The organism is Klebsiella sp. CN_Kp088 (assembly GCF_040064335.1).
GTDB classification, from domain to species: domain Bacteria; phylum Pseudomonadota; class Gammaproteobacteria; order Enterobacterales; family Enterobacteriaceae; genus Klebsiella; species Klebsiella aerogenes.
In genome coordinates, this window is record NZ_JBEAIQ010000032.1 from 1 (window position 1) to 55,550 (window position 55,550).

Sequence of the window (55,550 nt, forward strand, 5' to 3'; positions counted from 1 at the left end):
GTGCCCACACAGATTGTCTGATAAATTGTTAAAGAGCAGTTGCAACGCGGCTTTCGCTCACCGTTGCGAGGTCCCGTATAATACGTTTTCCTCATTCAGAGTCAAGCGCTTATTTCGCTTTTCTCTGTCGGTTTTCAGCATCACATTTCGCTACTGAAACCCTGCTGACCCGGCGGCTTGTTTGCCGTTGTTCCGTGTCAGTGGAGGCGCATTATAGGGAGTAATTCTGAAGTGACAAGCATAAATTCAAAAAAACAATTCAAGCGCTCACTTTTCAACCAAATTAACGTTTGAACTTTAATTCTTGCCTGGTTTTTAAACAAAAACGAGCCCAAAGGGCCCGTTTTTGTCGTTTTGTGACTTACTGCACTGCTACGATGCGGTCGTCTTTCACCACCAGCTCGACGGTTTTCCCCGGAACCAGCTCGCCAGACAGGATTTGCTGAGCTAACGGGTTCTCTATCTGTTGCTGGATGGCACGTTTCAATGGACGCGCGCCGTATACCGGGTCGTAGCCATTTTCGCTCAACAGCTTCAACGCCTCATCGGACATATGCACTTCATAGCCGCGCTCTTCCAGACGTTTATACAAACGCTGCAGTTGGATCTGCGCAATAGAAGCAATATGTTTTTCACCCAACGGATGGAAGACCACCACTTCATCGATACGGTTGATAAACTCCGGACGGAAGCGCTGGCTAACCACGCCAAGCACCAGATCCTTCATATGACCGTAGTCCAGCTCGCCGAAACGTTCCTGAATCAGATCGGAACCGAGGTTAGAGGTCATGATGACAACCGTATTACGGAAGTCGACCGTTCTCCCCTGCCCGTCGGTCAGGCGACCATCGTCAAGCACCTGCAGCAGAATGTTAAATACATCCGGATGCGCTTTTTCCACTTCATCCAACAGGATGACGGAATAAGGACGACGACGAACCGCTTCGGTCAGATAGCCGCCCTCTTCGTAACCCACGTATCCCGGAGGCGCACCGACCAGACGCGAGACGGAGTGTTTCTCCATAAATTCGGACATATCGATACGCACCATCGCGTCGTCGCTGTCGAACATAAAGTTAGCCAGCGTTTTGCAAAGCTCGGTTTTACCCACCCCGGTCGGGCCGAGGAACAGGAACGAACCAATAGGCCGGTTCGGGTCAGACAGCCCGGCGCGGCTACGGCGAATGGCGTTGGATACCGCTTCAACCGCTTCATCCTGGCCAATGACGCGGTGATGCAGATCCTGTTCCATACGCAACAGTTTTTCGCGCTCGCTTTCCATCATGCGCGCCACCGGAATACCGGTCCAGCGCGCCAGCACTTCGGCAATCTCGGCATCGGTTACTTTGTTACGTAACAGGCGCATCGTTTTGCCTTCAGACTGGGTGGCTGCCGCCAGCTGTTTTTCCAGCTCCGGAATTTTACCGTATTGCAGTTCGGACATCCGCGCGAGGTCGCCAAGACGTCGTGCTTGTTCGATAGCAATTTTGGCTTGTTCCAGCTCAGCTTTAATAGTCTGCGTACCGGAGAGCGATGCTTTTTCCGCTTTCCACTCTTCTTCCAGCACCGAATACTGACTTTCTTTGTCCGCCAGCTCTTCATTAAGCATATCGAGACGCTTCAGGCTCGCTTCATCCGCCTCTTTCTTCAGCGCCTGCTGTTCCAGCTTCAACTGGATGATACGGCGATCGAGACGGTCCAGCTCTTCCGGCTTCGAGTCGATCTGCATACGGATGCTGGATGCTGCTTCATCGATAAGGTCGATGGCTTTATCCGGCAACTGACGGTCGGCAATATAGCGATGCGACAGGGTCGCCGCCGCCACGATGGCCGGGTCAGTGATCTGCACGTGGTGGTGCAGTTCATAACGTTCTTTCAGACCGCGCAGTATGGCGATGGTATCTTCTACCGTCGGCTCGGCAACGAACACTTTCTGGAAACGACGTTCCAGCGCGGCGTCTTTTTCAATGTACTGGCGGTATTCGTCAAGGGTGGTGGCGCCGACGCAGTGCAGTTCACCGCGCGCCAGGGCCGGTTTCAGCATGTTGCCGGCATCCATCGCGCCGTCGGCTTTACCCGCGCCGACCATGGTGTGCAGCTCATCGATAAACAGGATAACGTTGCCTTCCTGTTTCGCCAGATCGTTCAGCACACCTTTCAGACGCTCTTCGAATTCACCGCGATATTTCGCCCCGGCCACCAGCGCGCCCATATCCAGCGCCAATACCCGACGGCCTTTCAGCCCTTCAGGTACTTCGCCGTTGACGATACGCTGCGCCAGTCCTTCGACGATTGCCGTTTTACCCACCCCGGGTTCACCAATCAGCACCGGGTTGTTTTTAGTACGGCGCTGAAGTACCTGGATGGTACGACGGATCTCTTCATCACGGCCGATCACCGGGTCCAGTTTGCCTTGTTCGGCACGCTCGGTCAGATCGACGGTAAATTTTTTCAATGCCTGACGTTGGTCTTCAGCACCCTGATCGTTCACGCTTTCACCTCCGCGCATTTGTTCAATCGCCTGAGTCACATTGGCGGTTGTTGCTCCGGCAGATTTCAGCAGGTCGGTCAGCGTACCGCGTGATTCAAGCGCCGCCAGAACGAACAGTTCTGACGAAATAAAGTTATCCTTTCTCTTTTGCGCCAGCTTGTCGCAAAGATTGAGAATACGCACCAGATCCTGAGACGGCTGGACGTCGCCGCCGGTACCTTCTACCTGCGGTAAACGGCTCAGCGCCTGTTCGATTTGGCTGCGTAACGCCACGGCGTTAACACCCGCCGAGGTTAATAAAGGATGCACCGATCCCCCTTCCTGATTCAGCAAGGCGCTCATTAGATGAAGTGGTTCGATGAATTGATTGTCGTGCCCGAGTGCTAGCGACTGGGCATCGGCAAGAGCAAGCTGGAATTTATTAGTAAGACGATCCAGACGCATAACTCCTCCCATAAACAGGTCAAATTTGCTACTGGAGATTAAATGAGGTCATCCCTCAATTATTCAAGGTTAAAGACCTGAACTATGTGAAAAATAAGTTTGCCTTCTGGATCGTCTTGATTCTCTAGGTTATATCAGCCAAATGAAACTTGCCATACGACCTGTGGTCTTGTCGCGACGATAAGAGAAAAAATCATCTTTTTCACTTAGAGTGCAACGATCGCCGCCGAAAATCTGCTCCACGCCGACGTTAGCCAGGCGCTGACGAGCCAATTGATAAATATTAGCAAAATATTTTTCACCGGCAGGACGGAAGGCGCTCTGCGCCTGGGCATCTTTGGCGATGAAAGCCTCTCGCACTTCCGCACCGACTTCAAACGCCTCAGGGCCAATTGCCGGACCAAGCCAGGCCAGAATATTTTCCGGTTTATCATTAAAGCAGGCGACTGTTTCTTCCAGAACGCCTTCACATAAGCCGCGCCATCCGGCATGCGCCGCCGCCACCTCGGTTCCGGCGCGGTTACAGAACAGCACCGGCAGGCAGTCCGCGGTCATCACCGCACAAACGGTACCCGGCGTATTACAGTATGACGCATCGGCGCGTTTTGACACGTACGGCCCGCCATCCAATTTTAGTACCGTGGTGCCATGCACCTGCTCCAGCCACACCGGATAAGAGGGTAATCCGCCAGCGGCAAACATCCGCCGGCGGTTTTCTTCGACATGCAGGAGATCGTCGCCGCAATGGGCGCCAAGGTTCAACGAGTCATACGGAGGCAGGCTCACGCCGCCCACACGGGTAGAACTACAGGCCGCCACGCCTTTCGGCATAGGCCACTGCGGAACAATCAGCTTTGTCATAACCAGTCAATATCGTCCTTATGGGCTTCAAAATCGGCGCGCATGGCGTCGATCAGTTCCACCATATCCTGCGGGATCGGCGCATGCCATTCCATCTCAATACCGGTAACTGGGTGATACAGACGCAGCATGGTCGCGTGTAATGCCTGGCGATCGAATTTGCGCAGCGCGCTGATGAACTCGTCCGATGCCCCTTTCGGCGGACGCGGGCGGCCGCCGTAAACCTGATCGCCCACCAGCGGATGGGTAATATGCGCCATATGGACGCGAATCTGGTGGGTACGGCCGGTTTCCAGGCGCAGGCGCAAACGGGTATGGATTCGGAAATGTTCCATAATGCGGTAATGGGTCACCGCCGGTTTCCCCATCGGGTGAACCGCCATATGCGTGCGCTTGGTCGGGTGACGGCTGATGGGTTCTTCAACCGTACCGCCAGCGGTCATGTGGCCGATGGCCACCGCTTCATACTCACGGGTAATTTCGCGCAGCTGCAGTGACTCGACCAGACGCGTTTGCGCCGGAATAGTCTTCGCCACGACCATCAGGCCGGTGGTGTCTTTATCCAGACGGTGGACAATTCCCGCGCGCGGTACATCGGCAATGGGCGGATAGTAATGCAGCAGCGCATTCAGCACAGTACCGTCAGGGTTGCCCGCACCAGGGTGCACAACCAAATCACGTGGTTTGTTGATGACCAGGATGTCGTCATCTTCATAGACGATATTGAGCGGAATATCCTGCGGTTCAAAACGCACGTCTTCCTCGATCTCAACATCGATAGAGACGGCTTCGCCGCCAAAAACTTTTTCTTTCGGCTTGTCGATGACGTTGCCGTTTACCAGCACGCGCTGGTCAAGGATCCATTCTTTTATCCGCGAACGTGAATAATCCGGGAACAATTCGGCCAAAGCCTGATCTAAGCGTTGACCGAGTTGGTTTTCGGACACCGTTGCGGTGAGTTGTACTCGTTGTGCCATATACAGCTTCTTCGTTTAACGTTGGGTTTTACGGCTTTGCCGTTTAATATAGTGTGCTATTGTAGCTGGTCTTAATCGGGAGCAGGAACAGAGATTCTCCCGCATAAACATTTTGAGGAAGTCAAAACGTCATGACGCGCATGAAATACCTGGTGGCAGCAGCCACACTGAGCCTGGCTTTGGTGGGTTGCTCTGGCTCAAAGGAGGAGGTGCCTGATAATCCGCCGAATGAAATTTACGCGACCGCCCAGCAAAAGTTGCAGGACGGTAACTGGAAACAGGCAATAACGCAACTGGAAGCGTTGGATAATCGCTATCCATTTGGTCCTTACTCCCAACAGGTACAGTTGGACCTGATTTATGCGTATTACAAAAATGCCGATTTGCCGCTGGCTCAGGCCGCAATCGATCGTTTCGCTCGTCTGAATCCTACGCATCCAAACATTGACTATGTCATCTATATGCGCGGCCTGACTAACATGGCCCTTGATGACAGCGCTCTACAGGGCTTCTTCGGCGTCGATCGTTCCGACCGCGACCCGCAGCACGCTCGCGACGCATTCAATGATTTCTCGAAGCTGGTTCGCGGTTATCCGAACAGCCAGTACGCCACTGACGCCTACAAGCGTCTGGTGTTCCTGAAAGATCGTCTGGCGAAGTATGAGCTATCGGTGGTGGATTATTACACCGACCGCGGCGCCTGGGTTGCCGTTGTGAACCGCGTTGACGGTATGCTGCGTAACTACCCGGATACGCAGGCCACTCGCGATGCGCTGCCGAAGATGGAAAACGCCTATCGTCAGATGCAAATGAACGCGCAGGCTGACAAAGTCGCCAAAATCATCGCCGCCAACGGCAAAAACACCTGAGGGTGATAACAGAAAGCAAAACGGCAGCCCCTGGGCTGCCGTTTTTTTATTCAATGAACACCAGCGCTGAAGCGGTTTAGCGCCGAGTTAACTCATCAAATATGGCCCCCTTTCTTCATTTCGACAAGTAAAATCTCATCCGTTCCTGTCCTGTCTCACAAAATGAATTCGTTGACAAAAAGTGACATTTAAATGTGATTTAGATCACACATTTTGACATTAGGCGAGGTATGCTGGGTTCACCAAGACGGGAAAGACAAGAGGTAAAATTTATGACAATGAACATTACCAGTAAACAAATGGAAATTACTCCGGCAATCCGCCAGCATGTCGCAGACCGTCTCGCCAAACTGGATAAATGGCAAACTCATTTAATCAACCCGCACATCATTCTCTCTAAGGAGCCGCAGGGTTTTATTGCTGACGCAACCATCAATACGCCGAACGGTCATCTGGTTGCCAGCGCGCGTCATGAAGACATGTACGCCGCCATTAACGAATTGATCAACAAGCTGGAACGGCAGCTGAATAAAGTGCAACACAAAGGGGAAGCCCGCCGCGCCGCCACATCGGTGAAAGAGGCAGGCTTTGTGGAAGAAGAAGAGTAATCCTTAACTTAAGTTGTGTCATGCCACGCGCCTTCGGGCGCGTTTTTCGTTTTTTAATTGACAGGATGAAAACAGTACAGGTACTGTAATCCACACTAACCTAAGGAATTCATCGTGAAACGACTCCCGTTCTTCTTCGCATTCTTTTTTACCTTCCCCTGACTGGGAGGCGGTTCGTCGTATAAGAAAGAATGCGAAGACGAATAACAAGGCCTCCCACGCGGGAGGCCTTTTTTATTGATAACAAGAAAGGCAACACAATTATGACCGAGGAAAACCCATTACTGGCCCTGCGCGACAAAATAAGCGCCCTGGATGAAAAACTGCTCGCGCTGCTGGCTGAACGCCGCGGCCTGGCGGTAGAAGTCGGGAAAGCGAAGCTGGAATCGCACCGTCCAGTACGCGATATCGACCGCGAACGCGACCTGCTGGAGCGTTTAATGACGCTTGGCAAAAAGCATCATCTGGACGCCCACTACATTACCCGCCTGTTCCAGCTGATTATTGAAGACTCCGTTCTTACCCAGCAGGCGCTACTGCAGCAGCATCTTAATAAGATTAACCCCCGCTCCGCGCGTATCGCCTTCCTTGGGCCTAAAGGCTCGTATTCACATCTTGCCGCGCGCCAGTACGCCGCGCGTCATTTTGAGCAATTTATCGAAAGCGGCTGCGCGAAATTCGCCGATATCTTTGAGCAGGTCGAAACCGGTCAGGCCGATTACGCCGTCGTGCCGATTGAAAACACCAGCTCCGGCGGGATCAACGATGTGTACGATCTGCTGCAGCATACAAGTCTGTCGATCGTCGGCGAACTGACGCTACCAATCGATCACTGTGTGCTCGTTTCATCCTCAACGGACGCTGATAAGATCGAGACCGTTTATAGCCATCCGCAGCCGTTCCAGCAATGCAGCCAATATTTAAGCCGCTATCCGCACTGGAAAATCGAGTACACCGAGAGCACCTCAGCGGCGATGGAAAAAGTCGCGCAGGCAAAATCCCCCTCCGTTGCCGCGCTGGGTAGCGAGGCCGGCGGCGCGCTGTACGGGCTGCAGGTGCTGGAGCACTGCCAGGCTAACCAGACGCAAAACATCACTCGTTTCCTGGTACTGGCGCGTAAAGCGGTGAACGTATCCGATCAGGTGCCGGCGAAAACGACGTTGTTAATCGCCACCGGCCAACAGGCTGGCGCGCTGGTTGAAGCGCTACTGGTGCTGCGCAACCACAACCTGATCATGAGCAAGCTGGAATCACGCCCCATCCACGGTAACCCGTGGGAAGAGATGTTTTATCTGGATATTCAGGCCAATCTGGAATCCCTTCCGCTACGTAAAGCCTTAAAAGAGCTGGCCGAAATTACCCGTTCGATGAAAGTACTGGGCTGTTACCCAAGCGAAAACGTCGTGCCGGTCGACCCGGCTTAACGTTCAATAAATTGCCGTTTCTTCATCCCTGCCACCGCAACCGGCAGGGTGAAGATGGCGCCGGAAAGCGGATATTGCGCCACTTCGTCGGCGTCCATATTTTCCCGGGTGGTAGTGATGTAGAGCGTTTTCATATCCGCGCCGCCGAAACACACCATCGTGGGACAACGCACCGGTAAGCGATACTCTTCCAGTTGTTCTCCGTTCGGCGAAAAACGGGCAATCCGCCAGCCGTCAAACATCGCGCTCCAGTAACAGCCTTCTTCATCAACCGCCGCACCGTCAGGGATCCCCTCTCCCGGATGGAAACGACGAAACACTTCCCGTATGCCCGGCTCGCCCTGCTCATCCAGCGGCGTGCGGTAAATCACCGCGTTCGGCGTATCGGAGGTATACATCCAGCGCTTATCGTCGCTAAACGCCAGACCATTAGCACCATGAATATCGCACTGCACCACCTTTGGCGTCAGGTCGTTATCAATACGCACCAGCAGCGCGCCATTGTAATCCCCCGGCCCCCAGAAGGTCCCTGCGTAAAAACGGCCATCCCGATCGGTACCGCCGTCGTTAAAACGCGCGAGATCCGGGTTACTTGGGTTATCACAGATTTTGCGTTGCAGCAGACCACGGGCATCACAAAGCCAGATACCGCTACGTAAGGCGACGATAAAACCTCCCTTCTCGCGCAGAGCAAAGCAGCCCACTTCTTCGGGAAATTGCAGGACCTGGTGTTCTTTATTGCGTGTATCGTAGCGGTGAATTTCGCACTCCAGAATATCCGCCCAGTACAGTGCCTGCTCGGCATCGCTCCAGGTTGGGCATTCCGGCAGGTGCCCGACGTAATCAAACAGCGGTTGCGGTTGAGCCATCTTTTCATCCCTATAAAAAAGCCAGCGGGTTACCCCTCTGGCTTTATTGTATACACGTTTAGCGGACTTACTGTCGATTATCATTCGCCTGACGCAGCAGCGTGCGGCTTTCGCTCTGGAAGCGCTGGGCGTAATCGCCAAACCAGTGTTCGACTTTACGGAAGCTGTCGATAAACGCCTGCTTATCGCCCTGCTCCAGCAGACCAATCGCTTCGCCGAACCGCTGGTAGTAGCGCTTAATTAACGCCAGATTATTTTCTGACGACATAATGATGTCGGCATACAGCTGCGGATCCTGGGCAAACAGACGCCCCACCATCGCCAGCTCCAGTCGATAAATCGGCGAAGAGAGCGCCAATAGTTGCTCAAGACGAACGTTCTCTTCAGCCAGATGCAGGCCATAGGCGAAAGTGGCAAAGTGACGCAACGCCTGAATAAACGCCATGTTCTGATCGTGCTCAACGGCGCTGATGCGGTGCAGTCGCGCGCCCCAGACCTGAATCTGTTCAAGGAACCACTGGTACGCTTCCGGCTGACGCCCGTCGCAGTAAACCACCACCTGTTTCGCCAGGCTGCCGCTATCCGGACCAAACATCGGGTGCAATCCCAATACCGGGCCATTATGCGCTGCCAGCATCGCCTGCAGCGGCTCGGCTTTGATGGAAGCCAGATCGACCAGAATGCAATCCGCTGGCAACGGCGGCAGACGCGAAATCGTCTCTGCTGTGGTATGGATCGGAACGCTGACGATAACCATCCCGGCATCGGCGACAATCTCTGTCGCCCGCGGCCAGTCTTCTTTTTCCAGTACCCGCACCTGATAGCCTGACAGCGTCAGCATCTTCTCAAACAGACGCCCCATCTGCCCGCCGCCGCCAACAATAACCACCGGGCGCAGGTTCGGGTGCAGCGTTTTGAAGCCTTTGTCGTTTTCACTTGAATACGATTCGCGCATCACCCGACGCAGGACATCCTCGATAAGATCCGGCGGCACACCGAGCGCCGCCGCCTCTTCCCGGCGGGAAGCCAGCATCGCGGCTTCGCGTTCCGGTACATAAATCGGCAGGCCATATTTACTCTTAACCTCGCCAACTTCCGCCACCAACTCCAGGCGCTTTGCCAGCAAATCAAGCAGCGCCTTATCAACTTCATCAATTTGATCGCGCAATGCGGTCAGTTCAGCAACCATACAATCCTCTTAACCCAGACGTGCCGCCAGATGTCCGCGCAAATCGCTATCGAGCTCGCGCAGCAGTGCATCGGTAGTTTCCCAGCTGATGCAGGCATCGGTGACGGATACGCCGTACTTCATATCGCAACGGGGCTGCTCAGAAGACTGATTGCCTTCGTGGATATTGCTCTCAATCATCAGGCCAATGATGGAACGGTTGCCATCTTTGATCTGCGCGACGACGGATTCCGCAACCGCCGGCTGACGACGGTAGTCTTTATTGGAATTACCATGACTGCAATCTATCATCAGCGACGGTTTCAGTCCCGCCTGCGCCATCTCTTTTTCGCACTTCTCAACGTCTTCCGGGCCGTAGTTTGGCGCTTTACCGCCGCGCAGAATGACGTGACCATCCGGATTCCCCTGGGTCTGCAGCAGGCAAACCTGGCCGGCCTGGTTGATGCCGACGAAGCGGTGCGGCATCGCGGCGGCGCGCATGGCGTTGATCGCCGTCGCCAGGCTGCCATCGGTACCGTTTTTAAAACCAACCGGCATCGACAGACCGGATGCCATTTCACGGTGAGTCTGCGATTCAGTGGTACGCGCGCCGATGGCGGACCAGCTGAACAGATCGCCAAGGTACTGTGGGCTATTTGGATCGAGCGCTTCTGTCGCCAGCGGCAGGCCCATATTGACTAAATCAACCAGCAGGCGACGCGCTATCTTGAGACCGCCTTCCACATCAAACGAGCCATCCATGTGCGGATCGTTAATCAACCCTTTCCAGCCAACAGTGGTACGTGGCTTTTCAAAATAGACGCGCATCACCAGGTAGAGGCTATCGCTGACCTCTGCGGCAAGGGCTTTAAATCGACGAGCATATTCGATAGCAGCTTCCGGATCGTGGATTGAGCAAGGACCACAGACCACCAACAGACGCGGATCGCGGCCGGCAATAATGTTGGAAATAGTCTGACGGGAGTGCGCGATCTGCGCTTCCTGCTCCACGGTTAACGGGAATTCGGCTTTCAGCTGATCCGGGGTAATCAGAACTTGTTCATCGGTAATATGTACGTTATTCAGCGCGTCTTTTTGCATGATGGCGATCCTGTATAGCTCGTTTGCGATAGTCGTTGCCTCAGCGGGCATGACGTAACCATACCATATAAAGTAAAGATATCAATCCATATTACGTAAACATTACTTTACAACAGCAAAATAATTGGCACCGGATTGCCAGTAAAGTGTTCATATAAATGTACACATGGCGAAGACTCTTTTTTGCCGCCGCGTTTTACTCATTCCTTTACTAAAATTCCTGGTAAGGATTATCTCAAAGCGGCCGGGGCAGCTAATGACGCTTTTTGCCAATAATGCTATTCTCCGCTCAGGCAACTGCGAACTGCGTTTCCCGTGCAATAACGATTTGACGGACCCGTTAATGAAAGAGTTTTACCGTCTATTTTTGCTTTTCTTTTTGCTCATCGCGGGAGTTCCCGCTTTTGCCGCTGAGACATCTGAGAACGTTCGCGCCATAGTTTCGGGGATTGTGACTTATACGCGCTGGCCAAATTTATCCGGCCCGCCGAAGTTATGCGTTTTTTCCACCTCCCGATATATCCGCAGTTTGGCTCAGGAAGCGCCGGAAAATTTACCTTATCAACCGGTGATAGTTCGAAATTCACAGGAAGCCCTAAAGGCCAGCTGCGACGGTTTGTATTTCGGCAGTGAAACCCCGGATCAGCAGTCTGCATTAACAAAAAAATATGGCTCCCGTCCTCTATTACTCATAGCGGAACAAAATACCGATTGCTCTTTTGGCAGCGCTTTTTGCTTGCTCATAAATGACGATAGGGTGAGGTTTTCCGTTAATCTGGATGTCCTGACGCATAGCGGTGTACGGGTCAATCCGGACGTACTGATGCTTGCCCGGAAGAAATCACATGAATAAGGATTTTTCTCAGGCCCCGCGCCCCACTTTCAAAAACGCGTTACGCCGAATCAGTATGATAAGCGTAGTGATTTCGATGACGCTGGTCTGGCTTTTGCTCAGCGCCGCCTCCGTCATTACGTTAAAACAGTACGCGCAAAAAAATCTTGAGCTCACCGCGGCAACCATGGGCCGCAGCCTCGAAGCGGCACTGGTTTTTGGCGATGCCACCGCCGCAGAAGATACGCTGGCGACGCTTGGCAGACAGGGGCAATTTTCCGAAGCCACGCTTCTGGACAGCCATCAGCGTCATTTCGCCGACTGGCGTAATGACGCCTTAGTTAAAAACGAAAAATTCAGTGGTTATATTAGTAAATGGCTGTTTCCTGAACCGACTGTCCAGCCAATCTGGCATCAGGGGAAAATAATCGGTGAGCTTCGTCTGAAGGCTCTCGATCGGTTAATCAGTCATTTTCTCGGTACTTCGCTGATCGTTTTGACCGGCAGTATTCTGCTGGCGTCCGTTATCGCCCTGATGCTTACCCATTCTCTGCATCGCGGTATTGTCGCCGCGCTGCAAAGTATTACCGAAGTGGTACATGATATCCGCGAAAACCGCCATTTCTCGCGCCGTGTACCGGAAGAACGTATTGAGGAATTCCATCTCTTTGCCCAGGACTTCAATAGCCTGCTGGGAGAAATGGAGGATTGGCAGCGTCAACTGCAGGCTAAAAATGCGCAACTGCTGCGCAGCTCGTTGCATGATCCACTAACGGGATTGGCGAATCGCGCGGCGTTTCGCAACGTCATCGGTAAGCTAATGGACGATGACGCGGCACGTCATAGTTCGGCGCTGCTGTTTCTTGACGGCGATAATTTCAAACTCATTAACGATAACTGGGGGCACGCTGCCGGCGATAAAGTCCTTATTGAGGTCGCCAGCCGCCTGATGGCATTCGTTGGCGACCAACATCAGGCATGGCGTCTGGGCGGCGATGAATTCGCCATTTTACTGCACGATGTGCATACCGAAACCGAAGTCCAGGCGCTTTGCGCAACGCTGTCCGAACAGTTTCTTCAGCCATTCAACCTCCACAATGGCCACACGGCAACGCTCTCTTTGAGTATTGGCTATGCTTTGACCTGGGAACACACCTCGGTGGAGGAGCTGCAGGAACTGGCCGATCAGAATATGTATCGGATGAAAAACCAGCGTTTTCATCACACACAAAAATAAGAAGGAATGACTATGCTCAGGCAATTTATTGCGCCCACTCTTCTGGCTGCTTTTCTCCTCACTGGGTGCCAGGCGCCAGGTAAGTTCTCGAAAGAACAGGTCGCAGCAATGAAGTCTTACGGCTTTACCGAAGCCGCCGGTGATTGGTCCTTAGGTTTGTCTGACAGCATTCTGTTTGACAAAAACGACTATCGCCTGCGTCCCGACAGCCAGCAGCAAATCCACAGTATGGCCGCACGGTTAGCTGAAACCGGTATTACCCATAGCCGTCTTGAAGGTCATACCGATAACTACGGCGAAGACAGCTACAACGAAGCGCTGTCATTAAAGCGCGCCAACAGCGTGGCGGATGCCTGGGCTGAAGGCGCGAAAATTCCGCGCAGTAATTTAACCACCCGCGGGTTAGGTAAAAAGTACCCCATCGCCAGCAACAATACCGCGGCAGGCCGTGCTGAAAACCGCCGTGTTACCGTGGTGATCAGCACGCCTTAAGCGCGTTAGTCTACCGACTTAACCAGCCTCATCGCTGAAGCCGCGCGCCAGCGCAGGTAATCAACCACGAGGCACGCCGCGAGGCTGACGCCCATCAGCGGCACCGCCAGCCCGAGCAGGAGCGCTATTAACAGCGCAAGCGCCCGGGCAGCGACACTTAGTCCCAGCCACGCTTGCACCAACGTTTGTGCAGGATTAAACGCACTCTGCGCCGGACGGCGGATCCACCACAGGCGATAGCCGACGACGATCATGACGCACAGGGCCAACCCGAATACCACCAACAGCAACTGGTTCGCCAACCCGAACAGTATTCCCATATGAAAATCGACGCCCCAACGGGTCAGCTTAGCCATCAGCGGGAAATCGCTAAAGCGGGTACGATCCACGACTTGTAACGTCTCGCCATCGATGGCCACAGCATCGACCCGCGTCGGCCAGCTACGGTCAATTTCATTCACCGTCCACGCCATCCCCGCGCTTTTTGGCGGCCGGATCTCCAGCTTGCTGGCCGTTAGACCTGCGGCCTGCGCCACCTGCAATACGCTATCGAACCGATCCGCAGTCACTTTCACCTGTGGCTCATCCATTGCCATATGCGCCATGTGGTGCCCGGCGTGCGGATCGGGCGGCATCGCCTCCCCGCCATGAAGTTGCGTATTGACCTGCGGCGTTAGCCAGCCAAACGCGGCGCGCATCTTATCGACGTTACCGCCCGCCCACTGCGACCAGGTTAAGCCGGTGGCGGAAAACAGTAACATGCCGACCAGTAACATCCAGCCCAGCGTCACGTGCAGACGTCGGGTATTTTGCAGCCTATTGTGTATCCGCCGCTTCGGACGGGTCATCGCCCATAGCGCAATACCGCCCAACGCCGCAACCCACATCCAGGAGGCCGCCAGTTCGCTGTACAGTCTGCCGCCGTCGCCCAACAGCAAGGATTTATGCGCGTAATCAATCCACTGGCGCAGCGGTAAAATACCGCTGGTACCGTAAACCGTCAGATCGCCTTTGACTCGTAGTGTCACCGGGTCAACAAAAATAGCCCGGTTTTCTGATTCCCCCAGCCGCGGGTCGGCAAACAGCACCCGCGTCGTTTCGCCGGCGGTAATACCCGGGCGCACGGCCTGCAGGCGGAGGTTGTTTTGCGTAGCCTCTTTGGCGACGGCAATTTGCGCGCTAAGCGGCTGTCTTTCGCCGTTGAGCGAACCCTGTAAGGCCTCATGGTACAGCCAGTTTTCTAGTTGCGGCGTGGCGACATACAGCGTGCCGGTCAAGGCCGCGACAAAGATAAATGGTCCAATAAACAGACCAATATAGAAATGGAGGCGCCGCAGCAGGTTTAACCATGCCGCGCGCGAGGTGCAGGTTGTCATACTCTTCCTTTTTTAAAGCAAAAGAGGTCGTTGCGCAGTACGCAGATTCATTTTTATTAAAGGGAAAAAGCAGACAGCCGCGGCGGCGCGCGGGTTTCAGGATAGAGCCAGGGGAAGTAGTGCCAGTGTTTTAATACCGGGCGAGAAGCCGGCAGCCGAATGCGCCGCAGGATCATGGCGAAGAACAGCGCCAGCGCGAACAGCAGCCCCGGTACGTGCGCTAATAGCACGCAATAGCCGCAGGCTTCGGCGTGATCAACCGGCATGCTATGCGCCGGCTGTGACGCGCTGTCAGCGCCGTGCATCATTACCATCTCATGCCCGGACATCCCATCATGAGACTCGCCCATCGGCATAGCATGATGCATGCCCGGCATCGCACTCATGGGGTCTTTCTGTAGCGAAACGGAGATCAGCGGCGCCACCACGATCAGCAGGATCGCAAACAGCGCCAGCCAGGCGGCCCGCCGTTGCAATGCTGATTGTGAGAAAATAGTGCCGTTCACCGCCCCTCCGAAATCCGGGCGATATTGTAATTGATTTACATCAAAATAGTTAAAATTTAGATAAAAAAAGGGCCAGCCATCTGGCCAGCCCTTTCTATCAGGATGTCGCGAAAGCGAATCTTAGTTAAGACGCTCTTTGATACGAGCAGACTTACCGGTACGCTCACGCAGGTAGTACAGTTTAGCTTTACGTACAGCACCACGACGTTTAACAGCAATGCTGTCAACTACCGGAGAGTGAGTCTGGAAGACACGCTCAACGCCTTCGCCGTTGGAAATTTTACGAACAGTGAATGCAGAGTGCAGACCGCGGTTACGAATAGCGATAACCACGCCCTCGAATGCCTGCAGACGTTTTTTGGAACCTTCAACAACCCATACTTTCACTTCCACGGTATCACCCGGACGGAAGGAAGGTACGTCCTGCTTCATCTGTTCTTGTTCAAGTTGCTTAATAATGTTGCTCATAATTTAATCTCTTATCCTGGGTAAACTGATATTGGGGGCTCACGCCTGCCCATCATGTTTATGCTGCTGTTGCGCGTGTTCGCTTTTGAACTGCGCCAGCAACTTTGCTTGCTCTTCAGTCAGAGCCAGGTTTTCCAGAAGTTCAGGTCTTCTAAGCCAGGTGCGGCCCAGCGACTGCTTCAGACGCCAGCGACGTATCTCAGCATGGTTCCCCGACAGCAATACTGGCGGTACTTCCATCTCTTCTAACACTTCAGGACGGGTATAGTGCGGGCAATCCAGCAACCCATCAGCAAAGGAATCTTCCGTTGCTGATGCTTCATGTCCCAGTACTCCCGGAATGAACCGGGAAACGGAGTCAATCAGCGTCATTGCCGGTAACTCACCACCGCTGAGAACGTAATCGCCGATTGACCATTCTTCGTCAATTTCGGTTTGGATTACGCGCTCGTCTATCCCTTCGTAGCGACCGCACACCAGAATCAGTTTCTGATTCGTTGCCAGTTCGCTGACGCCCGCTTGATCAAGCTTGCGTCCCTGAGGTGACAGATAAATCACCTTTGCGCCTTCACCTGCCGCGGCTTTTGCTGCATGAATGGCATCCCGTAAGGGTTGAACCATCATTAGCATCCCCGGTCCGCCGCCGTAAGGACGATCGTCCACGGTACGGTGCCGGTCATGAGCGAAGTCGCGAGGACTCCAGCTTTCGATGCTCAGCAGGCCATTTTTTACTGCCCGGCCAGTTACCCCGTAATCGGTAATTGCGCGGAACATTTCAGGAAACAGGCTAATTATGCCAATCCACATAGCGCCGTCTTTTACCGTTTATCCGGAGAATTTAAAAACCAGGATCCCAATCTACTTCGATAGTACGAGTAGCGAGATCGACTTTCTTGATAACCTGCCCATCGAGGAACGGAACCAACCGCTCCTTGATGCCAAATGCATCTTTCAGGTTTGCCTTGATGACGAGAACGTCATTCGACCCGGTTTCCATCATATCAATGACTTTACCCAGGCTATAGCCTTCGGTGGTAACTACCTGGCAACCCATCAGGTCTTTCCAGTAATAGTCGCCCTCTTCCAGCGCCGGCAGCTGCGATGAATCAACGATAATTTCGCAATTAGTCAGGAGATTCGCCGCATCACGATCGTCAATGCCTTTCAGCTTGATGATGATGTCCTGATTGTGGTGGCGCCAGCTTTCCAGCTCAACAACCTGCCACTGACCCGCCTTCTGGATTAACCAGGGCTGATAGTCAAAAATGCTTTCAGCGTCTTCGGTGGAGGAAAACACTCTGAGCCAACCACGGATACCGTAGGAAGAACCCATTTTGCCCAATACAATCGGATCAACAGGTGCTTGTGCGGTGTCTTGCTTGCTCATCATGACCACCGTGACAGATTAAGCTGCTTTGTTAGCGGCTTTGATCAGCGCGGCAACGCGATCGGAAACAGTAGCGCCCTGGCCAACCCAGTGAGCGATACGATCCAGATCCAGGCGGGTGCCTTCTTCTTTCTCGGTAGCGATCGGGTTGAAGAAGCCAACGCGCTCGATGAAGCGACCGTTGCGTGCATTACGGCTGTCGGTGACAACAACCTGGTAGAACGGACGCTTTTTAGCGCCGTGACGTGCTAAACGAATAGTTACCATAACATCCTCTTGTGTGAATAAAACAACCGGGCCCCATCGAGGAACGGAGCCCGGTGTCATATTAAAAGCCCGAAAATTTTACTGATTTCTGTGCAAAAATCAATTCAAAACTACATACGCTAAATAATTCGAGTTGCAGGAAGGCGGCAAGTGAGTAAATCCCCAGGAGCGTACACAAGTACGTGACCGGGGTGAACGAACGCAGCCAACGCATCTGCGGCTTGAATTATGACGCGTATTAGCGGCCTGGGAATCCTGGCGGCATCATCCCTTTCATCCCGCGCATCATCTTCATCATGCCGCCTTTCGACTTCATCTTCTTCATCATGCGCTGCATGTCGTCGAACTGCTTCAGCAAGCGGTTCACGTCCTGCACCTGCATCCCGCAACCGGCGGCGATACGGCGTTTACGCGAACCTTTGATGATTTCCGGCTTGGCGCGCTCTTTCATCGTCATCGAGTTGATGATCGCTTCCATACGCACCAGCACTTTGTCGTCCATCTGCGCTTTCACGTTATCGGGAATTTGCCCCATGCCCGGCAGTTTGCCCATCAGGCTGGCCATGCCACCCATGTTTTTCATCTGGCGCAGTTGCTCAAGGAAGTCGGTCAGGTCGAAACCGTCGCCTTTCTTCAGCTTGGATGCCAGTTTCTCGGCCTGCGCGCGGTCAACTTTGCTCTCGATATCTTCGATAAGCGACAGCACGTCACCCATGCCGAGAATACGGGAAGCGATACGGTCCGGGTGGAACGGCTCCAGCGCTTCGGTTTTCTCGCCGACGCCGAGGAATTTAATCGGCTTGCCGGTGATATGACGAATCGACAGTGCCGCGCCGCCGCGGGCGTCGCCGTCTACTTTGGTCAGCACCACGCCGGTCAAAGGCAGCGCTTCGTTAAAGGCCTTCGCGGTATTCGCCGCATCCTGACCGGTCATCGCATCGACGACAAACAGCGTCTCAACCGGATTAATCGCGGCGTGGACCTGTTTGATTTCGTCCATCATCGCTTCATCGACGTGCAGACGGCCGGCGGTATCCACCAGCAGCACGTCGTAGAATTTCAGCTTCGCTTCTTTCAGCGCCGCGTTGACGATATCAACCGGCTTCTGGCCAACGTCGGACGGGAAGAAATCCACGCCGACCTGCTCTGCCAGCGTTTCCAGCTGTTTAATCGCCGCCGGGCGGTATACGTCCGCGGAAACGACCAGCACTTTTTTCTTGTGCTTCTCGCGCAGGAATTTACCCAGCTTACCGACGCTGGTCGTTTTACCCGCCCCCTGCAGGCCCGCCATCAGGACGACGGCCGGCGGCTGCGCGGCTAAATCCAGCGTCTGGTTTTCTTCGCCCATCGCCGCAACCAGCTCGTTGCGAACAATCTTGACGAACTCCTGACCTGGCGTCAGGCTTTTATTGACTTCATGTCCTACCGCGCTCTCTTTGACGCGGCTGATGAAATCACGCACCACCGGAAGCGCGACGTCGGCCTCCAGCAGCGCCATGCGCACTTCGCGCAGGGTGTCTTTAATATTGTCTTCGGTAAGGCGTCCGCGGCCGCTAATGTTGCGCAGCGTACGCGACAAACGATCGGTTAAATTATCAAACATTGTCTCTCGCCTGAGGTGGAAACGGTCGGTCGCCGCAGCGACACAAAAATACGAATTTGGCGCAGTATAACACGACATAAACCTGAATGTGCTGCAACGGTTGGAGCAGACGTCGCGTGACGCTATACTGCTTCTCTTTCTTATTTAGTCAACAGTCGACGCTCCTATGCCTGTGTTTGCTCTACTTGCCCTTGTCGCCTACTCCATCAGCCTTGCGCTGATCATCCCTGGCCTGCTGCAAAAAAACAGCAGCTGGCGGCGGATGGCGATTCTCTCCGCGACGATAGCGCTGATTTGCCACGCCTTCGCGCTGGAGTCACGTATTTTCCCCGGCGGCGAAGGTGGGCAAAATCTCAGCTTACTTAACGTCGGCTCGCTGGTCAGCCTGATGATCTGTACGGTGATGACCATCGTCGCCTCGCGTAATCGCGGCTGGTTATTGCTACCGATCGTATACGCCTTCGCGCTGATCAACCTCGCCTTCGCCACCTTCGTGCCTAACGAGTACATCACCCACCTCGAAACCACCCCGGGGATGTTGGTGCATATCGGCCTGTCGCTCTTTGCCTACGCCACGCTTATCATCGCCGCGCTGTACGCGCTGCAACTGGCGTGGATTGACTATCAGCTTAAAAATAAAAAGCTGGCTTTCAGCAGCGAAATGCCGCCGCTGATGAGTATTGAGCGTAAAATGTTTCATATCACCCAGGTTGGCGTCGTGCTGCTGACCCTGACGCTGTGCACCGGGTTGTTCTATATGCACAACCTGTTTAATACCGAAAATATTGATAAAGCGGTGCTGTCTATTGTGGCCTGGTTTGTCTATATCGTACTGCTGTGGGGGCACTACCACGAAGGCTGGCGCGGCCGCCGGGTGGTCTGGTTTAACGTCGCCGGAGCCGGGCTGCTGACCCTGGCTTATTTTGGCAGCCGCGTCCTGCAGCAGTTTGTTAGTTAAAGACTAAGGAGTCTCTCCTGGAACACATTTCTACCACCACGCTGATCGTCACGCTGATCATCATGGTGATTATCTCCGCCTATTTCTCCGGTTCCGAAACCGGCATGATGACGCTGAACCGCTATCGGCTGCGCCATATGGCGAAACAAGGCAACCGCCCGGCTAAGCGGGTGGAAAAGCTGCTGCGTAAGCCGGATCGCCTCATTAGCCTGGTGCTCATCGGCAACAACCTCGTCAATATCCTGGCCTCGGCGCTGGGAACCATCGTCGGCATGCGTCTGTACGGCGACGCCGGCGTGGCTATCGCCACCGGCGTGCTCACCTTTGTCGTGCTGGTGTTTGCCGAAGTCTTACCTAAAACCATTGCCGCCCTGTACCCGGAAAAGGTCGCCTACCCCAGCAGTTTCCTGTTGGCGCCGCTACAGGTATTGATGATGCCGCTGGTGTGGCTGTTGAACACCATTACCCGCGTACTGATGCGCATGATGGGCATTAAGACCGATCACGTCATTAGCGGCGCATTGAGTAAAGATGAACTGCGAACGATTGTGAATGAATCCCGTTCACAAATCTCACGGCGGAATCAGGACATGCTGCTGTCGGTCCTGGATCTGGAAAAGGTCAGCGTTAATGACATCATGGTGCCACGCAATGAGATCGTCGGTATTGATATCAATGATGACTGGAAATCTATCGTCCGCCAGCTAACCCACTCGCCGCATGGCCGTATCGTGCTGTATCGTGATTCGCTGGACGATGCCATCAGCATGCTGCGCGTCCGTGAAGCCTATCGGCTGATGACGGAAAAGAAAGAGTTCACAAAAGAGATCATGTTACGAGCGGCAGATGAGATTTACTTTGTGCCGGAAGGTACGCCGCTCAGCACGCAATTGGTGAAATTCCAGCGTAATAAAAAGAAAGTCGGCCTGGTGGTTGATGAATATGGTGATATTCAGGGGCTGGTCACCGTTGAGGATATTCTTGAAGAAATCGTGGGAGACTTCACTACCTCAATGTCGCCGACCCTTGCCGAAGAAGTGACGCCGCTTAATGACGGCTCGGTGATTATTGACGGCGGCGCCAACGTGCGGGAAATCAACAAAGCGTTCAACTGGCACCTGCCGGAAGACGACGCGCGTACCGTTAACGGCATTATTCTGGAAGCGCTGGAGGAGATCCCAGTTCCTGGAACCCGCGTACGTATCGAACAGTATGATATCGATATTCTCGACGTACAGGACAATATGATTAAGCAGGTGAAGGTGATGCCGGTGAAATCATTACGCGAAAGCGTGGCCGAATAGCGCAGCCAGCAAAGAACAACGGCGAACTTCGGTTCGCCGTTTTTTTATTTAAAGCCAATAAAAACGGCCACCCGCAGGCAGCCGTTACTGGCGAACTAGCGAATTACTTCGCTTTCGCGACGGTTACCATTGCGGCGCGAATAGTACGACCGTTCAGGGTATATCCCTTCTGCATAACACCCAGTACGTTACCGGCAGCCACATCGTCAGACTCGACCATGGCGATGGCCTGATGCACGTTAGGATCCAGCGGTACGTTGGTATCGGCTACCACTTCCACGCCAAACTTACGCACGACGTCCAGCATCGATTTCAGGGTCAGTTCGATCCCTTCAACCATCGGCGCCATATCCGGGTTAGCTTTATCAGCCACTTCCTGCGCGCGATCCAGGCTATCGATAACCGGCAGCAGTTCGTTGACGAACTTCTCCAGGGCGAATTTATGCGCTTTCTCGATATCCTGTTCGGTGCGACGACGCAGGTTATCTTCTTCCGCTTTTGCGCGCAGCATCACATCACGTTCACGCTTTTGCGCTTCGGCCAGCTGTGCTTCCAGATTCGCAATTTTTTCATCGCGCGGATCCACCTGCTCAGCAGAAACCTCAGGCTCTACCGCCTCTACGTTGTCGTGCTGCTCCGTGATAATTTCTTCCGGGGCTTGCCCCTCAGGCGTTTTCTGTTCTTTACTACTCATGAATTTCTCCGCGTTTTTTTCGCATTCATCTCGCTAACTTCGCTTATTATGGGGATCAGTTTCCGGGATTCAAGGGAAGCAGACAGATTGTCATCATTCATTTAACCCAAGGACATCCAGATCATGAAGAACCATTTCAAGTGTATCGGCATTGTGGGACACCCTCGTCACCCAACCGCCCTGACCACACATGAAATGCTCTGGCGCTGGCTATGCGGCAAAGGCTATGAGGTGCTGGTCGAGCAGCAAATCGCCCATGAACTCCAGCTTAGCAATGTTAAAACCGGCACGCTGGCGGAAATCGGCCAGCAGGCGGATCTGGCGGTGGTGGTCGGCGGTGACGGCAATATGCTCGGCGCGGCGCGTACCCTGGCGCGCTATGACATCAACGTCATCGGCATTAACCGCGGCAATCTTGGTTTTCTTACCGACCTTGACCCGGATAACGCGCTCCAGCAGTTGGCCGACGTACTTGAAGGCCACTATATCGCCGAAAAACGTTTTCTGCTGGAAGCCCAGGTGTGCCAGCATGACTGCCAGAAGCGCATCAGCACGGCTATCAATGAAGTAGTGCTGCATCCGGGTAAAGTCGCGCACATGATTGAGTTCGAGGTCTATATCGATGAAGTGTTCGCCTTCTCCCAGCGCTCCGACGGCCTGATCATCTCCACGCCTACCGGTTCGACGGCCTATTCGCTCTCTGCCGGCGGCCCTATTCTCACCCCATCTCTGGACGCCATCACCCTGGTGCCGATGTTCCCGCATACGCTATCAGCGCGACCACTGGTGATTAACGGCGATAGCACCATTCGCCTGCGCTTCTCGCAGCGCTGCAACGATCTGGAAATCAGCTGCGACAGCCAGATTGCGCTGCCCATCCAGGACGGCGAAGATGTGCTCATCCGCCGCTGTGATTATCACCTCAATCTGATTCACCCAAAAGACTACAGCTATTTCAATACATTAAGCACTAAGTTGGGCTGGTCGAAAAAATTGTTCTGATTTTACAAGCTGCCTCTTTACTGGATAAAAAACCAGTCTATACTGTACGAAAACACAGTAATGGTTTTTCATACAGGAAGGCAGCTATGTTGGCGCAACTCACCATCAGCAATTTCGCTATCGTTCGTGAACTGGAAATTGATTTTCACAGCGGCATGACCGCCATCACCGGGGAAACCGGCGCCGGGAAATCCATTGCCATCGACGCGCTGGGGCTGTGCCTCGGCGGCCGAGCCGAAGCTGACATGGTGCGCCGCGGCGCCAGCCGTGCCGACCTGTGCGCGCGCTTCGCGCTGAAAGATACCCCTGCCGCCCAGCGCTGGCTGGAAGAGAACCAACTGGAGAGCGGGCGTGAGTGTTTACTTCGCCGCGTGATCAGCGCTGACGGACGCTCCCGCGGTTTCATCAACGGCACCGCCGTGCCTCTTTCTCAGCTTCGCGAGCTAGGCCAGTTGCTTATCCAGATCCACGGACAGCATGCCCATCAGTTACTCACCAAAGCCGAACATCAGAAAACGCTGCTTGATGGTTATACCGGTGAGTATGCGCTTACTCAACGCATGGCGGAGCGCTACCGCCAGTGGCACCAGAGCTGCCGGGAGCTGGCGCAGCATCAGCAGCAGAGCCAGGAGCGCGCCGCCCGCGCAGACCTGCTGCAATACCAGCTCAAAGAACTGAACGAATTTAATCCTCTGCCGGGCGAGTTCGAACAGATTGACGAAGAGTACAAACGTTTGGCTAACAGCGGCCAACTGCTCAGTACCTGTCAGCATGCGTTAACGGTACTGGCCGACGGCGAAGAGGCCAATTTGCAAAGTCAGCTTTATACCGCTAAACAGCTGGTTAGCGAGCTGGTCGGTATGGATAGCAAACTCTCCGGCGTGCTCGATATGCTGGAAGAAGCCTCTATTCAGCTCAGCGAGGCGACCGATGAACTGCGCCACTACAATGACCGTCTCGATCTCGACCCTAACCGTCTGTTCGAACTGGAGCAGCGCATTTCCCGGCAGATTGCGCTGGCGCGTAAGCATCAGATTGCGCCGGAAGAGCTGCCGGCGTTCTATCAGGCCATGCTGGATGAGCAGCGTCTGCTGGACGACAGCGCCGGTTCGCTGGAGTCGCTGAGCCAGTTGGTCGTTGAGCATCACCGCCTGGCGCTGGAAACGGCGCAAGAACTGCACGCCCTGCGTCAGCGCAGCGCCGACGAACTCACCCAGTTGATTACTGAAAGTATGCACTCACTTTCTATGCCTCACGGCGTGTTTGCCATTGATGTCGCCTTTGATGAACGCCATCTGACCGCCGAAGGCGCCGACCATATTGAGTTCCGCGTTACCACCAACCCGGGGCAACCGCTGCAGCCGATCGCTAAAGTGGCCTCCGGCGGCGAGTTATCGCGTATCGCACTGGCTATTCAGGTTATTACCGCTCGTAAAATGGAGACCCCGGCGCTGATTTTCGATGAGGTCGATGTCGGCATTAGCGGCCCGACGGCGGCGGTGGTCGGCAAACTGCTCCGCCAGTTGGGAGAATCCACGCAGGTCATGTGCGTGACTCACCTGCCGCAGGTTGCTGGCTGTGGTCACCATCATTTCTTCGTTTGCAAAGAGACCGATGGCGAGATGACCGAGACGCACATGCATGCGCTGGATAAACGCGCCAGACTGCAGGAACTGGCCCGTCTGCTGGGCGGTAGCGAGGTGACCCGCAACACCCTGGCGAACGCGAAAGAGTTGCTTGCGGCGTAAACTTTTTGATTTTCACAGAGTCATAGTGAACAGCAAATTGCCAATAGACCTGCAGTCGAAGGTTCCCAACCGGGCAAAGGTCTATTATTATCGGCATATTACAGATGAGCCACGTATTGCTCGGGCCCAAAAAGGAATCAAATCACTATGCGCTGTAAAACGCTGACTGCTGCCGCAGCGGTTCTCCTTATGTTGACCGCAGGCTGTTCCACTCTGGAACGAGTGGTTTACCGTCCTGATATCAACCAGGGTAACTATCTGGCACCTAATGATGTAGCAAAAATCCGTGTCGGCATGACGCAACAGCAGGTTGCTTATGCGCTGGGTACGCCGATGATGTCAGATCCATTTGGTAGCAACACCTGGTTCTACGTTTTCCGCCAGCAGCCGGGCCATGAGAAAGTGACCCAGCAGACACTGACGCTGACCTTCGACAGCAGCGGTGTGTTAACCAACATTGATAACAAACCGGCGCTGACCAAGTAATCTCAGGCCAGTAGAAATGCAAAAAGCGCTCAATGAGCGCTTTTTTTAATTGTGCATTCCCGCTTATTTCTCAGCGTGCTTTTCAGCCCGCTGCCGACGCAGCTCTTTCGGGTCAGCAATCAGCGGGCGATAAATCTCTACGCGGTCGCCATCATGGACTTCGTCATGCAGCTTGACCGGACGGCTGTAGATGCCGACTTTATTTTTCGCCAGATCGATATCTTCGCGCAGCGCCAGAATACCGCTGGAGATAATCGCCTGCTCGACCGTTGCCCCAGCCTGCAGCTTCACGCGCTGCAGGTACTGTTTTTCCGGCAACGCATAGGCGACTTCAACCACAATATTAGCCGACACGATACACCTCTTTGGCGCGCGTGGTGAACGCCTGCACCATATTGGCAGCCAGCTCTTTAAAGATGCGACCAAAAGCCATTTCAATCAGCTTGTTGGTGAACTCAAAATCGAGATGAAACTCAATTTTGCACGCATCCGGGCTGAGCGGAATAAACTTCCAGCCGCCAATCAGCTTTTTGAACGGCCCATCGACCAGGCTCATCAGGATACTCTGGTTATCGGTCAGTGTATTACGCGTCGTGAAAGTCTTGCTGATGCCGGCCTTGGACACATCAACCGCCGCCGTCATTTGCGTCGGCCCGGCCTCCAGTACTCGGCTACCGGTGCAGCCAGGCAGGAAATCGGGATAGGACTTCACATCATTTACGAGTTGATACATCTGTTCCACGCTGAAAGGCACCAGCGCAGTACGGCTAATCTGAGGCATAGCAGGTTCCACATTTAAACACGGGACAAATAATATCATTTATCTGCTGCTAAAAAAAACGCTGTACCATAACTCGTGCTAAGATAGCCCATTACGCCTCGCAGGAAGGATTGAGGTAACAATGTTTAGAACTAGCGATGACTTCAGGACATTATGACTAAGAAAAAAGCCCACAAACCTGGATCAGCCACCATTGCGCTGAATAAACGCGCCCGTCACGAATACTTTATCGAAGATGAATACGAGGCAGGCCTCGCGCTGCAGGGTTGGGAAGTGAAATCTCTGCGTGCCGGCAAAGCCAACATCGGCGATAGCTATGTCATTCTGAGAGATGGCGAAGCCTATCTTTTCGGCGCCAACTTTACGCCAATGGCGGTCGCCTCCACGCATTACGTTTGCGATCCGACCCGTACCCGCAAGCTGCTGCTCAATCAGCGCGAGCTAGATGCGCTATACGGCCGCATTAACCGCGAAGGTTATACCGTCGTCGCCCTGTCGTTGTACTGGAAGAACGCCTGGTGCAAAGTGAAAATCGGCGTGGCGAAAGGTAAGAAACAGCACGATAAGCGCACCGACGTAAAAGATCGTGAATGGGCGGTCGATAAGGCGCGCATCATGAAAAACGCCGGGCGGTAATCCCCCCTCTCTGCGGGCCAGCTCCCCTGGCCCCACGCTATATTGCTGTTGTCGCTGCTTTTTCACTCGATATGCCGCCAGAATCCTCGCTTCAGGGGCTGGTAACCACCTTCACAAATCTGTTATACTTCAAGTACACATTGGGGCTGATTCTGGATTCGACGGGATTCGCGAAACCCAAGGTGCATGCCGAGGGGCGGTTGGCCTCGTAAAAAGCCGCAAAAAAATAGTCGCAAACGACGAAAACTACGCTTTAGCAGCTTAATAACCTGCTTAGAGCCCTCTCTCCCTAGCCTCCGCTCTTAGGACGGGGATCAAGAGAGGTCAAACCCAAAAGAGATCGCGCGGATGCCCTGCCTGGGGTTGAAGTGCTAAAACTAATCAGGCTAGTTCGTTAGTGGCGTGTCTGTCCGCAGCTGGCGTGCGAATGTAAAGACAAACTAAGCATGTAGTACCGAGGATGTAGGAATTTCGGACGCGGGTTCAACTCCCGCCAGCTCCACCAAAATTCTCCATCGGTGATTACCAGAGTCATCCGATGAAGCCCTGCGGGCTTTTTTGTGCCTTGAATTTGTCCCGCGAAGTTCGAAGAGAACTCATTAAATCCGATCCTGTTTAGGCACCTCATAAAGCTTTATTGTTTTTGAGGTGCCTAAAACTATGGAAACCCGGCAATGGCAAGACAAACCAAACCTTTAGCCGTTAAAGAAATCGAATCAGCCAAACCCAAAGAAGCGGGCTACGTTCTCTATGATGGTGGTGATGGTGTAAATATCGCATACAGGCAGGTCATGTTTTTAGATAGCGGACCTTACTCTTGACACCTGAACCTGGCTTTAGCATGGGATTGTAGTAACTAAACTGCGACAGCCAATCCTGGGATTTAGATCGCTGGTACTTTACTCCGGCCGTGTAAGCGACCGGAGTACAGATTTAAACCCTGTCAGAATACGCTTTCAGCATCGCGAGAACCGCCCGACGAGCCGCATCATCTGCGATATTCTCAGGCAGAGCATCAGCTCGCAGATTGATATAAGCGTCAACAGCCATTCTGATGGCCATGCTGACGGAGTCACGATCGTGCGTTGCCAGCGTGGAAGTCAGCAGGCCATCAGGATCAATGCCGTGGAATTCAATGCGGCGAACCCCACGTTGCGGAAGATTGGCACGACGGTACAGCATTGGCCCCAGCACCTGCTCGCGGAAGAATGACAGCATACCAATCGCTTCGAAGAGTTCGCCCCTTCCCAACTTAACCACTGCATAATGCAGCCAGATCCAGGCTCGGGACTCAAACCACTCCGGCGTCATGTCAGGCCAGTGAGCACTAAATTTTGCCAGTTGTCGCTGCAGAGCAGTGTTATCACGGGTAAATAACACAACTGGCTCCTCAACGCGTTGAGTGAGCATTTCCAGAGTGACGAATTTCAGATCGACATGAAGAAGTTCTGGGCCATACAGGCATATTAGCAGGCGAGGCTCTCCGACATGTTCCCCGGTAAAAGCATGGAGCAGATGGCCTAATGTTCCGGCAAGCTCCCTACGCTGCTTCATGATTTCGTCATAGTGGAGAGTGTCTACGACAACGACAAAATCGAGATCGGAGTATTTATCAAACCCGCCATGAACAATCGAGCCACCAGCGAGAAGGGAGTGAATTCGCGAATCAGACTGAAATTTAAGTTTGAGTTGCTCTGCAAAACTTCTGTGTAAATCGGGTAATGTACTCAGCATACTTTTTCCTGTTCACAAAAAATACAAAGCATTTCAGAATATCGAGTTGTTTATATTCAGGCTAGATATTTTTTGCAGGAACAGTAATGTCCCTGTAGAGATGGCATCCTTTTCGGCTGATCCCACAATCACCACAGCGGTTATCGGCGGAGGTCGCCACTATGCTCAGATTCAGCTTATGACATCAGCCGATAGTGCGACTGCACCAGACCCGAAGGGAAGCTGCGGCTGGATAATAGCGTCAAATCGATATCATGGGTCAGGACTCCGAACAGCGGTTTACCCGAACCGAGCAGGACAGGAACGGTAGTGACAACGATATCGGCGACCAAACCTTCGCGCAGGAATGACTGTATTAACTGCCCGCCATCGATATATACCCTGTGCACGTTTTTCTCCTTCAGGTGAGCAAGAGCCTCCCCTGGCGTGAAGCATGAAAACTGCACCTTACCCTTCAGCGCTTCGGGCACGGGAGTATCAGTTAGCTGCCGGGAAAGCACCAGCACGGGTCGGTCATAAGGCCATTCGTCAAAAGTCAGCACCTTCTCATAGCTGCCTCGCCCCATAATGATCCAATCTTTGTCCGCGATGAACGCGGCATAGCCGTGATCTTCTGTCGGGTCATCGCGCTTCAACAGCCAGTCGATATCGCCATCCTGTCGGGCGATATAACCATCAAGACTGACCGCGATGAAAACATGTGTGGTGACCATCAAGAGCTCCGTATTCAGGTTGCATAGATCTCGTTGAGTTTAGCAATGTTAGCGATATTGATATGCCCCGATAAAGCCACATCACCAGGTTAGCAACGTCCGCTCCAGGCATGAAGCAAAGCTGAGTAAGGAGAAAAGCCGATGTACTTGTTTTCTACTATTTAAGCCAGCCGATCGGCTGGCTTAAAATCTCCCCAAATTAAATCCAAATATCGTTTTCTGCGGTGCGTTCCCCACCTTCATGTCCGGTATTCCTGACACCACAGGGTTCTATCATCATCATTTTTACCGTCGTCTCAGCTGACGTTTTATGCTCAACACCTTTAGGTACAACAAACATTTCTCCTGGCTTGACAAGAACATACCCGTCACGAAAATCAATACGCAAAACCCCCTCAACTACGATAAAGGATTCGTCGGTTTCCGGATGTGAGTGCCAGATAAAGTCGCCCGCTATTTTCACGATTTTGAATTGGTAGTCGTTCATCTGCGCGATGACTTTTGGCTGCCAGTGAGTATCGAAGAGAGAGAACTTCTGTTCCAGATTTACAGGTGAGTACATGATGACATTCCTTAATGGCTAAGAAACGCCGAGGATAAATAATATTGCGGTACCGGTATTGAACGATCGTGCAACTCAGGGACGGCGTTTTTGAATAAATGTTTGCCAACGACCCGGTGAAATGCCATATGCTTTTATAAACTGGCGTGTCATATGACTTTGATCTGAAAACCCTGCCGCCAACGCAGACTCCGCAAGTGACAGGCCTAACTGAATCAGATGTCGACAGTATGCGAGACGGCGCATTGTTACGTAGCGATAAGGACTCGTTCCGAAAAGAGTTCGAAAATCCCGGCTCAGGCTCCAGCGATCTTTACCACAGACGGAGGACAACGTATCCAGCGTGATGTTCTGGCTGAATTCAGATTGTATATATTCGCGAGCGCGCTCGACAGACTGATAGTCCACAAGGCATCGACGAAATCGTTGCCCTGACACAACTGCCAGAGTCTGGGCAAGATCGTAAAGGGCATCCTCCTCTTCAAGCGTATCAATAGAATCTTCTGGCGCTTTTAAAAGCGGCCCGGTAGCGGCAAACAACCGGGGATCAGATGAGATCCCGCTGTGAATAAATGGTAACGGTTTGCCGCCTAAAATTTTCTGAATTAAAGCGGGCTCGATATAAAACATCCGATACTGAAATCCCTCGAGCGTTCCTGCCTCTCCATCATGAATTTCATCCGGGTGTAAGACCATCGTCCCACCAGGTAAACTATGTTGTTTACTGCCACGATAACGGAAACGTTGCACACCAGACAATGTCCTGCCGATCGCATATGTATCGTGCCGATGAGGTTCATAACCATGCCCGCTGAAATACGCCTCCAAGCGCTCTATTTTCCCTGGCGTGTGTGCAAGCTTGACCCAGTCTTTATTCTTTTGTGCATTCGGCATGAATAACATCTGTTTCATAATTGTATGAGAATCCACACCATAAACGTTTAGGGTGCAGTTTTGAAAGAAGTATGATGAAAGTGCGTAAAGGTTCTTCTTCGAAATCTTTCAGGAAGGGGCATCTCAAACCCAGGGTAATCCTTGTAATCTTGGGTTACGGCTTTTTTTCCGGTGGAAAAATGCCTGCCATAGCAACCATAATCAGCAGTTGCATAAAGCAATACAATGATGGAGCCCCAATACTTAACATCCGTTTCTGGTACTCAGCAGACGACTAGCAGGATCACTTAGGACGTTATAAGCAAAGAGCGAACATAGTTTTCATCTCTACTGTTTATAGTGACGCTGACTGGATGCAGGATATCGCAGGAGGGATGCTTCAGGGCGTATTGGACGTCGCACCAGTTCCCCTCCGCAGTTCGGGCACAGGCCACTAAGCCGTTGGGTCACGCAATCAATACAAAATGTGCATTCAAATGAACAGATGAATGCCTCTTTTGATTCAGGGGGCAGATCTTTATCACAGCATTCGCAATTAGGACGGAGTTCAAGCATGGTTCTCTCTTATTGTTAAAAGGGCATCATTAGATATACCAAAGGCCAACTACCTGTAGCACCTTCGGCTAAAGATGACGTTATTGTTTCTCGCATGTATCAAATGAGCATGGTCTACAGGTGGGAAAAATCAAGAGAGTGAATTACCCGACAGAGACGCTCACTTCTGGAAACCGTTGCAAAGACGTAATTTCTAGAGCAGTCTATCTTAATCGAGAAAATATCAAATCTTTGCTTGGTGCAGGAAAAAGCAGAGGGCGCCTCACTATCAATTACCCAGCAGGCTAAGAGATTGATACTTTCATTGAGAGTTACAGGGACAGGCAGGATGATGAATTCAAAAGCCGATATGGATATGATTTTTCGCCTGGATTGTGGGAAACGACTACCTACGAATTCCTGAAGACGGTACGCAGACTAGTGCTTACCTAGCCGATTCGTTAAAGCCAAACACCAGGCACAGTTGTCCCGCTTAAATTTGGTAACCATCGTTTATCAGGGGAAACCGTACTATGTTCTCACGTCTTACCCATATATGGGATAAAAACCCGGGCCGTAAGTACCCTGCCATACAGGATATGCTCACTATTTATTTTAGTAACGAGCACGATGATTTTGGCAATTCAATTAATGAGATTATCGGCAGCTATCGTGACTACAGTATCTCATCAATTGAAAATGCTAAATTAGAAATTTCCTCTTTATTAGAAATCGAAGATGAGGAAGTGCTTACCTCCATTATGGAGAAAATTGCGAATGACAGGTTCCATCCCGAACCGTGGGGTGAAACATGGCGTAGCTTCCTGGAGAAAACTCTTTTTTTATTAAAACATTAGTATCAAAAAGATCTTATTCAGTAAGTTCTAATCCACATTAAGAAGATCGTTTACTGTTAATATGAATGCACAGGTAACCATAGCAAACCTGCGCCGCGGCAATCTCTCTTACCGGAAAGAGCACAACAATAAAACGGACACTCCCTCACGGAAGTGTCCGTTTTGTCTTTCAAACGTTAGCTGCGGGTTACGCGCCTACCGGCACATCGTGCGCGGTGTTTTTCAACGCCGGTCCGGTGTACTTCTCGATCTGCAGCTGCGACATCTGGCCACAGTTCCCCTGCGCCAGGCTGGAGGAGCCGACGTCAAAGGTCAGACAGTTGACGTTACCGTTTTTACACAGCGATCCCGGCTGTGACGGATCGGCCGGATCAAACCATGCCCCTTCGCTGATGCGCACCACGCCTTCGCGAACGTTATCGGTAATCACCGCTCCGACAAGGATCTGCCCGCGATCGTTAAAGGCGCGAACCAGATCGCCTTCACTGATGCCGCGCGCGCTCGCATCTTTCGGATGGATCCAGATGGCTTCGCGATCGGCTACCGCGTATTTCTTGCGCAGCGGCGTATTATCGAGCTGAGAATGCAGACGGTTAATCGGGTGACCGGTATTGAGCGACAGCGGATATTTCTCGGCTTCCGGCCCGCGATACCACTCGTGCGGCGGCATCCAGGTTGGAATCGCTTTGCAGTCCTCGTAGCCCATTTTGGCGATGGCGTCAGAGTAGATCTCGATTTTCCCTGATGGCGTCCCCAGCGGGTTGAGCAGCGGGTTCTCGCGGAAATCGGCGAAACGCACCCATTGGGTGTTCTCTTGCGGGATCGGGAAGCGAATGTAGTTATTGGAAGCCCAGAACATATCAAACGGCGGCAGCGCCACGCGAGCGTTGCGCGCCTGGGCTTTCATCTCGTCATACATGCCCTTCAACCACAGCATCTCATCTTTGCCTTCGGTAAAGGCCTCGTGCACCCCAAGGATCTCGGCAATCCCCGCAAAGACATCAAAATCGTTTTTCGCTTCGTTCTGCGGCGGTACGCACTGGCGCAGCGGGAAGACATAAAGCTGCGAATAGTCGCCGCCCATGTCCATATCGTTACGCTCGTAGGTGGTGGTCACCGGCAGTACGATGTCCGCGTGTTTCGCCGTCGCCGTCCAGTACGGTTCGTTCACCACCACGGTTTCCGGATGCTGCCAGGCTTTCACCAGGTTGTTGGTATCCTGATGCTGGTGGAAGGTGTTACCGCCCGCCACGTACACCATTTTAATATCCGGATAGGTGACCTTTGTCCCGTTATAGTCGATGGTCTTGCCTGGGTTCGCCAGCGCATCGGCGATGCGCGCCACCGGGAACGGCGTAATATCTTTCGCCGCTGGCGACGTTGGGCTACCGGCGGAGATCCCTGCCAGAATGCCGCCGCGCGCGGTTGGGCTACCGCCGGAAGAGTAGTGATAGCTAAAGCCGAAACCGCCGCCGGGCAGGCCAATCTGCCCCAGCATCGCCGCCAGCGTCACCATCATCCAGTGGGCCTGTTCGCCATGATGCTGACGCTGGATGCCCCAGCCGCCCATGATCATGGTGCGATGCTTCGCCATATCTCGCGCCAGCTGCTTGATAGTCTCAGCATCAACGCCGCTGATATCCGCAGCCCAGTTGGCATCTTTGACGACGCCATCTTCTTTACCGTTCAGGTAGGCTTCAAATTTATCGAACCCTACGGTGTAGGTTTTCAGGAAATCAGGGTTATGCAGATTTTCAGCCAGCAGCGTATGGGCCACCCCCGCCATCAGCGCGCAGTCGGTGTAGCTGCGCGGGGCGATCCACTCGGCGCCTAACTCACGCGCGCTGTCGCTGCGCACCGGGTCGATACAGATCATCCGGGTGCCCTTTTTCTTCAGCGCTTCAAAACCCGTCTGGCCGACGTGATCCGGCAGGTTCCAGCTGTTTTTCAGCGTGATCATGGGGTTACAACCGATCATCACCACCAGCTCGCTGTTATCAATCACGTTTGGCCACGCGGTCTGCTGTTCGTAAACTTCAACAGAGCCGACCACGTGCGGCATAATCACCTGCGCCGCGCCGGTGGAGTAGTCGCCGGAATAGCCGACAAAGCCGCCCGCCAGGTTCATCATGCGCTGCAGCAGCGTTCTCGGGTTGTGGAACATCCCGACGCTTTTCCAGCCGTAAGAACCGGCATAAATAGATGATGGGCCATGCTCTTTTTGCAGACGGCTGATTTCTCCCGCCACCAGATGCAGGGCTTTATCCCAGCTGACGCGGACCCACTCATCGCGGCCGCGCAGCTCTGGCTTACTGTTTTTCGCTCCGCCTTCTAACCAGCTTTTACGAACCATCGGATATTTAATCCGGTTTTCGGCATGAACCTGATACGGCGCCATGGTAATCAGTTCGTTGGGATACGGATCGTCTTTTATCGGGCGAACGTCAACCATTTTGCCGTCGCGAACGATGGCTTCAAACGCGCCCCAGTGGGCGCCGGTGAGAATCCCGCTTTCAGCCTGGCGCAATGCGATAAACTGCGGCATCGCCTGGCTAATGGCCTCCGCCAGCGCCGAACGCGGCCACAGCCCCGCCAGCAGAGGCGCCGCCATCAGAGCGCTGGCGCCAGCCAGAAAACGGCGACGCGTCAGATTCATACCGGGTTCCTGGCTCTGATCCGCCATGTCATAATCGTTATTCTTTTTCATCATGGCTCCTTATTGTTTGTCCTGATTGGCCGCTGCTGGCATGTCGCTCGCATGTTTTTGTACGTACTGGGTCAGGAGACGAACCTGTTCCTGAGTCAGTGAAGTACGGCCGGACATACCTTTAACCACCCCAATCCACTGGTTGGCGTTAAAGCGATTCAACTCGGTCAGGCCATGACAGCCGGTACAGTTGTTAGCCATTAATTCAGAAGCGTAACTCCAGATTTTTTGTTGATCGCCAATCAGATTTTTCGCCGGCAGCCAGACCTGCAGATCGACTTCATGCCAGACCTGTTTGGTCTCTTCATCGGTAACGGAGCCAGAGACTTTTAACGCTTTGCGAGCTTCTTCGCCCAGCAGCGCGCTCATGATGCGTTTGCCGCGCGCGGCGTAGAAAGCTTCGGTGACGCCATCCTGTTGCCAGCCATGAACATCCGCCAGCACCATGTCGCCTTCACGTTTCACCACTTTCACTTCAGTGGAGGCCATCAGGTTACCGTCGTTATGGTCGCCTGCTTTCTCGCTCAGCCAGAACGGCTGGGTCTGAATGGTGTAAAGGGTGGTCGCGGTCGCCGGAGTTTTCGCCGCCGCGTTAGCAAGCTCGCTCGCCCCTGCCGCCGCCAGGCCGCTCATGTTCGGCAGAATATGCGCCACGCCTTTATGGCAATCGATGCAGGTTTCGCCCTCTTTGATTGCGACCGGGTGCTGCTTACGGGCTTCAGGGGTTTGCGCCAGAATATCCATCGCTTTATAGTCGTGGCAGGAACGGCAGGTCGCCGAATCGCTCTTCTTCAACCCATCCCAGACGCTCTGGGCCATCGCCAGTTTATGCGCCTCGTATTTTTCCGGAGTGTCGATTTTGCCGGTCATTTCACCCCAGACATCTTTCAGGGCGCCAATTTTGGTCAGCATATAATCGATCGGCTGATGAGGAACGTGGCAATCGGCGCACTCGGCGCGAATACCTTTATCGTTCTGGAAATGCACGCTGCCCTGATATTCCGCCAGAGGCTGCTGCATGGTATGACATGACACACAAAATTCGGTATCGCTGGTTTTATGCATAATAGTCGCGGTACCAGCCAGCAATACCACGCCAATAATGATCCCAACCAGCAAGGCGATAAATATAATTTTTCGCCTACCAGAGCGTTCCAGTGAAAGTTTACTCATCTTATTATTTAACCCTTTTCCTAAATGAAAGACGCAAAAGTCCCTGCCAGATGGCAATCGTTATATAAATAAATCTATAACGATTGCACTCACCTTCTAATCCAACTAAATTTTTGGAAATTTTCGGAGCCAGGATAATCAGCCGGGGATGATTATCCTGTGATTTCAGAGCGATAACCCATTGCAAATCCAATATGCCTTCGAGCAATACTCACGTTATTTTAATTATTGCAGAATAGCGGCTTGTTCTTTTTTAGCCCGGTCAATACTACGAATGATAATTTCTCGCTGAGCATCATCCGCCGGTAACAGTTGCAGCATTAGCTGCCACGCCGCGATCGCTTTGTCATACTGCTGGTGCTCAAAGGCGTTAAACGCCGCCAGGCTAAGCACCCGTACATCGTTATGGTTATTCTTCAGCAACGTATCGAGCAGTTGCTGGGCTTCACGGCTATCGTTGGGATCCGTAGAGTGAAGTAACGCTTCGGTATATCCCAGTTGCGCATCGGCGTTGCCTGGCGCCAGCTGTCGCGCCTTATCAAACGCCTGTAACGCGGCGCCTGGATTATTGAGCACCAGTTGCAGCCTGCCGAGCATCGTCCAGCTCAGCTGGTCGGCCGGGTATTGCTGCAGGCGGGTGCGTAGCCCCAGCGCCAGTCGAAACAGCTCTTCTTCCGACAACGGTTTACCCTGTGGATCCATCACCCGCTGCATCAGCTGCGGCGTTTGCTGGACAACTTGCTGCCACTCAACCACGCGGGTCATGTAACTCGTTCGGATAAAAACCCCTACGCATAAAGAGGTTAGTATAATAACCCCAAGAATATACACCCAATAACTACTATTTTTGTGATTCGTTTCGGCAGATTCGGGCAAATCTTCCAATAAATTCAAGCGTAAATCGTCAACCAACTGCTGTTGCTGCGCCGCGTTCACCGCTGAAAGATCCTCATCAAGCTCCTGCAGGCGCGCCCGATAAATCATATGGTTCATGGTATTGCGGTCAACGCGCTGCCTGCCGCTCCACGGAATAAACAGCAGCGCCGCGGTTCCCAGCAGTAACACCAACATGATGAGCAAAGCGACAATCATTTCAGGGTCCTTTTATTGTCATCAAGCAGCGCCTTTAAGCGTTCCTGTTCCTGCGCGCTCAGCTCGCTGATGCGTTCAGCCCGTGAGCGACGGCTTAAACGAAAAATCACCAGCGCGCCGCCCACAACGAAACAAGCCGGCAGCAGCCAGAGTATAATCGTCGCGGGGGTCACCGGCGGTTCGTAGGTCACGAAGTTGCCGTAGCGCGCCACCATGTAATCGGTGATTTGCTGATTGCTTTGTCCCTGCTCCATCAATTGCCAGACCTTTTTGCGCATGTCGGCGGCAATCATCGAGTTCGAATCGGCAATACTGTTGTTCTGGCATTTCGGGCAGCGCAGCTGTTCGGTCAACTGGCGGAACTGCTGCTCCTGGGCCTCATCTTTAAATGGATAGGTATCAATCGCCGCCAGCGCCTGAAACGAGAGCAGCGCCGTCAGTAAAGTGATGAGCAGATATTTCACGCGCCCCCCTGCTGGCTGTATTTATTCCACAGCGGCAGAATCTCCTGCTGCCAGACCCGCTCGTTCACATCGCCGGCATGGCGGTAGCGGATAATGCCTTTGCCGTCGATGAGGAAAGTTTCCGGCGCGCCATACACGCCAAGATCCAGCCCCAGCATACCGTCGCCGTCAAACACCCCCAGCGCATACGGGTTGCCCAATTCGTGCAGCCAGTTCACCGCTTTCTGGCGATCGTCTTTATAGTTGATGCCAACGATGCGAATGCCCTGCGCCGCCAGAGAGCGCAAATACTGATGCTCCGCCCGACAGGTGGGGCACCAGGTGGCCCAGACGTTAATCAGCACCGGTTTACCATTGATAATGTTAGAGGGATCCAGCATGACATCCGGTTTTTCCAGCGACGCCAGGCGGAAATCCGGCAGAGGCTTACCCACCAGCGCTGATTCAAGCACGGTAGGATCGTCGCCGTCACTATTGCGCATCAGTTGCCACATCAGCGCCGCCGCCAGAATCAGGAAGATAGCCAGCGGTAAATATAAGACTTTGCGGTTCATCACGCGTTCTCCGGCAGTGATTTACGTAAGCGATAACGTGGGTCCAGAATGCACAGCACGCCGCCAAACGCCATTAACATCCCGCCGAACCAGATCCAGCGAACAAAAGGTTTATAGTACAAGCGCACCGCCCAGCTACCGTCGGCCAGCTCTTCACCCAGCGCAGCGTACAGGTCGCGCGCCAGCCCGCCGTCGATGGCGGCTTCGGTCATCTCCATCCGGCTGCTGCTGTAAATGCGTTTCTCCGCCCGCAGCGTACTCACATGATGGCCATTCTGCGAAACTTCGATCACCCCTTCACCGCCAAAGTAGTTCGGCCCGGTGATATCCCGCACGTCCCGGAACACAAAGTGATACTGGTGGATATCGACGCTATCGCCCGGCTTCATTCGCACATCGCGTTCAATGCTGTAATTCTGACTGAAGGCGATGCCAATGACGGTGACCACCAGCCCCACATGGCCGGCGACCATTCCCCAATGGCTGCGTCCGAGGCGGGTCAGCCCGCGCCAGAAGGGGTGGCGATCGGTGGCGCGCTCCACCACTTCCATCACGGTAAGCACGAATGCCCACAGCGACATCAGCAGGCCAACTACGGTCATGGCTTTAATACGATCCTGCATCAGCCACGGCAGTGCGATGGCCAGTACGACGGCAACCACCGCGGCAATCAGCAGCCGCTTACGCAGCTTGTGGAATTCATCGCGACGCCAGCGCACCAGCGGCCCGATCCCAAGCAGCAACGAGAACGGGATCATCAGCGCAATAAAGAGGGAATTAAAGAACGGCTCGCCGATAGAAATGCTGCCTAGCCCCAGTAGCTTGTGTATCAGCGGCAGCAGCGTCCCCAGCAGTACCACCAGCATGGCGGCAATCAGCAGCACATTGTTGCCCAGCAACAGCGACTCGCGCGACCACAGTTCGTGACGCACCCGGGAACGTACCTTGCCGCCTTTGATGGCGAATAACAGCAGCGAACCGCCGATAGTGATCACCAACAGTGCCAGGATAAACATGCCGCGTGTGGGATCGGAAGCGAAGGAGTGTACGGAAATCAGTACCCCGGAACGCACCAGGAAAGTGCCCAGCAGGCACAGCGAGAATGCCAGAATCGCCAGCAGTACGGTCCAGGATTTAAAGCTGCCGCGCTTTTCGGTGACCGATAGCGAGTGAATCAGCGCCGTTCCCGCCAGCCACGGCATCAGGGAGGCGTTTTCTACCGGATCCCAGAACCACCAGCCGCCCCAGCCGAGCTCATAATAGGCCCACGCCGACCCCAGCACGATACCGACCGTCAGAAAGCTCCACGCCGCCAGCGTCCACGGGCGTGACCAGCGCGCCCACGCGCTATCAAGGCGCCCGGTCATCAGCGACGCAATGGCAAAAGCGAAGGCCACGGAGAAACCCACATAGCCCATGTACAGCATCGGCGGGTGGAAGATCAGCCCGATATCCTGCAGCATCGGGTTCAGATCGCGCCCCTCGATGGGGAAATCAGGTAGCGTGCGCACGAACGGATTTGAGGTCAGCAGGATAAACGCCAGGAAGCAGAAGGAGATCATCCCCATTACCGCCAGCACCCGCGAAGAGGCTTCCAGCGGAATATTACGGCTCAGGGCCGCGACCGCGCAGGTCCAGCCGCTCATCAGCAATACCCACAGCAGCAACGATCCCTCGTGGGCCCCCCAGGTCGCCGCGACGCGATACCACACCGGCAGCAGCGTATTCGAGTTACTGACGACATACAGAACGGTGAAGTCATTCACCACAAAGGCATACACCAGAATGAGAAACGCCCCGAGGATGGCGGCAAACATCGCTACCGACAGCGGCTTCGCCAGCGCCATCATCCGCGCATCCTGCCGCATCGCGCCCCAGGAGGGAAATAGCGCCAGCAGGCAGGAAATGCCCAACGCCAGGCACAGCAGGAAGAGGCCGATTTCAGGGATCATTGCGCGGCTCCCTGTGGCTTCTCAGCCGGATGATGATTCTCTTCCATCGCTTCTTTCACTTCCGGAGGGGTGTAATTTTCATCGTGTTTCGCCAGCACTTCCTTCGCGCGGATATGCGTCCCGTCCTGCAGCGTCCCCTGGGCTACAACCCCCTGCCCTTCGCGGAACAACGCTGGCAGTATCCCGGTATAGCTCACCTCGACGACGCCGCGGGCATCATAGAGTTTGAAGGTCACATCGAGGGTTTTATCGTCACGCTTCACGCTGCCGGGCATCACCATGCCGCCGATACGTAGACGCTGTCCCGGCTCTGGCTTCTGGCCATTTTCCCGTTTGCCGTATATCACTTCGCCTGGGGTATAGAAGAGATCGATATTGGAGCTTAATGCATACATCACCAGACCAACGGTCAGCGCCAGCCCCCCAATCACTCCGCAGGCGAGCCAGAGACGTACTTTACGCCGAGGATTCACAACGCATCTCCCTTCATTGTGCTTTGCTTACGCGCCGCCGATACCCGCCGCTCGCGCGCCATCTGCCGGCGTACATCCGCCAGCAACGCCCGGCGCTGCCAGCGGGTATGGATGAACAAAATCAGCAGCGCGATGACCGTCACTGCAACCGCCAGCCAGACATAAAAGGCGTAGCCGCCCATCTGCCAGAAATCGCTCCAGGAGTGAAAAGCGCTGGTCATAAGTTCTCCTCGCGCTTACTAGCGCCAGCCAGCGCCACGACCCACGGACGGCGGCGCTCCTGCAACAAAATTAAATTACGCATACGCATTAATGTCAGAGTAATAAAGAGGAATAAGAAACCGAAAATGGTTAAACGCAACGGCATGCGCATCGACGGATCGATGGTTTTCTGCATATTGGTCGAGCCCTGATGCAGGGTGTTCCACCACTCCACGGAATAATGAATAATCGGCAGGTTAACCACCCCAACCAGCACCAGTATCCCGGCGGCGCGCCCGGCCAGCCGGCGATCGTCAAAAGCGTGATACAGGCCAATCACCCCGACGTATAAAAACAGCAGGACCAGTTCGGAAGTCAGACGCGCATCCCAGACCCACCAGGTTCCCCACATCGGTTTTCCCCACGCGGAACCGGTCACCAGCGCAATAAAGGTGTAAACCGCGCCTGGCAGCGCCATCGCCATCACCGCTTTATCCGCCATTTTCATCTGCCAGACCAGGCCGACAAAAGCGGTCACGGCCATGGAGCCGTAAATCCCCATCGACCACATCGCCGCCGGGACGTGCAGATACATGATGCGATAGCTTTCACCCTGTTGATAATCTGCCGGGGCGTAGACAAATCCCCAGACGCAGCCCACCACCAGAAACAGTGCGCTGAGGATAGCCATCAGCGGAATGAATCGTCCGCATACGCTATACAGGCGCTCTGGAATGGCGAGTTGATGTAACACTTTCCACATTTTTTTTGCCTCATTGCCCCGAGGGAACGGGAATTATTGCACGCTAATTCTGAGTGCCGCCGCGGTAGCAAACGGACTTAAGGTGGCACTTCCCGCCAGAAAGGCGCCAAGAATGGCCATATAGCCGTCAACCGGCAACTGCATCTGCGCCGCGCCCACGGCGGCGGTGGCGAAAATCAGTAACGGAATCATCAGCGGCAGCACCAGCAGGCTCAGCAATACGCCGCCGCGCCGCAGGCCGACGGTCAGCCCCACGCCGATGGCGCCAATAAAGCTCAGCGTTGGCGTGCCCATCAATAGCGTCAGGGCCAGCACCTGCCACTCCGCGGTCGAAAGTCCGAATAACATAGCGATCAGCGGAGAGATTATCAGCAGCGGCAGCCCGGAAACCACCCAATGCGCCGCGATTTTTGCCAGCACCACCAGCGACAGCGGCACCGGCATCAGCATCAGTTGCTGCAGCGAGCCATCCAGCCAGTCATCGCGAAACAGCCGGTCCATTGCCAGCAGCGAAGAGAGTAACGCGGCCACCCAGACAATGCCCGGCGCAATCTGCCGGAGCAGCTGCGGTTCAGGGCCGATACTGAGGGGGAACAGAGTGATAATAATCAGGAAAAACCACAGGGGGTTGATAATTTCGGCGTAATTGCGAAAGGCAAGGCGCAGGTCGCGCCAGAATATCTGCTTGATCATGCCGCGACCGCCTCATCGTCACTCAGCATAATCGTGCGTAAGGGAACGCACAGAGGGCGCAGAGGTTGATGGGTGGTCAGGATGACCGCACCGCCCTGGCCGATGTGCTGCTCCAGCCGGGTGGTCAGCGTTTGCACGCCAGCCGCATCGAGCGCGGTGAAGGGTTCATCTAAAATCCAGAACGTCGCGCGGCTGAGCCAAAGCCTCGCCAGCGCGACGCGCCGCTGTTGCCCGGCAGAGAGTTGCGCTACGGGAACATCTTCAAAGCCCACCAGCTCAACCTGCGCCAGCGCCTGCCAGCGCGCCTCAATGGTCGCCTCAGGATGGTAAAAGCGCAGATTTTCGTCCGCCGTTAGCGCCCCTTTAACCCCCACCTGATGACCGAGCCACAAGAGCTGCGCGTGCCAGCTATCGCGAGTACGCCGCAGCGGTTTGCCCTGCCAGAGAATTTCCCCTTCTTCTGGCGTCGATAACCCGGTCAGGAGGTGTAATAACGAGGTTTTTCCCGCACCGTTGGGGCCTGAAATTTGAATAATCTCGCCGGGTTGTACCGCAAACGATAGGTGGGTAAAAAGGGTTCGTTCATCCCGCAGGCAGGCGATATTTTTTATTTCCAGCATCAGAAAGCAGGTCCAGTTCGGGGGTCAGCGCATTCAAGTGCCTTATTATAACGAAAGAAAACAATCTGTTTTGCTGAATATATTAAAAATTTTGAACCGCCGCTAAACAGGTAAAAATGCTAAAAACTCATAATCGAACGTGCCAGTAGCGGTTGCATTTTCACCACTACCGGCATTCCTTTCTTTAGCGATGCAAGCGTAAGGTACTGGCAATAGAGGATATCGCAGCAATAGCGCAGGCGAGGCCAAACACATAAACGGCAAACTGTGCGCCGCCTGGGCCGGTTAAGCCGTTCAACAGCGCAATAACCATCGCCACCAGCGCCGCACCGATGGACAGCCCAGTCGTCCTGGCGGTGGATAATACCCCGGAGGCCGTTGCCGTGCGATTTGCTGAGACATTAGCAAACATCTCCTTATTATTTGGCGGCAGGAATAAGCCATACCCCACCCCGCAAACGGCGGTCCGCCACAGAAAATCATTCACCGTCGCAGCGCCCGGCAACAGTGCCAGCGAGCCTAAGCCAAGACAAAAGATAACCACCCCGACAGTTGAAATCTGCGTCGGATTAAAACGGTTTGACAAGCTTCCCGCCAGCGGGGCGCAGATTGCGACCGCCACCGGCCACGGCGTAAAGATAAAAGCCGATTCCAGTACTGAGTAATGGTAGGTATGTTGCAATACAAACGGTAAACCGACCAATGCCATTCCCTGGGCGATGAACAAAGAGCTGGACGAGATCACCGCCAGGGTATATTGGCGTGAGCGAAATATATCAAGCGGCAATAGTGGATGCTTCGCTCGCGTCTGGGCGATAATAAAGAAAGCAAATAACGCCACTGATGCCACCGCGCAGTAGATAAGCGTTCGGCCCTCCCAGCGGCCAATTTGATCGACCGCCACCACCATCAAGCCTAATGCCGCCGCTGAACTCACGGCCCCGGCCCAATCAAAGCCCTGCTCCTTTTCGTTATCCTCCCCTAATGAAATCAAGGAGAAAACAATCGCAGCGCCGCCAGGCAGGATATTGATATAGAAAAGCCACGGCCAGGAGAGCGACGAGATGATAAATCCGCCCAGCGCCGGACCGATAGCCGTGCCAACCGCGAAGGCCAGCGCATTCAGCCCGAAAATCGTTCCTAGCGCGCGGGGTGGGAAAATAACCCGGTACAAGCCCAGCCCCACGCTTATCATGACCGCATAGCTTACCCCTTGCAGTATGCGCATGGTAACCAGTACGCCAAAGGTCGGCGCAAGGCTACAGCCCAGCGAAGAGAGCGTAAATAACGCCATTCCCGCCGTATAAAAACGCTTCTCACCGATTCTGCTGCCCAGCGACGCGCAAATCAGCATCGTCGCCGCGCTGGCTACCTGATAGCCGTTGATGATCCAGATACCGGACGCCGAATCGACCCGTAACGCACTGGCAATCGAAGGCAAGGCGACATTGACAATGGAACTATCCAGCGCCGCCATTAGCACGCCGATTAGTATGGCCGCGGCGGCTAAATAGCGCCTCGGCGCCTCAAAACCTTGATCAAGTGAACAACTACTTACCAGCGACATATCCGCAGGTCCTTATCAAAACAGATCAAATGGTTTTATTGTTATGAATGTCGCCAGAGGGAAAAACCAGAGAATAAAATCGAGATTATTAGCGAAAAAATCGATGGCCGTTCGTCACCGCGATAATCATCGCTATATTCGTCAATAATTAAAAATCTGATGACAAAGTAGTCACCAAAATTTATAAATATGCTGGCGGATAGAAAATAACGCTCATATAAGGTTTAAGATGAAGCTTAATGAACTTCTGGCGTTCGTTACTGTTGTGGAAACGGGGAATATCACCCTGGCGGCAGAACGTCTGAATCGAGTGCAATCCAGTATTTCCCATCGGATACGCAGCCTGGAAAGTAGCCTGGATGCCACGCTATTAGACAGGAAGAACGAGGGGTGCATCCCAACCGAGCAGGGAAAGATATTGTATGAATATGCCCTCAAAATGCTTAACCTGGCGGATGATTGCAAACACAACATTACCCTTTCAAAAAGACGCCGATTAACGATTAAAATCGGCATCATTGAATGTTTGCCGCCCTATGTTATCAGCGCATTGATTGATTCAGGCCATGACTTAGGCTGGGATATTGATGTTTCAATCGGCAATACCAGCAGTTTACTTAATGCTTTCGATAGACACGAATATGATGCGGTCATTATTGGCGCGGGCTTCTCCTCCCCACAGCATACGCGCGCTATGTTGCTCACTAGTGAGTTAGTGCTTATCACCGCGAAAGATCATCCAGCCATCACCGCGACCTCCGCTCTGGATGACAATGTCTTTTTATTGAGTAGTAAAAAATGCGCAACTTCAACGCGCAATCTGGATATGTTATTCCGTGAAGGCAACATTACTCCCAGGCGCGTCGTGGAGTGCGGCTCTTACCCGGTGCTGTTCTCAAATATCGCCGATGGCAAAGGGGTCTCGCTGGTGCTGCGTTGCTCAATCAGCGATGAGATCCAGCAAAAAATAAAAATCCATCCATTAACAGGTGAGTTTAATGATTTCGGAATTGAGCTGCTATGCCGCCCTGAGGGCACCCATTTCGATTTGCAGCAGTTGAACCTCATGGTGGCATCCGTATTTCAGGATCCACGGCTGCGTGAGACTGGCTATTAATTCCGTCCGCCGGGATAATTTGATAGCCGGACGAGCATTTTTTAATCCTGGCGAAACCTGCTGTATCAAAATGCATCCCGGCAACCAGTATCTGTTCAGCGCGGACCTTTTCAAGAAGGCGAATGCGCGTCTCCTGCGCCAAAAGCGGGTCGAAGTCGAAGGCTATCGTGACCTCGGGGTCTAATAGCTGAATATGGGGAAAATGCACAATATCCCCCCACACTAATACGCGTTCTATGCTTCCAGAGAGGAGATACCCCGTATGGCCTGGCGTATGTCCTTTTAATGCCAGGGCACTGATACCAGCAAACACCTCGCCTTCATCAATCAGCCGTAAACGATGCTGATATTGTTTAAACACGCTGCGCGCGAACATAACATTACCTTTAACGCGTTCACTGGCCGTAACCAAATTACGGTCATCTTCGAGATAACTGAATTCATCTTGAGGTATTATCAATTCAGCACGAGGAAATACCGCGTCTTGCTGCGAATTAATTAAGCCACCGATGTGATCGGGATGCGCATGGGTCAACAGTACGGCGTCAATATCCTCTGGTTTGACGCCAAGTTTAGCCAGATTATTGATCAGTTGGCCTCCCCACCCTTTAACGCCGCCAGCGCCGCTATCGATCAGGATATTCATCCCGGCTTGTTGTACCAGAAAGGTGTTTATGTTGACCGTATTCGGTTGTGCTATACGGGCGTTTGCCTGAATGTTTCTGCACTCGTCTTCATCAATTTTGGTTAACAGGCCAAAACCTACCTGCAAATAGCCATCGCTTACGGCAGTAACGCGCATATCGCCGAGGACTTTACTGGGAAAAGTAGTATTCATCGTTAACTCATCAGTATCAGTGTAATCGCCAAAAACAGCCTCCATTATTAGAGGCTCTCACCGCTATGCTCTAACGGATAATTTCGATATCACCATCGATATTGTTGATTGCCACTGACCGAAGCCCCCTTCCCCCACCTGCTACGCTTACTACTCCATTCCATAAAAAAGGCTCAACCATGAATATTGATTTATCGGGGAAAGTCGCGCTGGTGACGGCATCCACGGCCGGCATCGGTTATGCCATTGCCAAAGGGCTGGCGGCCAGCGGCGCGGAAGTGATTATCAACGGCCGCAGCGAACATAGCGTTAATGCGGCGATGGCGCGGCTGCAACAGGAGGTGCCGGGATTCCGGCCCTATCCCGCGGTGGCCGATCTCAGTGACGCCGCGGGCGTCAGCCAACTGCTGCAGGCGGTGAATGAAGTCGATATCCTGGTGAATAACGCCGGTATTTACGGCCCGCAGGATTTTTACGCCACCGATGACGCCACCTGGGAAAACTACTGGCAAACCAACGTAATGTCCGGCGTTCGCCTGTCACGCGCGCTGTTGCCCGCCATGGTGCGTAAAGGCTGGGGTCGGGTGGTCTTTATCTCCTCCGAATCGGCACGCAATATTCCCGCCGACATGATCCACTACGGCGTAACCAAAACCGCGCAACTGTCGCTGGCGCGCGGACTGGCGAAATACGTCGCCGGCAGCGGCGTCACCGTAAACAGCGTGCTGCCCGGCCCAACCCTTTCTGACGGTTTTGCCGAAATGATGAAAGATGAGGTCACGCGAACCGGTAAGCCGCTGGAACAACTGGCGAAAGAGTTTGTTATGGCGCAGCGCCCCGCTTCGGTTATTCAGCGCGCGGCCTCGGTGGATGAGGTGGCCAATATGGTGGTCTACGTCTGTTCGCCGCAGGCATCCGCCACCTCCGGCGCCGCGCTACGGGTCGATGGCGGCGTAGTCGATGATATTGTCTGAATTACCCCGCTAAGCAGGGGGAGCAAAGCTCCCCTTTCTCACCTGCAGTTGCGCTATTTAGCGCTAAATAGCTCAAAAGGTTTAAAACACGCCGCGATGTCGCACAAAGTGAACAGGAAGTCGCATTCACGATACTTATCATTGCTGTTTTGAACATAAATAGTGGTGTTAATGTCTGTCATCAGAAGCTTACTTTTCTTTCTCGGCGCAGCGGCGGCTTCCGCCATCGCGGTACTTTGTCTATGGATGGATATCCGGGTGTTTGGCAACGATATCCCGGAGATTTCGCTTACCGAGGTAGTGCAGGAGGGCGTGCTGGCGATAATCGTGCTGATGCACTTCCTGCTGGCGAAAAAATATGAGCTCCTGCGCTACTGTAATATCCTCGTTGGCGGCTTCTTCCTGGCGATGCTGATCCGCGAACTGGATGCGCTGTTTGATCTTATTACTCACGGCAGCTGGGTGTGGTTCGCGCTGGCAACGACGATAGCCGCGCTAATCGCTCCGCTGCGCCACGCTCGTCAAACGCTGTCGCAACTGGCGCAATACACCCGCACGCCTTACTACGGCATGATGATAAGCGGCCTTCTGGCGATTCTGGTCTTCTCACGGCTGTTCGGCATGCATGGCTTATGGTATGCCGTACTCGATGAGAACTACGCGCGGGTGGTGAAAAACAGCGTTGAAGAGGGTAGCGAGTCGTTCGGCTACATGCTTTGCCTGACCGCCTCGATTGGCTACTACTGCTACTTCCGCTATCAGGCGCGGCAGAAAAGCTAATCCACTGCGCCGCCAGAATGTCGCATTCTGGCGGCAGCGTGAATCATGAATTACCCCTGAATTTTCCACTTCCGCTTGAGCACATTTTTGTCCTGGCTATCCAGCCAGTGGTTCACTATCTCAAGCAGCGCCGGATTATCCTTATTCATCATATAGACCTTATAGCTGGCGGTGCCGGGGAACGGCGTCTCATTCGCCACGCAGAACACGCCGGGCTCCTTGCTCTGGTAGTAATCCCCTTCTATCAGGTCGGTCACCATCATATCGGCCGTTTTTTGCCGCAGCGCCTGCAGATTATCGATATTGTTCTGCACGCGGATGATCTGCGCATGCTTGATATGCTCATCAACGAAACTTTGGTTGGTACCGCCGGGGTTCACAATCACCTTCACATTCGGCTGGTCGATTTTTTCAAGGCTGCCGAGCGCTGGCGCGGCGCTGCAGTTCGCCAGGGCGATTTTACCATTGGCCACCACCGGATGGCTCAGGGAGAAATCTTTTGCCCGTGCCGCCGTCTCCGTTACGCCTCCCATAGCGATATCAAACTTATCGGCTTTTAAATCAGTCGATAACGTTGGCCAGCTGGTGATAATAAACGTCACCTTCACTCCCAGCGTTTTCCCCAGATCGTGCGCCATATCGACGTCGTAGCCGATAAGTTCGCCGGCGCCGTTATGAAAGGCCAACGGCGCGTAGTCCCCCGGCACGCCGACTTTTAACTCGCCGCTTTGTTGAATTGACTGCATATCACGCGCCTGGACGCCGCAGGCTATCACCGCCGCCATCAGGGCCACACCCAACTTAAACTTCATCTTAAATTCCTTATGATTTCATCTTCATGCTGCCAGCGACCACGGTTTTCACCACCGTTGCCGTCAGCTTTGGTAGCGCAAGCGGCGTGAGTTCACCTTGCTCCTGCGCATGGCGCAGTAATTCACAAAAGCGCGCCACCTCGTTCACCGGAAACATAGCAATATCCTGTGCAGAATATTGCCACCAGCGCAGCGCTAACAGCTGCTCAACAATCGGTTCGGCAAAACGGTATTTGATGAGCTTCGCCGGGTTCCCGCCAACCATGGTATACGGGGCAACATCTTTCACCACCAGCGCGTTGGCGGCGATAACCGCGCCATCGCCAATGGTAATCCCCTGCGCCAACGTCACGTTTTGTCCAATCCAGACATCATTGCCAATCACGATGGGGCGCGTCTGTTTTTCAAAAGCGTAAAAATGATTTTCCCGTCCGTTATCCGCTGCCAGGGTTGCCATTAGCGCTGAATGACGGGCGTAAAAAACCGGGCTGGAGCTTGCCCACTCTAAGGGATGACGATCGCCTAATACCTGTAATCTATCAGCGATTGAGGTGTAGCGCCCAACCTGAATAAACGCCGGCAACAACGTACGGGTGTAACTGAAAGCCCCCAGCGAAGCCAACCGCTCGCCACAGCGCCCCCAATAGGTGGTATAAGGTTCAGTGCATAAATTTTCTGGTACTTCAATTGGTTGCTCATCACGATAAAACGGATGGTCGCAAACCAGCCTCTGCCCGCCGAGGAAAATACGCTGACTTTGTAATAACGATCTTATTTCGCCAAATGCGATTTTCATTTTTCACCCTTTCCTGTCCAGCGTAATGTCGTCACCCAGCCAGCACACCTCCTATTGATAGCATCCATGCTTTATCCATATCACAAAATGTTAATGAAATGTTTTTATTTTGTGATGCACAACCAGGATTCATTGCACCTTATTTGTGCAATGAATAACCAAATCCTACGCTCAGGATCCGCTCACCTCCCAATAATTTAGCGATATTGCTGGAAATACTATTTTCCGCAATAGCTGGCACACATCGTGCTTTGTTAATTGAGTATCAGAATTCTGTTAAATGAGAGCGAACTATCATTAAGGGCAGAGATGAACGATAGCAACGGCTTGTTTCACATTATTGAATCCACTTTCAGCCAGCTCACGCCGAGCGAAAAGCGTATTGGCAGCTGGCTGTTAAGCCATCGGGAGCATATCCCGTTTGAGACCGCCGACAGCATTGCGCAGGCCACCGGCACCAGCGGGATAACCGTAGGCCGCTATCTGCGCAAGCTGGGCTATCGCAATCTCGATGACGTGAAGCACAGCCTGAAGGAGCCCGCTTCAACGCCCTACCGCCAGTGGGGAGTTATCGACCGGCTTGACTCCTGGTCACAGCAGCAGGCGCAGCCGGATCGCGCCAGCCTGTCGTTGCAGATGGAGTTGGATGCCATTCGCTATGTCTATCAACTGGCGCAGGAACCGACCTTCGCCCGCGTCAGTCAACGCATCGCCGAGGCCGACGCGGTTATCATCATTGGCATTCAGTCGACCCGCGGCATCGCCAACACGTTCTTCAGCCATCTGGAATACCTGCGCCCGCGCGTGACCTACGCCGACGGCAGCTCCGGTAGCTGGCTGGAATCATTGAATTCTGAATACCAGCGCCCCTATGTGGTGCTGACCGATACCCGCGCTTACTCCGTCGCCGCGCGCCAGTTTTGCCGGGTCGCCTGCGAACGCGGGGTTGCCACCGCGCTGGTCACCGATATCTGGTGTCCGTGGGCGCGCGACTATCCGGTTGATTTACTACAGGTAAAAACCGATACCGGCCACTTCTGGGATTCGCTGGCGCCGATCGGTTGCCTTTTTAATCTGCTGCTCTCCGCGGTGGTGGAACGGCTGGGGCCGAGCCTCTCCAGCCGCCTTGCCGCGAACCGCGCGCTGCAGCAGGAATTTGGTCAGTTTGAACGTTAAGGAAATTTTCGATGAGCCATCTTTCCCTGGTGGATATCGCCGCGCGTTTTCCCACGCTGCCTGTCGACCTGAAATACGCCACCGCCGATAACATTACCGGCCAACCGATTTATCGCGAAGCCCGCTGCCTGCTGCACCCCGACGCGGCCGTCGCGCTGGAGAAATCTATCGCCATCGCCGCGCTGGCGGGCTATCGCCTGCTGGTACTTGACGCCTATCGTCCACAGCGCGCCCAGCAACTGCTGTGGAATGCCTGCCCGAACCAGGATTATGTCGTACCGGCCAATATCGGCTCCAACCACAGCCGCGGCACCGCCATCGACGTAACGCTACTCGATGAACACAACAACCTGCTCGACATGGGCACCGCCTTTGACGAAATGGACGATCGCTCGCATCCCTACCACCCGGCGGTAGCGCAGGAGGCCCAGCGCAATCGCCTGTTGCTGAACGCCATTATGTTCGGCGGCGGCTTTAAAGGTATTACCACGGAATGGTGGCACTTCGAACTACCGGACGCGGCCGGTTATCCGCTACTCGATGATGTTTTCGCCTGTTTCTCCCCCGCTCAGATTGACGGAGTTTCACCATGAACATGACTCGCCCAGCATCCGTAGGTTTTCGCCCGTTACTGTTAGCCGCCGCGCTCTGCGCCGCCATCCCTTCCGCCTTTGCCGCGGTGCCGAAAGATATGCTGGTGATCGGCAAAGCCGCCGACCCGCAAACGCTCGACCCGGCCGTCACCATCGATAACAACGACTGGACGGTGACCTATCCGGCCTACCAGCGGCTGGTCAAATACAAAACCGATAATGGCAAAGGTTCAACCGATGTCGAAGGCGATCTCGCCGAAAACTGGCAGGCCTCCGACGACGGCAAAACCTGGACTTTCACTCTGCGCAAAGGCGCGCAGTTTGCCGACGGCTCGCCGGTGACGGCAGAGGCGGTCAAACTCTCTTTTGAACGCCTGATGCGCATTAAACAGGGGCCATCGGAGGCGTTTCCCAGCGGGCTGAAGGTGGATGTCGTCGATCCGGCCACCGTTCGTTTCACGCTGCCGGAATCTTTCGCGCCGTTCCTGCATACCCTCGCCAATGACGGCGCCTCCATCATTAACCCGGCGGTGCTGAAAGCCAACGCCGCCGATGACGCCCGCGCCTATCTGGCCGAGCACACCGCAGGCTCCGGCGCGTATAGCCTGCAGCGCTGGCAGAAAGGCCAACAGTTGGTGCTGGTGCCCAACCCGCACTTCAGCGGCAACAAGCCGGCCTTTAAGCGCGTCACGGTGAAAATCATCGGCGAAAGCGCCGCTCGCCGTCTGCAGTTGACCAAGGGCGACCTGGATATCGCCGACGCCCTGCCGGTCGATCAGTTTGCGGCATTGAAGAAAGAGGACAAGGTGACGGTCTACGACTATCCGGCGCTGCGCGTCACCTACCTGTATCTCAACAACAGCAAAGCGCCGATGAACCAGGCGGATCTGCGCCGCGCGGTGTCGTGGGCAACGGACTATAAAGGCATGGTCGACGGCATTCTCGGCGGTAACGGTAAGCAGATGCGCGGGCCGATCCCCGATGGCATGTGGGGTTACGACGCCAGCGCCATGCAGTATTCATTAGATCTCGACAAAGCCAAAGCGGCGCTGGACAAGGTAGCGGATAAGCCGAAAACGCTGACGTTCCTCTACTCTGATAACGATCCGAACTGGGAGCCGATTGCGCTCTCCACTCAGGCCAACCTGCAGGCGCTGGGTATCCAGGTCAAGCTGGAGAAACTGGCCAACGCCACCATGCGCGAGCGTGTGGGTAAAGGTGATTACGACATCGCGATCGGTAACTGGAGCCCGGATTTCGCCGACCCCTATATGTTTATGAACTACTGGTTCGAGTCGGACAAAAAAGGGCTGCCGGGAAACCGCGCGTTCTACGACAACCCACAGGTTGATGCGTTGTTGAAACAGGCGGTTGCCACCACCGATCAGGCGGCGCGGACCAAAGATTATCAGCAGGCGCAAAAAACCGTCATTGATGACGCCGCCTACGTCTACCTGTTCCAGAAGAACTATCAGGTCGCCATGAACAAGGAGGTGAAAGGCTTCGTTTTCAACCCGATGCTTGAGCAGATTTACAATATCGCCGACATGCACAAGTAGCGGGCCGTCTCTCCATCTTGTCGGGTCGGGCCGTCGCAGGCCCGGCCGAGGAGCGCCATCATGAGTTTCTGGGGTTTAATACGACAGCGCTGTTGGGGGCTGATATTAGTCGTCGCCGGCGTCTGCGTGATTACGTTTATTATTTCGCACCTGATTCCCGGCGACCCGGCGCGGCTGCTGGCGGGCGATCGCGCCAGCGATGCAATCGTCCGCCATATTCGCCAGCAGCTGGGGCTGGATTTACCGCTCTGGCAGCAGTTTGCCCGCTACGTTGACGCCCTGCTCCACGGCGATCTCGGCACCTCGATTCGCACCGGCCGCCCGGTACTGGAAGATTTAAAGACCTTCTTCCCGGCGACGCTGGAGCTGGCCTTTTGCGCGCTGCTGATTGCCCTACTGGTCGGCATCCCGCTCGGCGTGCTGTCGGCGGTTTACCGCAATCGCTGGACCGATCACCTGGTGCGCCTGATGGCGCTGACCGGCATCTCGACTCCGGCATTCTGGCTCGGTCTCGGGGTAATCGTCTTGTTTTACGGCAAGCTCGATTGGCTACCCGGCAGCGGCAGGCTCGATGACTGGTTCGATCCGCCCACCCGCGTCAGCGGTTTTTATCTGCTGGATTCACTGCTGGAAGGCAATATTGAAGTCTTCTTCAATGCCCTGCAGCACCTCATTTTGCCGGCGGCCACCCTTGCCTTCGTTCATCTTGGCATCGTCGCCAGGCAGATCCGCTCGGCAATGCTCGAGCAGCTCAATGAGGATTACATTCGGACCGCGTTAGCCAGCGGCCTGCCGAAATTCACCATTGTGGTGCGCTATGCGCTACCCAACGCGCTGATTCCCTCCATCACCGTACTCGGGCTGGCGCTGGGCGATCTGCTGTACGGCGCGGTGCTCACTGAAACGGTTTTCGCCTGGCCTGGAATGGGCGCTTACGTGGTGTCTTCGATTCAGGCGCTCGATTTCCCCGCCGTGATGGGCTTCGCCATCGTGGTCTCCTTTGCTTACGTACTGGTCAACCTGGTAGTCGACCTGCTCTATTTATGGATCGACCCGCGCATGGGTCGGGGAGAAAGATAAGTGATGATGACTCAGGAACAACCGCTTCCACAGCCAAAGGCTGAAAAAAGCGGCCACTGGAAGCGTCGTTGGTGGTTGATCCGCCAGAGCCCGCTAACGCTGATTGGCGCAGCGATCATGCTGATCATGCTGTTTTTAATGATCTTCTCGCCGTGGCTGACGCCGCACGATCCTAACGCTATCAACCTTGCCGCGCGTCTGCAGGCGCCGTCGTTCGATCACTGGTTTGGTACCGACGAGGTTGGCCGCGATCTGTTCAGCCGCGTACTGATCGGCAGCCAGCAGTCGGTGGCCGCCGGGCTGGCGGTGGTATTGATCGCCGGGATCAGCGGCTCGCTGCTGGGCTGTCTCTCCGGGGTGCTTGGCGGGCGCAGCGACGCGCTGATTATGCGTCTGATGGACATTATGCTGTCGATTCCGTCGCTGGTGTTGACCATGGCGCTGGCGGCGGCGTTAGGCCCGAGCCTGTTCAACGCGATGCTGGCGATCGCCATCGTGCGTATTCCATTTTACGTGCGCCTGGCGCGCGGCCAGACGCTGGTGGTTCGTCAGCATACTTTCGTCGAGGCCTCGGTGACGTTTGGCGCCTCGCGCTGGCATCTGATCAGTTGGCATATTCTGCGTAACGCCCTGCCGCCGCTGGTGGTGCAGGCCTCGCTGGATATCGGCAGCGCGATTCTGATGGCCGCCACGCTCGGTTTTATTGGCCTCGGCGCCCAGCAGCCCACCGCGGAATGGGGCGCGATGGTCGCTAACGGCCGCAACTACGTGCTCGATCAGTGGTGGTACTGCGCCTTCCCCGGCGCGGCGATCCTGATCACCGCCGTCGGCTTTAACCTATTTGGCGATGGCATCCAGGATCTACTGGATCCCAAAGCCGGAGGGCGCAACTAATGGAAAATCGGGTCTTAACTATCGATAACGTTCGCCTGAGTTTCCCGGTCTATCAGGGCCAGGTCAACGTGCTGAATAATATCTCGCTGCACATCGATCGCGGTGAAATCGTCGGCGTGGTGGGCGAATCCGGCTCCGGCAAATCGGTGACCGCGATGCTGGCGATGCGGCTGCTTCCCGCCGGTAGCTATCATATTCATAGCGGCGCTATCACCCTGATGGGTCACGATATGCTCAACCTGACGGAAAACACGCTACGCGATATTCGCGGCAGCAAGGTCGCGATGATTTTTCAGGAGCCGATGACCGCGCTTAACCCCACCCGACGCATCGGTAAGCAGATGGTAGACGTCATCCGCCAGCACCGTCCCATGTCGTTGCGTGAAGCACGCGCCCGCGCCGTCGAGCTGCTGGCGGATATGCAAATTGCCGATCCGCAAAGCGTGCTCAAGCGCTATCCCTTCGAACTCTCCGGCGGCATGCGCCAGCGGGTGATGATCGCTATCGCCTTCTCCTGCGAGCCCGACCTGCTGATTGCCGACGAACCGACCACCGCGCTGGACGTCACCGTACAGCGTCAGGTACTGCGCCTGTTAAAGCAAAAGGCCCAGGCGACCGGCACGGCGGTGCTGTTTATCAGCCATGATATGGCAGTGGTCTCTCAGGTGTGCGATCGACTGTACGTCATGTACGCCGGCGCGGTCATTGAAAGCGGCAACACCGGAGAAGTACTACAGCAGCCGCAGCATCCCTACTCTATTGGCCTGTTAAACAGCGCTCCTGATAAGG

60 protein-coding genes, 1 other RNA gene, 1 pseudogene and 1 other annotated feature (1 of these 63 running past the window's edge) are annotated in these 55,550 nt (G+C 54.2%); of the genes and pseudogenes, 26 read left to right on the forward strand and 36 right to left on the reverse strand.

The genetic code is table 11. From position 1 onward, the window contains the following. Positions 1–361 precede the first annotated feature (361 nt). The 3 genes from clpB to rluD all read right to left on the reverse strand — a co-directional run bounded on the left by clpB (position 362) and on the right by rluD (position 4,773). On the reverse strand, positions 362–2,935 hold the full coding sequence (clpB, locus tag ABLV08_RS20300) for an ATP-dependent chaperone ClpB (RefSeq protein WP_015703191.1): 2,574 nt from the start codon (positions 2,933–2,935) through the stop codon (positions 362–364). Positions 2,936–3,064: 129 nt separating this feature from the next. Continuing rightward, a complete protein-coding gene (gene yfiH, locus ABLV08_RS20305; RefSeq protein WP_015370270.1) occupies positions 3,065–3,796 on the reverse strand; it encodes a purine nucleoside phosphorylase YfiH in 732 nt (243 codons plus the stop codon). After that, positions 3,793–4,773: a 23S rRNA pseudouridine(1911/1915/1917) synthase RluD gene (gene rluD / locus ABLV08_RS20310; RefSeq protein ID WP_045413352.1), complete on the reverse strand. Its 981-nt coding sequence runs from the start codon at positions 4,771–4,773 to the stop codon at positions 3,793–3,795. The genes yfiH and rluD overlap by 4 nt, the downstream gene beginning before the upstream one ends. A gap of 131 nt (positions 4,774–4,904) precedes the next feature. On the opposite strand from rluD, the gene bamD reads away from it, so the two are divergent. The 4 genes from bamD (at position 4,905) to pheA (ending at position 7,674) form a co-directional block, all read left to right on the forward strand. Beyond that, positions 4,905–5,642 carry an outer membrane protein assembly factor BamD gene (bamD, locus tag ABLV08_RS20315; protein ID WP_015370268.1) on the forward strand — a complete coding sequence of 246 codons (738 nt, stop codon included), beginning with the start codon at positions 4,905–4,907 and terminating at the stop codon, positions 5,640–5,642. 272 nt (positions 5,643–5,914) lie between these two features. After that, complete coding sequence (gene raiA / locus ABLV08_RS20320) at positions 5,915–6,250, forward strand: ribosome-associated translation inhibitor RaiA (protein ID WP_002914111.1); 336 nt, start codon at positions 5,915–5,917, stop codon at positions 6,248–6,250. Between the two features lie 113 nt (positions 6,251–6,363). Then, positions 6,364–6,488 (forward strand) — a sequence feature (Phe leader region). Next, positions 6,365–6,412, forward strand: coding sequence for a pheA operon leader peptide PheL (pheL, locus tag ABLV08_RS20325; protein WP_100279143.1), 48 nt, complete (start codon positions 6,365–6,367; stop codon positions 6,410–6,412). Its footprint overlaps the feature before it by 48 nt. A gap of 25 nt (positions 6,489–6,513) precedes the next feature. After that, complete coding sequence (pheA, locus tag ABLV08_RS20330; protein ID WP_047040665.1) at positions 6,514–7,674, forward strand: bifunctional chorismate mutase/prephenate dehydratase; 1,161 nt, start codon at positions 6,514–6,516, stop codon at positions 7,672–7,674. On the opposite strand, the gene ABLV08_RS20335 is transcribed toward pheA, so the two are convergent. The 3 genes from ABLV08_RS20335 to aroF form a co-directional block, all read right to left on the reverse strand. Beyond that, positions 7,671–8,543 (reverse strand): SMP-30/gluconolactonase/LRE family protein, encoded by an 873-nt coding sequence (locus tag ABLV08_RS20335; RefSeq protein ID WP_348856210.1) that lies wholly within the window; start codon positions 8,541–8,543, stop codon positions 7,671–7,673. The genes pheA and ABLV08_RS20335 overlap by 4 nt on opposite strands. A gap of 67 nt (positions 8,544–8,610) precedes the next feature. Further along, a complete protein-coding gene (gene tyrA, locus ABLV08_RS20340; protein ID WP_015703194.1) occupies positions 8,611–9,732 on the reverse strand; it encodes a bifunctional chorismate mutase/prephenate dehydrogenase in 1,122 nt (373 codons plus the stop codon). A 9-nt stretch (positions 9,733–9,741) separates the two neighbouring features. After that, entirely contained in the window at positions 9,742–10,812 is a 1,071-nt protein-coding gene (aroF, locus tag ABLV08_RS20345) for a 3-deoxy-7-phosphoheptulonate synthase AroF (RefSeq protein WP_015370264.1), read from the reverse strand. 343 nt (positions 10,813–11,155) lie between these two features. On the opposite strand from aroF, the gene ABLV08_RS20350 reads away from it, so the two are divergent. The 3 genes from ABLV08_RS20350 to ABLV08_RS20360 are packed head-to-tail and all read left to right on the forward strand — an operon-like array spanning position 11,156 to position 13,373. Continuing rightward, a complete protein-coding gene (locus ABLV08_RS20350) occupies positions 11,156–11,665 on the forward strand; it encodes a YfiR family protein (protein ID WP_026612240.1) in 510 nt (169 codons plus the stop codon). Further along, complete coding sequence (gene dgcN, locus ABLV08_RS20355; protein WP_015370262.1) at positions 11,658–12,881, forward strand: diguanylate cyclase DgcN; 1,224 nt, start codon at positions 11,658–11,660, stop codon at positions 12,879–12,881. Before ABLV08_RS20350 ends, dgcN begins: the two co-directional genes overlap by 8 nt. Before the next feature lie 12 nt (positions 12,882–12,893). Then, positions 12,894–13,373, forward strand: a complete 480-nt coding sequence (locus tag ABLV08_RS20360; protein ID WP_015370261.1) for an OmpA family protein — start codon at positions 12,894–12,896, stop codon at positions 13,371–13,373. A gap of 5 nt (positions 13,374–13,378) precedes the next feature. On the opposite strand, the gene ABLV08_RS20365 is transcribed toward ABLV08_RS20360, so the two are convergent. The 7 genes from ABLV08_RS20365 to ffh form a co-directional block, all read right to left on the reverse strand. Next, positions 13,379–14,749, reverse strand: a complete 1,371-nt coding sequence (locus ABLV08_RS20365) for a PepSY-associated TM helix domain-containing protein (protein WP_348856211.1) — start codon at positions 14,747–14,749, stop codon at positions 13,379–13,381. Positions 14,750–14,805: 56 nt separating this feature from the next. Then, on the reverse strand, positions 14,806–15,255 hold the full coding sequence (locus ABLV08_RS20370; protein ID WP_032706438.1) for a DUF2946 domain-containing protein: 450 nt from the start codon (positions 15,253–15,255) through the stop codon (positions 14,806–14,808). A gap of 120 nt (positions 15,256–15,375) precedes the next feature. Continuing rightward, entirely contained in the window at positions 15,376–15,723 is a 348-nt protein-coding gene (gene rplS, locus ABLV08_RS20375; RefSeq protein WP_002914145.1) for a 50S ribosomal protein L19, read from the reverse strand. A gap of 39 nt (positions 15,724–15,762) precedes the next feature. Continuing rightward, positions 15,763–16,530 (reverse strand): tRNA (guanosine(37)-N1)-methyltransferase TrmD, encoded by a 768-nt coding sequence (gene trmD / locus ABLV08_RS20380; protein WP_008806092.1) that lies wholly within the window; start codon positions 16,528–16,530, stop codon positions 15,763–15,765. Positions 16,531–16,561: 31 nt separating this feature from the next. Then, positions 16,562–17,110, reverse strand: a complete 549-nt coding sequence (rimM, locus tag ABLV08_RS20385; protein WP_047058021.1) for a ribosome maturation factor RimM — start codon at positions 17,108–17,110, stop codon at positions 16,562–16,564. Positions 17,111–17,128: 18 nt separating this feature from the next. Then, entirely contained in the window at positions 17,129–17,377 is a 249-nt protein-coding gene (gene rpsP / locus ABLV08_RS20390; RefSeq protein ID WP_015370257.1) for a 30S ribosomal protein S16, read from the reverse strand. A 238-nt stretch (positions 17,378–17,615) separates the two neighbouring features. Then, the gene (gene ffh, locus ABLV08_RS20395) at positions 17,616–18,980 is read right to left on the reverse strand and encodes a signal recognition particle protein (protein WP_020078159.1); all 1,365 of its coding nucleotides are present in this window, start codon (positions 18,978–18,980) and stop codon (positions 17,616–17,618) included. Between the two features lie 166 nt (positions 18,981–19,146). Here ffh and ABLV08_RS20400 point away from each other — a divergent pair, with 166 nt between their 5' ends. Next, positions 19,147–19,938 (forward strand): inner membrane protein YpjD, encoded by a 792-nt coding sequence (locus ABLV08_RS20400; RefSeq protein WP_015703199.1) that lies wholly within the window; start codon positions 19,147–19,149, stop codon positions 19,936–19,938. 17 nt (positions 19,939–19,955) lie between these two features. Beyond that, complete coding sequence (locus tag ABLV08_RS20405) at positions 19,956–21,242, forward strand: HlyC/CorC family transporter (RefSeq protein ID WP_026612238.1); 1,287 nt, start codon at positions 19,956–19,958, stop codon at positions 21,240–21,242. Positions 21,243–21,345: 103 nt separating this feature from the next. On the opposite strand, the gene grpE is transcribed toward ABLV08_RS20405, so the two are convergent. Beyond that, positions 21,346–21,936 carry a nucleotide exchange factor GrpE gene (grpE, locus tag ABLV08_RS20410; protein WP_348856212.1) on the reverse strand — a complete coding sequence of 197 codons (591 nt, stop codon included), beginning with the start codon at positions 21,934–21,936 and terminating at the stop codon, positions 21,346–21,348. Positions 21,937–22,059: 123 nt separating this feature from the next. Here grpE and nadK point away from each other — a divergent pair, with 123 nt between their 5' ends. From nadK to bamE, 3 genes are all read left to right on the forward strand, one after another. Beyond that, on the forward strand, positions 22,060–22,938 hold the full coding sequence (gene nadK, locus ABLV08_RS20415; protein WP_015370252.1) for an NAD(+) kinase: 879 nt from the start codon (positions 22,060–22,062) through the stop codon (positions 22,936–22,938). 86 nt (positions 22,939–23,024) lie between these two features. Beyond that, positions 23,025–24,686 (forward strand): DNA repair protein RecN, encoded by a 1,662-nt coding sequence (gene recN / locus ABLV08_RS20420; RefSeq protein WP_015370251.1) that lies wholly within the window; start codon positions 23,025–23,027, stop codon positions 24,684–24,686. Between the two features lie 147 nt (positions 24,687–24,833). Further along, on the forward strand, positions 24,834–25,172 hold the full coding sequence (gene bamE / locus ABLV08_RS20425) for an outer membrane protein assembly factor BamE (RefSeq protein ID WP_015703201.1): 339 nt from the start codon (positions 24,834–24,836) through the stop codon (positions 25,170–25,172). 63 nt (positions 25,173–25,235) lie between these two features. Here the strand turns inward: bamE and ABLV08_RS20430 are convergent, their stop codons facing one another. Then, complete coding sequence (locus ABLV08_RS20430; protein ID WP_015370249.1) at positions 25,236–25,526, reverse strand: RnfH family protein; 291 nt, start codon at positions 25,524–25,526, stop codon at positions 25,236–25,238. Then, positions 25,516–25,953 (reverse strand): type II toxin-antitoxin system RatA family toxin, encoded by a 438-nt coding sequence (locus ABLV08_RS20435; protein WP_015370248.1) that lies wholly within the window; start codon positions 25,951–25,953, stop codon positions 25,516–25,518. The genes ABLV08_RS20430 and ABLV08_RS20435 overlap by 11 nt, the downstream gene beginning before the upstream one ends. A 153-nt stretch (positions 25,954–26,106) precedes the next feature. Between ABLV08_RS20435 and smpB the strand changes: the two genes are divergently transcribed. The 3 genes and pseudogenes from smpB to ABLV08_RS20450 all read left to right on the forward strand — a co-directional run. After that, a complete protein-coding gene (smpB, locus tag ABLV08_RS20440; protein ID WP_015370247.1) occupies positions 26,107–26,589 on the forward strand; it encodes an SsrA-binding protein SmpB in 483 nt (160 codons plus the stop codon). Positions 26,590–26,731: 142 nt separating this feature from the next. Continuing rightward, positions 26,732–27,094, forward strand: a transfer-messenger RNA (tmRNA) gene (ssrA, locus tag ABLV08_RS20445). Positions 27,095–27,263: 169 nt separating this feature from the next. Then, a pseudogene (locus ABLV08_RS20450) lies at positions 27,264–27,365 on the forward strand (preprotein translocase); the annotation flags it as partial. 157 nt (positions 27,366–27,522) lie between these two features. Here ABLV08_RS20450 and ABLV08_RS20455 read toward each other — a convergent pair. The 5 genes from ABLV08_RS20455 to ABLV08_RS20475 form a co-directional block, all read right to left on the reverse strand. Continuing rightward, positions 27,523–28,323 (reverse strand): nucleotidyltransferase domain-containing protein, encoded by an 801-nt coding sequence (locus ABLV08_RS20455; protein WP_348856213.1) that lies wholly within the window; start codon positions 28,321–28,323, stop codon positions 27,523–27,525. A gap of 176 nt (positions 28,324–28,499) precedes the next feature. Then, on the reverse strand, positions 28,500–29,036 hold the full coding sequence (locus tag ABLV08_RS20460) for a dihydrofolate reductase family protein (protein ID WP_154105441.1): 537 nt from the start codon (positions 29,034–29,036) through the stop codon (positions 28,500–28,502). 199 nt (positions 29,037–29,235) lie between these two features. Further along, a complete protein-coding gene (locus ABLV08_RS20465) occupies positions 29,236–29,598 on the reverse strand; it encodes a cupin domain-containing protein (RefSeq protein WP_015370120.1) in 363 nt (120 codons plus the stop codon). A gap of 75 nt (positions 29,599–29,673) precedes the next feature. Further along, positions 29,674–30,492 carry an AraC family transcriptional regulator gene (locus tag ABLV08_RS20470; protein WP_032706441.1) on the reverse strand — a complete coding sequence of 273 codons (819 nt, stop codon included), beginning with the start codon at positions 30,490–30,492 and terminating at the stop codon, positions 29,674–29,676. 327 nt (positions 30,493–30,819) lie between these two features. Beyond that, a complete protein-coding gene (locus ABLV08_RS20475) occupies positions 30,820–31,047 on the reverse strand; it encodes a DUF1272 domain-containing protein (RefSeq protein ID WP_072001133.1) in 228 nt (75 codons plus the stop codon). A gap of 291 nt (positions 31,048–31,338) precedes the next feature. On the opposite strand from ABLV08_RS20475, the gene ABLV08_RS20480 reads away from it, so the two are divergent. Next, a complete protein-coding gene (locus ABLV08_RS20480; protein WP_348856223.1) occupies positions 31,339–31,479 on the forward strand; it encodes a contact-dependent growth inhibition system immunity protein in 141 nt (46 codons plus the stop codon). A gap of 80 nt (positions 31,480–31,559) precedes the next feature. After that, positions 31,560–31,883: a contact-dependent growth inhibition system immunity protein gene (locus tag ABLV08_RS20485; RefSeq protein WP_032712345.1), complete on the forward strand. Its 324-nt coding sequence runs from the start codon at positions 31,560–31,562 to the stop codon at positions 31,881–31,883. A 187-nt stretch (positions 31,884–32,070) separates the two neighbouring features. On the opposite strand, the gene torA is transcribed toward ABLV08_RS20485, so the two are convergent. From torA to ABLV08_RS20545, 12 genes are all read right to left on the reverse strand, one after another. Then, positions 32,071–34,593, reverse strand: a complete 2,523-nt coding sequence (gene torA / locus ABLV08_RS20490; RefSeq protein WP_162872114.1) for a trimethylamine-N-oxide reductase TorA — start codon at positions 34,591–34,593, stop codon at positions 32,071–32,073. Positions 34,594–34,599: 6 nt separating this feature from the next. Next, positions 34,600–35,763 carry a NapC/NirT family cytochrome c gene (locus tag ABLV08_RS20495; protein ID WP_006798114.1) on the reverse strand — a complete coding sequence of 388 codons (1,164 nt, stop codon included), beginning with the start codon at positions 35,761–35,763 and terminating at the stop codon, positions 34,600–34,602. 225 nt (positions 35,764–35,988) lie between these two features. Further along, positions 35,989–36,855: a c-type cytochrome biogenesis protein CcmI gene (gene ccmI, locus ABLV08_RS20500; RefSeq protein WP_015703209.1), complete on the reverse strand. Its 867-nt coding sequence runs from the start codon at positions 36,853–36,855 to the stop codon at positions 35,989–35,991. Next, the gene (locus tag ABLV08_RS20505) at positions 36,852–37,319 is read right to left on the reverse strand and encodes a cytochrome c-type biogenesis protein (RefSeq protein WP_015370116.1); all 468 of its coding nucleotides are present in this window, start codon (positions 37,317–37,319) and stop codon (positions 36,852–36,854) included. The genes ccmI and ABLV08_RS20505 overlap by 4 nt, the downstream gene beginning before the upstream one ends. Then, the gene (locus tag ABLV08_RS20510; RefSeq protein ID WP_015370115.1) at positions 37,316–37,873 is read right to left on the reverse strand and encodes a DsbE family thiol:disulfide interchange protein; all 558 of its coding nucleotides are present in this window, start codon (positions 37,871–37,873) and stop codon (positions 37,316–37,318) included. Before ABLV08_RS20510 ends, ABLV08_RS20505 begins: the two co-directional genes overlap by 4 nt. Further along, positions 37,873–39,825: a heme lyase CcmF/NrfE family subunit gene (locus ABLV08_RS20515; RefSeq protein ID WP_020078141.1), complete on the reverse strand. Its 1,953-nt coding sequence runs from the start codon at positions 39,823–39,825 to the stop codon at positions 37,873–37,875. The genes ABLV08_RS20510 and ABLV08_RS20515 overlap by 1 nt, the downstream gene beginning before the upstream one ends. Then, complete coding sequence (ccmE, locus tag ABLV08_RS20520) at positions 39,822–40,298, reverse strand: cytochrome c maturation protein CcmE (protein ID WP_015703212.1); 477 nt, start codon at positions 40,296–40,298, stop codon at positions 39,822–39,824. The genes ABLV08_RS20515 and ccmE overlap by 4 nt, the downstream gene beginning before the upstream one ends. Next, positions 40,295–40,519: a heme exporter protein CcmD gene (gene ccmD, locus ABLV08_RS20525; RefSeq protein ID WP_006798167.1), complete on the reverse strand. Its 225-nt coding sequence runs from the start codon at positions 40,517–40,519 to the stop codon at positions 40,295–40,297. Before ccmD ends, ccmE begins: the two co-directional genes overlap by 4 nt. Next, positions 40,516–41,262: a heme ABC transporter permease gene (locus ABLV08_RS20530; protein WP_063411180.1), complete on the reverse strand. Its 747-nt coding sequence runs from the start codon at positions 41,260–41,262 to the stop codon at positions 40,516–40,518. The genes ccmD and ABLV08_RS20530 overlap by 4 nt, the downstream gene beginning before the upstream one ends. Before the next feature lie 33 nt (positions 41,263–41,295). Then, positions 41,296–41,955: a heme exporter protein CcmB gene (ccmB, locus tag ABLV08_RS20535; RefSeq protein ID WP_015370111.1), complete on the reverse strand. Its 660-nt coding sequence runs from the start codon at positions 41,953–41,955 to the stop codon at positions 41,296–41,298. Beyond that, positions 41,952–42,575, reverse strand: a complete 624-nt coding sequence (gene ccmA, locus ABLV08_RS20540; protein ID WP_032708930.1) for a cytochrome c biogenesis heme-transporting ATPase CcmA — start codon at positions 42,573–42,575, stop codon at positions 41,952–41,954. The genes ccmB and ccmA overlap by 4 nt, the downstream gene beginning before the upstream one ends. 184 nt (positions 42,576–42,759) lie before the next feature. Beyond that, positions 42,760–44,142 (reverse strand): DHA2 family efflux MFS transporter permease subunit, encoded by a 1,383-nt coding sequence (locus ABLV08_RS20545; protein WP_032708931.1) that lies wholly within the window; start codon positions 44,140–44,142, stop codon positions 42,760–42,762. Between the two features lie 229 nt (positions 44,143–44,371). Here ABLV08_RS20545 and ABLV08_RS20550 point away from each other — a divergent pair, with 229 nt between their 5' ends. Beyond that, entirely contained in the window at positions 44,372–45,259 is an 888-nt protein-coding gene (locus ABLV08_RS20550; protein ID WP_032708932.1) for a LysR family transcriptional regulator, read from the forward strand. Here ABLV08_RS20550 and ABLV08_RS20555 read toward each other — a convergent pair. Next, positions 45,207–46,097 (reverse strand): MBL fold metallo-hydrolase, encoded by an 891-nt coding sequence (locus ABLV08_RS20555; RefSeq protein ID WP_348856224.1) that lies wholly within the window; start codon positions 46,095–46,097, stop codon positions 45,207–45,209. The genes ABLV08_RS20550 and ABLV08_RS20555 overlap by 53 nt on opposite strands. Positions 46,098–46,276: 179 nt before the next feature. On the opposite strand from ABLV08_RS20555, the gene ABLV08_RS20560 reads away from it, so the two are divergent. Both ABLV08_RS20560 and ABLV08_RS20565 read left to right on the forward strand, forming a co-directional pair. After that, entirely contained in the window at positions 46,277–47,071 is a 795-nt protein-coding gene (locus ABLV08_RS20560) for an SDR family oxidoreductase (RefSeq protein WP_015370106.1), read from the forward strand. Positions 47,072–47,242: 171 nt separating this feature from the next. Continuing rightward, positions 47,243–47,851 (forward strand): transporter, encoded by a 609-nt coding sequence (locus ABLV08_RS20565; RefSeq protein ID WP_348856215.1) that lies wholly within the window; start codon positions 47,243–47,245, stop codon positions 47,849–47,851. Positions 47,852–47,901: 50 nt separating this feature from the next. On the opposite strand, the gene ABLV08_RS20570 is transcribed toward ABLV08_RS20565, so the two are convergent. Continuing rightward, on the reverse strand, positions 47,902–48,663 hold the full coding sequence (locus tag ABLV08_RS20570; protein WP_348856217.1) for a transporter substrate-binding domain-containing protein: 762 nt from the start codon (positions 48,661–48,663) through the stop codon (positions 47,902–47,904). A 10-nt stretch (positions 48,664–48,673) separates the two neighbouring features. Next, on the reverse strand, positions 48,674–49,459 hold the full coding sequence (locus tag ABLV08_RS20575) for a CatB-related O-acetyltransferase (protein WP_059304847.1): 786 nt from the start codon (positions 49,457–49,459) through the stop codon (positions 48,674–48,676). Between the two features lie 309 nt (positions 49,460–49,768). Between ABLV08_RS20575 and ABLV08_RS20580 the strand changes: the two genes are divergently transcribed. The 6 genes in view from ABLV08_RS20580 to ABLV08_RS20605 are tightly spaced (at most 60 nt apart) and all read left to right on the forward strand, a layout consistent with a single transcriptional unit that may run on beyond the window. Continuing rightward, the gene (locus ABLV08_RS20580) at positions 49,769–50,635 is read left to right on the forward strand and encodes a MurR/RpiR family transcriptional regulator (RefSeq protein WP_015370101.1); all 867 of its coding nucleotides are present in this window, start codon (positions 49,769–49,771) and stop codon (positions 50,633–50,635) included. 11 nt (positions 50,636–50,646) lie between these two features. Then, complete coding sequence (gene ddpX, locus ABLV08_RS20585; protein WP_015370100.1) at positions 50,647–51,228, forward strand: D-alanyl-D-alanine dipeptidase; 582 nt, start codon at positions 50,647–50,649, stop codon at positions 51,226–51,228. After that, positions 51,225–52,787 carry an ABC transporter substrate-binding protein gene (locus ABLV08_RS20590; RefSeq protein ID WP_015370099.1) on the forward strand — a complete coding sequence of 521 codons (1,563 nt, stop codon included), beginning with the start codon at positions 51,225–51,227 and terminating at the stop codon, positions 52,785–52,787. Before ddpX ends, ABLV08_RS20590 begins: the two co-directional genes overlap by 4 nt. 60 nt (positions 52,788–52,847) lie before the next feature. After that, complete coding sequence (locus tag ABLV08_RS20595; protein WP_047036709.1) at positions 52,848–53,867, forward strand: ABC transporter permease; 1,020 nt, start codon at positions 52,848–52,850, stop codon at positions 53,865–53,867. Positions 53,868–53,870: 3 nt separating this feature from the next. Beyond that, positions 53,871–54,761 (forward strand): D,D-dipeptide ABC transporter permease, encoded by an 891-nt coding sequence (ddpC, locus tag ABLV08_RS20600; RefSeq protein ID WP_162184307.1) that lies wholly within the window; start codon positions 53,871–53,873, stop codon positions 54,759–54,761. Then, positions 54,761–55,550, forward strand: partial view of an ABC transporter ATP-binding protein gene (locus ABLV08_RS20605; protein WP_348856218.1) — the 5' portion only. Its footprint extends 200 nt past the window's final position; 790 of the gene's 990 nt are visible here — the first part of the coding sequence; it begins with the start codon at positions 54,761–54,763; the stop codon falls past the right edge of the window. Before ddpC ends, ABLV08_RS20605 begins: the two co-directional genes overlap by 1 nt.

Bases quoted from the DNA above. Each gene is read 5' to 3' on its own strand.
- clpB (WP_015703191.1), bottom strand. From the start codon at position 2,935: ATGCGTCTGGATCGTCTTACTAATAAATTCCAGCTTGCTCTTGCCGAT.
- yfiH (WP_015370270.1), bottom strand. From the start codon at position 3,796: ATGACAAAGCTGATTGTTCCGCAGTGGCCTATGCCGAAAGGCGTGGCG.
- rluD (WP_045413352.1), bottom strand. From the start codon at position 4,773: ATGGCACAACGAGTACAACTCACCGCAACGGTGTCCGAAAACCAACTC.
- bamD (WP_015370268.1), top strand. From the start codon at position 4,905: ATGACGCGCATGAAATACCTGGTGGCAGCAGCCACACTGAGCCTGGCT.
- raiA (WP_002914111.1), top strand. From the start codon at position 5,915: ATGACAATGAACATTACCAGTAAACAAATGGAAATTACTCCGGCAATC.
- pheA (WP_047040665.1), top strand. From the start codon at position 6,514: ATGACCGAGGAAAACCCATTACTGGCCCTGCGCGACAAAATAAGCGCC.
- ABLV08_RS20335 (WP_348856210.1), bottom strand. From the start codon at position 8,543: ATGGCTCAACCGCAACCGCTGTTTGATTACGTCGGGCACCTGCCGGAA.
- tyrA (WP_015703194.1), bottom strand. From the start codon at position 9,732: ATGGTTGCTGAACTGACCGCATTGCGCGATCAAATTGATGAAGTTGAT.
- aroF (WP_015370264.1), bottom strand. From the start codon at position 10,812: ATGCAAAAAGACGCGCTGAATAACGTACATATTACCGATGAACAAGTT.
- ABLV08_RS20350 (WP_026612240.1), top strand. From the start codon at position 11,156: ATGAAAGAGTTTTACCGTCTATTTTTGCTTTTCTTTTTGCTCATCGCG.
- dgcN (WP_015370262.1), top strand. From the start codon at position 11,658: ATGAATAAGGATTTTTCTCAGGCCCCGCGCCCCACTTTCAAAAACGCG.
- ABLV08_RS20360 (WP_015370261.1), top strand. From the start codon at position 12,894: ATGCTCAGGCAATTTATTGCGCCCACTCTTCTGGCTGCTTTTCTCCTC.
- ABLV08_RS20365 (WP_348856211.1), bottom strand. From the start codon at position 14,749: ATGACAACCTGCACCTCGCGCGCGGCATGGTTAAACCTGCTGCGGCGC.
- rplS (WP_002914145.1), bottom strand. From the start codon at position 15,723: ATGAGCAACATTATTAAGCAACTTGAACAAGAACAGATGAAGCAGGAC.
- trmD (WP_008806092.1), bottom strand. From the start codon at position 16,530: ATGTGGATTGGCATAATTAGCCTGTTTCCTGAAATGTTCCGCGCAATT.
- rimM (WP_047058021.1), bottom strand. From the start codon at position 17,110: ATGAGCAAGCAAGACACCGCACAAGCACCTGTTGATCCGATTGTATTG.
- rpsP (WP_015370257.1), bottom strand. From the start codon at position 17,377: ATGGTAACTATTCGTTTAGCACGTCACGGCGCTAAAAAGCGTCCGTTC.
- ffh (WP_020078159.1), bottom strand. From the start codon at position 18,980: ATGTTTGATAATTTAACCGATCGTTTGTCGCGTACGCTGCGCAACATT.
- ABLV08_RS20400 (WP_015703199.1), top strand. From the start codon at position 19,147: ATGCCTGTGTTTGCTCTACTTGCCCTTGTCGCCTACTCCATCAGCCTT.
- grpE (WP_348856212.1), bottom strand. From the start codon at position 21,936: ATGAGTAGTAAAGAACAGAAAACGCCTGAGGGGCAAGCCCCGGAAGAA.
- nadK (WP_015370252.1), top strand. From the start codon at position 22,060: ATGAAGAACCATTTCAAGTGTATCGGCATTGTGGGACACCCTCGTCAC.
- recN (WP_015370251.1), top strand. From the start codon at position 23,025: ATGTTGGCGCAACTCACCATCAGCAATTTCGCTATCGTTCGTGAACTG.
- bamE (WP_015703201.1), top strand. From the start codon at position 24,834: ATGCGCTGTAAAACGCTGACTGCTGCCGCAGCGGTTCTCCTTATGTTG.
- ABLV08_RS20435 (WP_015370248.1), bottom strand. From the start codon at position 25,953: ATGCCTCAGATTAGCCGTACTGCGCTGGTGCCTTTCAGCGTGGAACAG.
- smpB (WP_015370247.1), top strand. From the start codon at position 26,107: ATGACTAAGAAAAAAGCCCACAAACCTGGATCAGCCACCATTGCGCTG.
- ABLV08_RS20455 (WP_348856213.1), bottom strand. From the start codon at position 28,323: ATGCTGAGTACATTACCCGATTTACACAGAAGTTTTGCAGAGCAACTC.
- ABLV08_RS20460 (WP_154105441.1), bottom strand. From the start codon at position 29,036: ATGGTCACCACACATGTTTTCATCGCGGTCAGTCTTGATGGTTATATC.
- ABLV08_RS20465 (WP_015370120.1), bottom strand. From the start codon at position 29,598: ATGTACTCACCTGTAAATCTGGAACAGAAGTTCTCTCTCTTCGATACT.
- ABLV08_RS20470 (WP_032706441.1), bottom strand. From the start codon at position 30,492: ATGCCGAATGCACAAAAGAATAAAGACTGGGTCAAGCTTGCACACACG.
- ABLV08_RS20475 (WP_072001133.1), bottom strand. From the start codon at position 31,047: ATGCTTGAACTCCGTCCTAATTGCGAATGCTGTGATAAAGATCTGCCC.
- ABLV08_RS20485 (WP_032712345.1), top strand. From the start codon at position 31,560: ATGTTCTCACGTCTTACCCATATATGGGATAAAAACCCGGGCCGTAAG.
- torA (WP_162872114.1), bottom strand. From the start codon at position 34,593: ATGATGAAAAAGAATAACGATTATGACATGGCGGATCAGAGCCAGGAA.
- ABLV08_RS20495 (WP_006798114.1), bottom strand. From the start codon at position 35,763: ATGAGTAAACTTTCACTGGAACGCTCTGGTAGGCGAAAAATTATATTT.
- ccmI (WP_015703209.1), bottom strand. From the start codon at position 36,855: ATGATTGTCGCTTTGCTCATCATGTTGGTGTTACTGCTGGGAACCGCG.
- ABLV08_RS20510 (WP_015370115.1), bottom strand. From the start codon at position 37,873: ATGAACCGCAAAGTCTTATATTTACCGCTGGCTATCTTCCTGATTCTG.
- ABLV08_RS20515 (WP_020078141.1), bottom strand. From the start codon at position 39,825: ATGATCCCTGAAATCGGCCTCTTCCTGCTGTGCCTGGCGTTGGGCATT.
- ccmD (WP_006798167.1), bottom strand. From the start codon at position 40,519: ATGACCAGCGCTTTTCACTCCTGGAGCGATTTCTGGCAGATGGGCGGC.
- ABLV08_RS20530 (WP_063411180.1), bottom strand. From the start codon at position 41,262: ATGTGGAAAGTGTTACATCAACTCGCCATTCCAGAGCGCCTGTATAGC.
- ccmB (WP_015370111.1), bottom strand. From the start codon at position 41,955: ATGATCAAGCAGATATTCTGGCGCGACCTGCGCCTTGCCTTTCGCAAT.
- ccmA (WP_032708930.1), bottom strand. From the start codon at position 42,575: ATGCTGGAAATAAAAAATATCGCCTGCCTGCGGGATGAACGAACCCTT.
- ABLV08_RS20545 (WP_032708931.1), bottom strand. From the start codon at position 44,142: ATGTCGCTGGTAAGTAGTTGTTCACTTGATCAAGGTTTTGAGGCGCCG.
- ABLV08_RS20550 (WP_032708932.1), top strand. From the start codon at position 44,372: ATGAAGCTTAATGAACTTCTGGCGTTCGTTACTGTTGTGGAAACGGGG.
- ABLV08_RS20555 (WP_348856224.1), bottom strand. From the start codon at position 46,097: ATGAATACTACTTTTCCCAGTAAAGTCCTCGGCGATATGCGCGTTACT.
- ABLV08_RS20560 (WP_015370106.1), top strand. From the start codon at position 46,277: ATGAATATTGATTTATCGGGGAAAGTCGCGCTGGTGACGGCATCCACG.
- ABLV08_RS20565 (WP_348856215.1), top strand. From the start codon at position 47,243: ATGTCTGTCATCAGAAGCTTACTTTTCTTTCTCGGCGCAGCGGCGGCT.
- ABLV08_RS20570 (WP_348856217.1), bottom strand. From the start codon at position 48,663: ATGAAGTTTAAGTTGGGTGTGGCCCTGATGGCGGCGGTGATAGCCTGC.
- ABLV08_RS20575 (WP_059304847.1), bottom strand. From the start codon at position 49,459: ATGAAAATCGCATTTGGCGAAATAAGATCGTTATTACAAAGTCAGCGT.
- ABLV08_RS20580 (WP_015370101.1), top strand. From the start codon at position 49,769: ATGAACGATAGCAACGGCTTGTTTCACATTATTGAATCCACTTTCAGC.
- ddpX (WP_015370100.1), top strand. From the start codon at position 50,647: ATGAGCCATCTTTCCCTGGTGGATATCGCCGCGCGTTTTCCCACGCTG.
- ABLV08_RS20590 (WP_015370099.1), top strand. From the start codon at position 51,225: ATGAACATGACTCGCCCAGCATCCGTAGGTTTTCGCCCGTTACTGTTA.
- ABLV08_RS20595 (WP_047036709.1), top strand. From the start codon at position 52,848: ATGAGTTTCTGGGGTTTAATACGACAGCGCTGTTGGGGGCTGATATTA.
- ddpC (WP_162184307.1), top strand. From the start codon at position 53,871: ATGATGACTCAGGAACAACCGCTTCCACAGCCAAAGGCTGAAAAAAGC.